The organism is Arthrobacter sp. FW306-07-I, assembly GCF_021800405.1.
Taxonomy (GTDB): Bacteria; Actinomycetota; Actinomycetes; order Actinomycetales; family Micrococcaceae; genus Arthrobacter.
This window is the reverse complement of the sequence record NZ_CP084550.1, coordinates 1,132,175-1,189,845: the sequence shown is the minus strand read 5'-3', so window position 1 is coordinate 1,189,845 and position 57,671 is coordinate 1,132,175. Positions and strand designations below refer to the sequence as shown.

Genomic DNA, 57,671 nt, shown 5'->3' with positions numbered 1-57,671 from the left:
CGGTCACATGGACAGTTATTCCAACGGATACCGGGGTACGGTCCGACGTAAGATCGAAAGGCACGGAACCCGAAAGGTTCCAACCAACGTGCAAGACAGGAGTGGGCATGGCAGGCACAACTGTTCCCCGTGAGGCGAACGGGAGAATGCCGGAAGCCTCACGGCGCCGGAAGCCCACCATCAACGACGTGGCGAGCATGGCCGGCGTCTCCTTCGGCACAGTCTCGCGGGTCCTCAACGACGCACCGGACGTGAGTGCGGCAACGCGGCAACGAGTCCTGCATGTGATCAAGGACATCGGGTACCGCAGGAACCGGGCCGCCACGGCGCTCGTCACCAGCCGGTCCACCTCCATAGGCATACTTTCCGACGGCTCCCCGCGGTTCGGCCCGGTGGGGACGCTCATGGCCCTCGAGAACATTGCACGCAGGAAGGGTTACGCCACAACCGTCATCAGCGTTGAGCGGCCCTACGGAGAGTCGGTCCAGGCCGCCCTGGACACCCTGGACGACACCGGCGTGGGGGGAATCATCGTCATCGCCCCCGTGGTGGAGATGGCCGCAGCCGTATGGAATGCCTCGTGCCGTGTACCGGTGGAGATGATCGCGGCAGGAGCATCATCGACTCCCAACGTCTTCTCATACTCGGAGAACCAGGAGTTGGGCGCACGGCTGGCCACCCAGCACCTGATAGACCTCGGCCACACCGACATCGCGCACTTCGCGGGCTCCATGGACTGGTTCGACGGCCGGGTCCGCAAACGCGGATGGGAAGCCGCGCTGCGCGACGCCGGGCTTACACCAAGGCTGTGCCTCGAAGGCGATTGGAGCCCCCGGTGGGCCTACGAGACCGCGCTCCAACTCGTGCGGGAACAAAAGGTGCCCCAGGCGATCTTCGCTGCCAGCGACCACACGGCTCTCGGGCTGATACGGGCCTTCGCGGAAAATGGGATCAGGGTGCCGGACGACGTGAGCGTGGTCGGTTTCGACGACATCGAAGGTTCAGACTATTTCCTGCCTCCCCTGACCACTGTTCGCCAGGACTTCACGGCCTTAGCGCTCATGAGCATGGAAGTTCTCCTTGGTGCCATGGAAGGGCGGGAGGTGGACCGCACCCCGATCGCGCCCACCCTTGTTGTCCGCGACAGCGCCCGCCAGGCCACCTCCCCCAAGTAGGAGGGGGACGACGGCGGCACCCGCCTCCCGCCGTCGTCCTCCACACGCACTGGTACCAGCAGCGCTAAGACCTGCGGACGCCGCTTGTCCAACAAACGGATCAGACGCTGAAGTAGGCTGGAATCCCAGAAGAAACCAACCAAAAGCGAGGCTAAACGTGCACCAGGACGCCGTCCGGTTCCTGTCCCAGCCGGTGGCCGCCCAGCCCGGCGCTCCCCTGCGCGTCGCCGTGTACTCGCGGATCGCCGAAGCGATCCGCAACGGCCTCCTCACGCCCGGCTCCATGATCCCCACCGAAACCGAACTCGGCACGGACATGAAGGTCAGCCGCACCGTGGTCCGCGAAGCCCTCATGCTGCTCGAGGAGGACGGCCTGATCAGGGCCAGGCGCGGCGTCGGACGCTTCGTCTCGGACACACTCCCCCGTATCGGCATCGAACGCATCCAGCCGTTCGAGGACGTCCTCGCCAGCCCCGGCCAGACGCTGGAGGTCAAGCGCATCCAGGTGGTCCGGCAGGCGGCCTCCGAATTCGTCGCCCCCGGCATCGGCGTCGAGCCCGGGACCGACTGCTGGCTCTGGGAATCCGTCGTCATCCGCGACGGCGAAGCGATCGCCCACCTGCAGGAAAACGTTACCGCCCAGCCGGTCAGCCTCGGCAAAGGTGCCGCCGCGCCCCTTGAGATAGAGGACGACGGCGGCGCCACCCTGCTTGCCGCGCTCACCAAGCAGCTGGGCAGGCTGGCCGGGCCGGGCGAGTGCCAGATCAGCGTCAGCCAGGTGGGGCCCAGCGGGGCGAAGCTGCTGGATCTGCGCCCGTCGGACCCGGTGCTGGTCCTGACGCAGTACGTCCGGAACGCCAACCGGCCGTTCTACCTGGCCAAGTGCCTGGTTCCGGCCCGGGCCGGGCACCTATCGGTGATGCAGCAGTTCCAGTCCTAGCCGGTCACCCGGCGGCTTGACTGCTGTCGTACCCCAATGCACGGCTGGCTTCCAGTCCCGCCCGGGCCACCACCGGCCCCAGCCGTTCAACGTCGGCAGGCCCGATCCGCTGGGTAGGGAACCCCAGGCCCACGGCGCATGCAAGCCGTCCAGTATGGTCGAAAACGGGCGCGCTGATGGAGCCCACGTCCTGGTTGCGTTCCCCGAAGGCCGCAAAGAAACCCTGCTCGCGTGCAACGGCCGCCTGCTGCCTGAGCGTCTCCATTGACACCGGCGTATCGGCCGTAAAGCCCTCGAGCCCCTGCTGGTCCAAGGCATCCCAGGCTCCGGGGTCGAATGCCAGGAAAATCTTGCCGGGGGCGCCGGCGTGCAGCGGCATGACCATGCCCACCATGAACGGCCGCATCACCACGTGCCGCGTCTCGGCCACGGCAACGATGGTCCGGAACGCCCCGTCCCGGACGTACAGGCAGGCAGTTTCGCCGGTTTCGTCGCGCAGCTGCTGCAGGACCGGCTTCACCAGCCGGACCACGTCCAGCCCGAACGTCCCGGGGGTAGCCCAGCGGACCAGGCCGATACCGATCCGGTACCGGTCGCCGTCGCGGTCCAGGAATCCCTCGCGGAGCATGTTCTGGACCAACCGCTGGCAGGTGCTGGACGGCAGCCCGGTTTTGCGGATGATCTGCTGCAGCGTCGGCTCGGGCTCCTCTACCGAAAAGCAGTCCAGAATCTCCGCCACCTTATGCAGGACCAACAGGGGCGAGGCCCCAGCTCCCGGTTCCTTCGCCACTGTCCGAACACCCTTTCAATCTGTTTCCGCCAGCCTCCAGCTTAGTGAGCAGGGAGCCGCCCCAGCATGTGATCCATTTGACATCCCATCAGGGTGACCCACATCATGGGATTAGAACTCACTTTATGGGTTTACTCGCAAATCCCCAACACAACGACGTGGAGCATCCATGAGCACCCCCGCAATCACCTGTGAAACAGCCCCCGAGCCCAAGCGCCCCGGGATGAGCCGCGTGGGACTGATCGTCCCCAGCTCCAACACCACCATGGAGACCGAACTGCCGGAACTGTTCCGGCGCCAGGCCGAGGCGACCGGCCACAAGTACACCTTCCACTCCGCCCGCGCCGGCATGAAGAAGGTCACCACGGAAGAACTGCTGGCCATGGTGGGCAAGGCAGCCCAGTGCGCCGAAGCGGTCTCCGACGCCGACGTGGACGTCATCGCCTACGCCTGCCTGGTGGCCGTCATGGCCCAGGGCCCCGAAGCCCACGAGGGCTCCGAAAAGGTCATCGCCGACGCCGCCGCCGGCAACGGACACCCGGCACCGGTCACCAGCAGCGCCGGCGCCCTGGTCCGGACCCTGCACGAAATCGGCGCCCAGAAGGTCGCCATGATCACCCCCTACATGAAGCCGCTGACCAAGATGGTGGTGGACTACATCGAGGGCTCGGGCATCACGGTGCTGGACGCCATCAGCCTCGAAGTAGCGGACAACCTCGAAGTCGGCTGCCTTGACCCCCAGAACCTCCCCGCACTGGCCCGCAGCCTGCAGCGCGAAGGCGCAGACGCCGTCGTCCTTTCCGCCTGTGTCCAGATGCCCTCACTCGCCGCCGTCCAGGCAGTGGAGGACGAGCTGGGCCTCCCGGTCATCACGGCGGCCACGGCCACCACCTACGAGATCCTCAAAGCCCTGGGCCACCAGCCCGCCATCACCGGAGCGGGCAGCCTGCTGTCCGGCGCCGGCGCCCGGACCGTGGCCCACACGTAGGCGGCGGGCACCATGTCGCTCTCACTCATCGCGTTCCTGGTGCTGGTGGCGGCCTTCGCCGTCGGCTCCTTCACCAAGATCAACGCCGGACTGCTGGCCACCGTCGCCGCATTCGGCGTCGGCACCCTCCTGGCCGGGATGTCCATCAAGGATGTCATCGGACAGTTCCCCGCCGGACTGTTCTTCATCCTGGTCGGCGCCACCCTGCTCTTCGCCATAGTGCGGATCAACGGCACCATCGACCTGCTCGCATACTGGGCAGAACGGCTCGCCGGCGACCGGAAAATCCTGGTCCCCATCCTGATGTTCCTGCTGACCGCAGCCCTTGCCTCCGCCGGCGCCTTCACCCCCGCCGCCATCGCCATCGTCGCCCCGGTAGGCCTGGCACTGGGCGCGCGCTTCGGCATCAGCACCCTGGCCATGGGCCTGGTCATCGTCCAGGGCGCCAACGCCGGCGCCTTCTCCCCCGTCAACCCCTTCGGCGTCCTGGGCAACAAAATGCTGGACGGTGCCGGCGCTTCCGGCGATTCCTTCAAGCTCTACGCGTACTGCTTTATCTTCAACGCCATCCTGGCCGCGATCGCCTACGCCCTGGTGCAGGCCATCATGAAGCGCCGGGCAGCCAAGGCGGAGTCGCGTCAGGCGGACGGCGGCAATGCCCTTAAGAACGACGACGGCGCTGACACCCCCTCAAGCGGCAGTGTTTCGGGTCCCGGCGGCGCCGGAACGGCCGTCCTCACCGCACCGGCACAGACCATTGTGGCCACCGGAACCAAAACCGGCCCGGTGAAAGTGGCCGCAACCCCCATGCGCATCCTCACGCTGGTGGGCATCGCCTCCCTGCTGGTGCTCACCACCGTTCTGGGACTCGATGTGGGAGTCGCCTCGCTGGTCATCGCCGCGGTCCTGATCGTCCTGGACTCCAACGTGCAGAAGCCCGCGGTGGAAAGCATGCCGTGGTCGGCCATCATCCTGGTCACCGGCATCGTCACCTACGTGGGCATGCTGGAGAAAATGGGCGCGCTCAAGGAACTCCAGGAAGGCATCGCAGGCCTGGGCAACAGCTCCCTCGCTGCGCTGATCGCCAGCTACGTGGTGGCCATCGTGTCAGCGTTCGCCTCCACCACCGGAACCCTCGGCGTCATCAGCCCCGTGGTCGTGCCCATCGCCATGGACCCGCTGCTCACCCCCGTGGGAGTGGTGACGGCCATCGCCATCAGCTCCTCCGTGGTTGACGTCAGCCCCATGTCCACCAGCGGCGCCCTGCTGATGGCCAGCGCCCAGCCCAAGGACGAGCGGATGTTCTTCCGAGCCCTGCTGCTGTGGGCCATCGCGATGATCGGTGCGGTGCCGCTCCTCGTCTGGTTCGTCTTCGTCCAGCTCGGCCTCGGCTAAGAGCCCCGGGCGGACAAGGGAAAGGGACGTCCTCGCCGGGCGTCCCTTTTCCTTTGCCTTTCCCCTTGCACGGGCAGGGCGGGCCGGCCGGCCCTAGTCCTTGGGCCGGAAGTCGCCCGGCCAATCCTTCAGCCGGATCCGGCCGAGGTCCTGGATTTCGCCGAGGGTACCCCACTCATCCAGGCCCAGCCGGGCCAGGGGCTCCAGCAGGTCGATGCGCGGGTGGCTGCCATCGAGTACTTCTTCGCTCACGGCGGCATGGGTGACTTCGCCGAAAACCAGGGTGGAGTCCCCTATCGGCAGCACGGAGTGGAGACGGCATTCGAGCACCGCCGGCGATTCCTTGACCCGGGGCGCGGCCACGGTGAGGCTCGGCTCCCGGGTCAGGCCGGCGGCGTCGAACTCGCTGATCTCCGGCGGGAAGTTGGTGCCGGTGGCGTTGACCTCTTCCAGGAGTGCGGCGGGGGCCAGGTTGACCACGAATTCGCCGGACGCGGTGATGTTGCGGAGCGAATCCTTCTCCCCCACCGACGTGAACTGCACGATGGGCGGATTGGTTGACGCTACGGTGAAGAAGGAGTGCGGGGCCAGGTTGTCGATGCCTTCCGGGGAGACACTCGAAACCCACGCGATGGGCCGGGGCACCACCACAGCGGTGAGCAGCCGGTAGAAATCACGGGCGGACGTCGCTGAGGGACTGAAATCAGTTCGCATGCTGCCAGACTAACCGGCGCCGCAGACAGGAAGGACACGCACATGAGGTTCCAGCCGTACCGTTCACCCTCAACCGGGCGCCCGGTGCGCGCCGTCCTCTTCGACACCTTCGGGACCGTGGTGGACTGGCGCACGGGTGTGGCAAGGGAGGTGGCAGCTTTCGCGGCAGCACACGCGCATACGCTCGACGCCGAGGCCTTCGCCGACCACTGGCGGGCTCTCTACCAGCCGGCCATGGAAGCCATCCGCTCCGGAAAGCGCGGCTTCACCAAGCTGGACACCCTCCACCGCGAAAACCTTGACGAGGCACTCCGCCGGCACGGCATCGATCCGGCACAGGTGCCCAGGGAAACCCTGGAGGAGCTGAACAAATCCTGGCACCGGCTGCAGGCGTGGCCGGACAGCGTGGAGGGCCTCGCTGCGATCCGCCGCCACTACATCGTGGGCCCGCTATCCAATGGCAACACCTCACTGTTGCTGGACATGGCCAGGAACGCCGGCCTGCCGTGGGATGTGATCATCGGTTCGGACATGACGGGCACCTACAAGCCGTTGCCCCAGGCCTACCTCCGGACAACGGAGTTCCTGGACCTTGAGCCGGGTGAGGTAATGCTGGCGGCGGCCCATAACAATGACCTGCGGGCGGCGCGCGAGGCTGGGCTGGCCACGGCGTTCATCGCCCGCCCCACCGAACACGGCCCCGGCCAGTCGGCGGACCTGGCCCCTCAAGGCGACTGGGACCTGGTGGCGTCAAGCATCACGGAACTGGCGGAGCTGCTAGGGGCCTGACCGCTCTTTGGCAAGGGGACCCGAACCGGGCCTACTTCGGCGCGGTAATTCCGAGGCGGGCCATCCGGCGGTAAATGGTGGCCCTGCTCAGTCCCAGTTCGTTGGCGGCCGCGGCCACCGTGATGCCCGGCCGGGAAAGGCACCGGATGATCTCGTCCCTCTCGACGGCTTCGATCCGGGTGAGGTGTGGCCCGGCGCGTCCCACAAGCCGGGAGGGCAGATGCCGCACATCGATGGTTTCCGTCCGCATGGCCGCGTCATTGACCATGGTGAAAAGTTCGTCCACGTTGCCTGGCCACCCGTAGCCGGTCAGCGCGTATTCGGCAGCGGCCGTGAAATCCACGTCACGCATACGCGATTGGCGGGCGGCGTACCTGGCCAGGGGCATTACATCGGTGGGGCGTTCGCGCAGGGCAGGCACCGGCACCACGGTTTCCACCGAGGCGGCCAGTGGCTGCGGGACGGCGCCCAGGTCCTCCGCGGTCATGGCCCAGGTAATGGAGGCTGGGCTTCCGGCCGGTGCAGGCAATGTCTTAACCGCGGCGGCAGCCCGGGTGCTCAACTCCTGCGCTGCCCAGGCGGGCAGGAGGTCAACGTTTTCGACGATCACGGCGGTATCGGGCTTGGTCAGCTCGGGGGTCCAGAGCGACAACCACGCCTCCACGTCCTCAGGCTCCGGAGCTGCTGCACACAGGATGCGGCTCCCGGGGTGCGCCTGCCGGATAGCCTGCCCCAGCAAGGTGGCGCGCCCGGAGCCTGGTTCTCCGACGGCGGCCACGACTCTGTTTGTCGCAAGGGCCAAGGCCGCACGGTCCAGTGCCTCCGTCCAGTCCGGGGACATGGCGCGCAGCGTTCCCGCACCCGGTTCAACCCGGCCCCGCTGGACCCGGAAGACGCCGCCCTTGGGTCCCGCTTTCGGCCTGTGGCCACCCGATTTTGCGAGCATGAGGGCAGCGGTGTTGCTCGCTGCCGACTGGGCCAGGGCCAGGAGCAACTCGGGAGACGACTTGGACCAGGTGGTGATGTTCACGCTGCCCTCGAGGCGTCCGCTGAGGGGATCGATCACCGGCACGGCAGCGCAGGTGTACGTCCGGAGGCTTGCGCTGAAGTGTTCCTCGGCACGAACCAGGCTGGGCGTCCGGTCCGCAAGCGCCATACCCAGCCCGCTGGTTCCCGCTTCCCGCTCGGAAAAGGCAAAACCGGGAGCCAGATGGACTTTGTCGAGCGCCCGCAGCAGTGAGGTGTCGCCGCTGAACCGGTTGAGGACCAGCCCGTTGGCGTCGGTGAGCATCAGGCTCAGTGGCTCGTTGGCCAGGGTCTGGTGCAGGCTGGTGAGCACCTCCTGGCCGCACTGGTAGAACAGCGAGTCACCGGCCACCGACCCGGCCCAGACGGGATCGATGGCCTCGGCCGAGACGCCGTATTCCTCACTGCGCTGCCATGAGGCGAGAAGGCGTCTTGAGACAGTAGTCATCATGCCTTCCGGCCCGCCGGCCTGTGGCCGCGGGACGGGAACGTTCTGGTCCGGCACCATCACCGCCCTCCTTGTCCTGGTCATTCGAGATTACGGCGTTGTGCCTCGAAAGGCGATGCCGCCCTGTCTCAAAATGAGACACCGGTCACAGGTTGACAGGTGCCTTTTGGCCATAGCGTCGTCCCTGTCGCGACTATGGCAGTCGCGGGGAGGAGAACGATATGTACAGCAAAGACGGCGAGAACTACTTCATCGTCGACGCGCACGTCGCGTTGTGGGACGCCCGCCCGGAGAACCAGCGGAATATCCAGGGCAAGCAGTTCATTGATTGCTTCTACGACTACCACCGCAACCTCGGGCCCGAGGAGGAACACTGGTCCTACGAGGAATTCCTTTACCAGGGCGGCGAACGCCTCATGAAGGACCTGTTCCAGGACGGCTACGTGGACCACGCGATCTTCCAGCCGGCCTATCTCGGCGCGTTCTACAAGAACGGCTTCGCGCAGGTGGAGGAAGCCTATGGACTGGCCGCCGCGCACCCGGACAAGCTCACCTACAACCACTGCTATGACCCCCGGGAGGGTGAGGCAGGCCTTGACCGGCTCCGCGCCGACCACGAGAAGATGAAGTTCAAGGGGGTCAAGCTCTACACCGCCGAATGGCGTGGCGAATCCCGCGGGTACAAGCTCTCCGATCCCTGGTCCTACCGGTATTTCGAGGAGTGCCGCAAGCTCGGCATCAAGAACATCCACATCCACAAGGGCCCCACCGTCCGCCCGCTGGACCGGGACGCTTTCGACGTCGCCGACGTCGACCACGCCGCCTCCGACTTCACCGACCTGAACTTTGTGGTGGAGCACGTCGGCCTGCCCCGGCTGGAAGACTTCTGCTGGATCGCCACCCAGGAACCCAACGTCCACGGCGGCCTCGCCGTCGCGGTCCCGTTCATGCACACGCGGCCGCGGTACTTCGCGCAGATCATGGGCGAGCTCATCTACTGGATTGGCGAGGACCGGATCCAGTTCTCCAGCGACTATGCCATCTGGTCACCCCGCTGGCTGATCGAGCGGTTCGTTGACTTCCAGATCCCGGAAGACATGACCGAGTACGCCCCGCTCACCGTGAACCAGAAGAAAAAGATCCTGGGACTGAACGCGGCCAAAATGTACGACATCCCGGTGCCCGCAGAGCTCCAGCTCCCCAACGCGGACGAGACCAAGACGGGACCGCGGCAGCCGGAACGGGCGGACCTGGCAGGCGCGGCATGACGGCGGCATTGACGGAGCGCACGCTCCGGCAACGGGACGCGGCGGTGACAGCAGAGGACGTCCGGCAGGCGCTGGGGGCCGTGCTGGATCCAGAGCTGGACGAGCCGATCACGGATCTGGGCTTCGTCCGTTCCCTCCAGATCACCGGCTCCCCGGCGGGCGCGACAGTGGTGCTGCACCTGCGACTGCCCACGTCATTCTGCTCGCCGAACTTCGCCTACCTGATGGCGTCCGACAGCAAGGACGTGGTCTCGGCGCTGCCCGGGGTGGCGGCGGTGATGGTTGAACTCGATGACCACCACGACTCCGACCTCATCAACGCAGGCCTCGCGGCCGACGCCGGATACCAGGGCACCTTCGGCCACGAGGCCGAGCACAGCCTGGAGGAGCTGCGGTGGACCTTCCGCCGCAAAGCCCACACCGCCGCGATGGAGCGCTGCCTCACCGAACTGCTGCGCGCCGATCCCACGCTGGCGGAAGAAAGCGTCGGGACGGTGCGGCTGGGTGACCTGCCGGCCGGCCGGACCAAGGACGCTTTAGTACGACGGCGGACGGCACTTGGGCTGCCGACGGAACCTGCCGCCGTCGTCCTCGTAGACCATGACGGCACGCCCTACCCGCCCGACAACGTGCCGATGGCGCTGCGGCGGGCGCGCTCCACCCGCATTTCCATCGACGGCAATGCGCACTTCTGCCGCGGCCTGCTGCGGACACGCTACGCCGGCTCCGGCGTCGACCAGACAGACCGGCCCGAGGGAGCCGAGCCTGCCGACCAACACCACCAGCTTCCGTTCACAGTCAAGGAGATCCACCCATGAACACCATGCGAGCCGTCCAGGTGGTCGGCTACCACGAAGGCCTGAAGATGACCGAGGCGCCCATTCCGGAAGTGGCCGGAGCCTGGGACGTCGTGGTCAGGATCGGCGGAGCCGGCGTGTGCCGGACAGACCTGCACATCCTCGAGGGACAGTGGGCGGAAAAGTCCCAGGTGCAGCTGCCCTACACCATCGGGCATGAAAACGCGGGGTGGGTGCACGCCGTCGGCAGCGCCGTCACCAACGTCAAGGAAGGCGACAAGGTGATCCTGCACCCGCTGATCACCTGCGGCCTGTGCCGCGCCTGCCGCTCCGGCGACGACGTGCACTGCGAGAACAGCAGGTTCCCCGGCATCGACACCCACGGCGGATACGCCGAGTACCTCCTCACCTCCGCCCGGTCCGTGGTGAAGATCGACGATTCACTGGAACCCGCGGACGTGGCGGCCCTGGCGGACGCGGGCCTGACGGCCTACCACGCCGCGGCGAAGGCGGCCAAGCGGCTGACGCCGCGGGACAACTGCGTAGTGATTGGCGCCGGCGGGCTGGGCCACATCGGGATCCAGGTGCTGAAGGCCCTCACGCCGAGCCGGATCATCGTGGTGGACCGCAACCCGGCTGCCCTGGAGCTGGCAAAGTCGATCGGGGCCGACGAAGGGGTCCTCGCCGACGGCACGCAGGTGGAACAGGTGCGCGCCCTCACCGGCGGCAACGGCGCCGAGGTGCTGATCGACTTCGTGGGCGAAGGCGGCGCGACGTCCGAGGGCATTGCGATGCTGCGGGAGGCCGGCGACTACTTCGTGGTGGGTTACGGCGAAAACATCAGCGTGCCCACCATCGACATCATTTCCTCCGAGATCAACATCATCGGCAACCTGGTGGGTTCCTACAACGACCTGCAGGACCTCATGTCGCTCGCCGCCCGCGGGGCCGTCACGCTGCACACCCAGAAGTACAAGCTGGACGACTTCCAGCAGGCCATCAGCGACCTGGACGCCGGCAAGGTCCGTGGCCGCGCCATCCTGGTGCCCTGACACCCGTTTCGCACCAGCCCGCACGAAGCTTTATCTAGAGGACAAGTGATGATTTTCATTACCGCAAAATTCCCGGTGAAGCCGGAGCACGCCGACGCGTGGCCGAAGATTTCCAGGGACTTCACTGAGAAGACGAACGCCGAGGAGGGCTGCCTGTTCTTCGAATGGGCCCGCTCCCTAGCCGACCCCGACACCTACGTCCTGATCGAGGCGTTCCGCGATGACGAGGCCGGCGGCGAACATGTGAAGTCGGAGCACTTCAAGAAGGCCACGGCTGAGCTGCCGGCGTACCTGTCCCGGACTCCGGACATCGTGAACGTCAAGGTGGACGGGTGGTCCGAACTCGGGGAGCTGGCCGTCAAGTAAGCCCTTCGGCACGCCAGACTTCCTCGCGTACCGGCGTGTCCCACACGGTGGTCCGGATGGCAGCGGTGCTGCCATCCGGACCACCGTCGTTTTCAGGACGCATTTCGTCCCGACGGCGGCCGGAGGGCTACCGCCAGTGCTGCAGGGAAATCGCCTCCTGGGCGTTGATGCTCACCAGCATGGTCCGGTTGCGTGCCCCGGTCTTGCGGAGGATGGAGCCCACGTGCTTCTCAACCGTCTTCACGGAAATCTCCAGCTCCCGGGCAATTTGCTTGTCCGCCATGCCGCGGATGACCATGTCGTGGACTTCGCGTTCGCGCGTCGTGAATTGAACGGACCCGGCGTCGGCAGCGGAGCCGCTGATGAGGTGGTCGAAGATTTCGCCTTCCATCGAGGCTTCGCCCTGGCCTGCGGCCACGATAATGCGGGCCATGGTCTCTCCATTCGCGCGCCGGTTGATGAAGCCGCGCACCCCTGCTTGCCGGGCGGAGCGCACCTGCTCCACAGTGGGGTTGTCCGTGAGCACAACAACCGCGACACCAGGGTCGAACTCGTGGATCCGGGTAAGAAGCCCGGTGGTGTTCTGGTGGACCATGTCCAGATCCATCAAAATCACGTCCGGGCGCAGCAATTCGTAGGCGTCGCAGAGCTGCTCGGCCGAGGTCACCTCAGCGCTGACCTGAATAGCGGGCTCGGCGATGCCCAGCAACCGGACCAGGCCGGCGCTAATGATCGGATAGTCATTGGCAATCAGGATCTTCCACTGCGGCTGCCCGGACGCCTCCGGCGCAGGGGCTCGGTCCGGAAGGGTGGCCCGCACCTTGGTCCCCCATCCCGAAGTGGATTCGATGTGCAGGTCGCCGCCCAGGTGCACGGCCCGGGACGTCATGCCGTGCAACCCCAGGCATCCGGACGGACGCGTGGTGTGGTCACCGTGGGCTGCGGCGAGGTCGAAGCCTTGACCGTTGTCCTCCACGACGATGGCGAGCGCGCCGCGCTCGTAGATCAGTCCGGCGCGCACCGTCGTGGCGCGCGCGTGGACCACCACGTTGTTCAGTGCCTCCTGGACAATCTTGAATGCCTGGTGCGCAATCTCGGGCGCCAGCGGGCGGGGCTCGCCGATCACTTTCAGCTGGGTTCCGGCGCCGGTCATCGACTCCACCCATACCAGTTCGGCGGCAATGGCGTCATCAAGGGTCCGGCCGGCGAGCGCGGCCGGGCCCATGCCCAGGACCGTGCGGCGGGTCTCGGCCAGGGCATCGTGGGCAATGGTCCGGGCTCTGCTGAGGTGCGGAGTGATGGCATGTTCCGCCCCGTCGAGCCGGCTGGCTTTCTCAGCCTCGTCCAGGCTGAGCAGCAGGGCAGCAAGGGCCCGGCCAACGGTCTCGTGCACGTCGCGGACCGCACGTTCGCGTTCGGCGGCCACGGCAGCCTCGAGTTCACGGGCGGAGGCTTTGGAGTGCAGTTCCGAGTTGGCCAAGGCAATTGCGGCATGGTTGGCCAGGAGTTCGGCCAGCCGGGCTTCCTCTGAAGTGAACACCCGGCCCGGCTCCGGGCCGAAAACAATGAAGGCGCCCACGATCTGCTCGCCCCATTGGATCGGGACACCGATTACGGCGCAGTCCCACCGCGGATCCGTCGGTGGGATATGCCCGCGTTCAATGCTGCTGTATGCGTCGAGGATGACGGTGGACCGGCTGCTGACTACCTGGCCGGTGAAGCCCTCCTTCAGGGAAAAGGTCTGCCCCTCCTGGCATCCGACGCCGATGTCCACTTTTTTGGTGTAGGTGCCGCTGGCCTCGTTGACCAGGGCGATCGACCCCGATGCGCACCCCAGCAGGGAGGTAGCGTGGCCCAGGATCCGGGCCAGCAACGGCTGCAGCTCAAACCGGCCGGCGAGGTCCCGGGCGAGGGCGACGACCGTGTCCAGCTTGCCCTGCGTGTCTTCGGCGTCGTGCAGGCTGCGGATCACGGTGTCAGGTTCCGTCTCGGTGTCTGTCATTCTCGTCCTCCTTGACGAACCGTGCGCCGCAGCTCCTGCGGCGGTGCACTGGTGATCTGTCCCAGCATAACGGCACCTCCCACGCCGGTCTGCGTGCGGGATAACCCGCATCCCGACGGCGGGGAAGTCCTCATACCGCCGCTCCTGGATAGGTGGTTTCGTGGAAGACACGAAACATCACAACAGGGACGGCTCTCACGGCGGAGGTAAGACTGATGGCCCGCATCGGAATCCTGACCAGCGGCGGCGACTGCCCGGGGCTTAACACGGTTATCCGCTCGTGCGTGCTGCGCGGGATCCGCGTCCACGGCGACGAGTTTGTTGGCTTCACGGACGGCTGGCGCGGCCTCGTCGAGGGCAGCACCATCAACCTGGACTGGATGAGTGTGCGCGGCATCGCGAACCTGGGCGGCACCATCCTTGGCACGTCGCGCTTCAGCCCGCTCGGTGAGGGTGGCGGCGTCGAACGGATCCAAGCGAATTTGCGCTCCGTGGGCGTGGACGCGCTGATTGTGATCGGCGGCGAGGGCACCATGGCTGCGGCGAAGATCCTGAGCGACGCGGGGATCCCCATCGTCGGCGTGCCCAAGACGGTGGACAACGACCTCTCCGCCACAGACTTCTCATTCGGCTTCCACACGGCCGTGGAAATCGCCACAGAGGCAATCGACCGGCTCAAGACCACCGGGCAGTCCCATCACCGCTGCATGATAGCGGAGGTCATGGGCCGGCATGCCGGCTGGATCGCACTTTACGCCGGTATGGCCACCAGCGCGCACGCGATCCTCATCCCCGAACAGACGGCCACCCTGAACGAAATCTGCGACTGGGTGGAAGGCCCGTTCCGGCGCGGCCGCACCCCGCTGGTGGTCGTTGCCGAGGGGTTCGTGTCCGCCGACATGTCGGTACCGCACGCTGACCGGGGCCTGGACGGCTTCAATCGGCCCAGGCTCGGCGGGATCGGCGAGCGGCTCGCCCCGGTGATCGAGGACCGCACCGGCATTGAGACGCGTTCGACGACGCTGGGCCACATCCAGCGGGGCGGCGCCCCAAGCGCCACGGACCGGGTCCTTGCCACCCGGCTGGGCCTCGCCGCCGTCGACGCGATCCACGAGAGGGCATGGGGCAAAATGGTCGCCACGCGGGGGGACAAGATCGTCCGGGTGAGCCTGGCCGAAGCCATCGGCAAGCTCAAGACGGTGCCGCAGGACCGCTACGACGAGGCGACGTACCTGTTCGGCTAAGCGAGTCGGTGCGTCCGGCGTTGCGACGAGCGGCTACAAAAGCGAGCCAGGACAGAAGCCGGAGCCGGCTACCCGAAAAGGGTGGCCGGCTCCGGCTTCGTACTTCACTCCCTGGCCACCCCAATGATTGGGAGGGTCCTTTAGAACACCCGGATCGGGATCTCGGCCGGGTCCCTGAGCAGCGACTCGATCTCGTCGTCGAGCTTGACCAGGGTGATGGACGCTCCGGCCATGTCCAGGGAGGTGCAGTACTCGCCGACGTAGCTACGGCCGACGCTGATGCCCTGCTCGGCGAGGCGCTTGTGGGCCTGGCCGTAGAGCAGGTACAGCTCGCTGATGGGGGTTCCGCCCAGGCCGTTGATCATGAGTGCCACGCGGTCCCCGTCGCCGAACGGCAGGTCCTGGACGATCGGAGTGAGCATTTCCTCGACGATCTCGTTGGCGCTCATCATGGCCGCCCGGCGCCGGCCCGGCTCACCGTGGATGCCCACACCGATCTCGATCTCGTCCTCACCGAGTTCGAACAGCGGGCTGCCCTTGGCCGGCGGGGTGCAGGCGGTCAGTGCGACGCCCATGCTGCGGGTGACCGAGTTGACCTTCTCACCGATCCGGATCACCTCGTCCAGGTCCGCGCCGCGTTCGGCCGCGGCGGCGACGGCCTTGATGACGAAGAAGTTCCCGGCCACGCCGCGGCGGCCAATCGTGTAGGTGGAGTCCTCCACGGAGACGTCGTCGTTGATGAAGAGGGTCCTGACCTGGATGCCCTCGGCGGAGGACATTTCCTGGGCCATGTCGAAGACCATCTTGTCGCCGGTGTAGTTGTTCACCAGCAGCAGCACGCCTTTGGGCGAGGCCATCATTTTGGTGGTCTCGTAGACATAGTCGAACGGCGGTGCGGCGAACACGTCGCCCGGGCAGGCGGCGTCAAGCATGCCCTTGCCCACGATCATGACGTGCGCGGGTTCATGGCCGGAGCCGGAGCCCTGCACGATCGAGACCTTGTTCTGGTCCGGGCCGTCGGCGCGCATGATCAGGTTGTATTCGGGGACGTACTTGAGGGTCTCGGGGTTGGCCAGGGCCAGCCCTTCGAGCATCTCGGGGACGAACTGCTTGGGGTCGTTGACGAACTTTTTCATGTGATCTCCACGTCGTTGTGCTGGTCAGGTTGATGGAAAGACAAACAGGGCTAGCGCTGGTCCCAGCCCTCGGTGATGCGTTCAATGATGATGGCGATCGCTATCGCGCCGGCGTCCGGGGAGCCGATGCTACGCTCGCCGCTGTAGCTGGCCCGGCCCCGCCTGGCCTCGAGCTTGCTGGTGGCGTCCGCGCATTCCCTGACGGTTTTCGCGAACGCGGCCCGGCATTCGGCGGCTCCGGCACCGGCGGCGAGCTGGCGTTCCAGCTCGTCGGTGGCCGGGACGAGCGCGTCCAGCAGGGTCTTGTCCCCCAGGCTCGCGCCGCCCCGGGCCATGATGCCCTCGGCGGCTGCGCGGAGCATGGAGACTGCTGCGGCGCCGTCGATGGTGTCCACGGTCTTCGCCGCGGCGGAGGCGCGCAGGAACGCGGTTCCCCACAGCGGGCCGGAGGTGCCGCCGATCCGGCTCGAGATCGCCAGGGCGATCTGCTGCAGGAATGTGGGAACGTCGTCGCGCTTGAAGCTGTCCCAGTCCTGCAGGACCTTCTCGAAGCCGCGGGCCAGGGAGTAGCCCAGGTCGCCGTCACCCACGACGGCGTCCAGGTCGCCGAACTCCTTTTCCTTATCGACTGCAGTCTGCGCGAGGGTGCGGACGACGTATTCGACGTCGGCGAGGTCGGTGGCGGTCATGGGGTCTCCGTCGGGGTCGAAGGGGCGGCGGGGTTTGCGGCGCCGTTGCCGGGCCGGGGCGTGGACAGGATGGCCTGCAGCGTCGCGAGGGTCACGACGCCGGAAACGTCGACGCCGGCGTCGTTGGCCAGGACTTCGGCGGCCTCGCCGGCGGGGTCGCCCAGCGAGCTCACCACGAGCGAGGCACCGGTGAAGTCCTCCTCACGGGTGTAGCCACTGACCGTGACCAGGGTTCGCAGTCCCGCGCCCAGGGCGGCGCGCAGGCCGTTGGCGCTGTCCTCAACCACGATCGCATCGTCCGGGTCAAGGTTCAGCTCCCTGAGCGCTAGCAGGTAAATGTCCGGGGCGGGCTTCTTCGCCGGGACGACATCGCCGGCGAACACAGCGAAATGCTTCGCGAGGCCCTCGCCGACGGCGTGCGTGAGGACGGCGCGGACGGCCGGTTCCGCCGAGGTGGAGGCCACCGCGAGGGTCCATCCGGCGTCATGCGCTTCCTGGACGATCCGGGCGATCCCGGGCCGGGCGGGCATGACTCCGGAAGCCACCATGTCCTTGTAAACGGCGGTCTTGCGCTGGTGCCATGCCAGGATGGCCTCGTCCACGGCGGCGTCGTCCTTCAGGCCCAGGCTGTGGGCGAGTTCCGGGGTGAGGATGCTGCGCATCCGTTCCTTGCCGCCGCCGATCTTGACCTTCTCCGCGTACTCTTCGACGCTCCACTGGACCGGGACGTTGAAGTCGGTGAAGGTACGGTTGAAGGCCGGCAGGTGGCCATGCTGTTCGGTGTCGGCGAGGACGCCGTCGCAGTCGAAGATCAGGGCCGGCATCAGCGGCCGCCCTTGCCGGCGCTGCCGAACTGCTCGGTCAGCTCCTTGACCATCGCCATGACCTCCCCGCGCGTGTGCTTGAACAGCGACGGCGGGTCCCACTTGTTGTCCTGCTCGGCCTGTTTGAGGAAAGACAGGGAGGACTGCATGAACGTTTCCTTCAAGGCGGTGGAGATGTTGACCTTCGCGCAGCCGCGGGCGATCAGGTCCGCGAACTGCTCCTGGCTCAGGCCGGATCCGCCGTGCAGGGCGATGGGGATGTGCCGGGCCTCGACGATCTCGGTGACCCGGCCGACGTCGAGCACCGGGGCGGCCTTGTAGGAGCCGTGCGCGTTGCCGATCGAGGGTGCAAAGACGTCGATGCCCGTGGCGTCGATGAAGTTCAGTGCCGTCTCCAGGCTCTGCTGGGGGGCGACGTCGTCCGAGCCGTGGTCATCCTCGACGCCGGTGATCGCTTCGATCTCGCCTTCCACTTGGGCGCCGTACTGCCGGGCCTCGGCAACCACCTCGATGGTCTGGCGCTGGTTTTCCTCCACCGGCAGGCTGGAGGCGTCAAACAGCACGGAGTTCCAACCGGCTTTGAGGCATTCGGTGAGCACCTCCCGGTCCGGGCAGTGGTCCAGGTGCAGGGTGACGGGGACCTGGATGCCGGCGGTCAGCGACTTCCACATATCGAACAGCTGGCGGGAGCCGATGCTGCGGACCGTCTTCACGGAGGTCTGCAGGATGACCGGGGAGTTTGCTTCCTCGGCCGCGGCGAGGACCGCTTCCATGGTCAGGTCATTGAAAATGTTGATGGCCGGAACGCCGTAGCGGGCGTGAAAGGCCGGATCGACTATGTCCTTTAGGGGCACAACACCCATGGGAAACCTCCTTGTTTGGCTGCCTTCAACGCTAAGCGGACTTTCCTTTTCCGGGTACGGGGGGAAACCCGCACCCCGGCTTGGGGGTCATCCCCACCTGTTGCGGGGTGCGGGTCTCGTGCTCAAGTGGTGTCACGGAATCACAACAACTCCCCCAGCGAAAAGGACTGCCGCCATGGCTAACGGAAGCGTTTTGGAAACCATCACCCTCGAAGAAGCGCAGCAGGTCATCGACGCCGCCGCGAAGAAGGCCGCCGAGATAGGCCAGCCGATGGACATCGCCGTCGTTGACGCCGGCGGCAACCTCAAGGCACACGCCCGGATGGACGGCGCGAACATCGGCTCCATCACCATCTCGATCAACAAGGCCTACACGGCCATTGCGTTCCAGTGCGAGACCGGCGATTTGCAGGAAGCCACCCGCCCGGACGGCCCCATCCACGGGCTCAGTGACGCCCACGGCGGACGGCTGGTGGTGTTCCCCGGCGGCATTCCGTTGGTGCGGGACGGGCGGATCATGGGGGCAATCGGGGTGTCCACCGGGACCATTGAGCAGGACCAGGAGGTTGCGCTGGCCGGAGCCGGGGCGTATTAGCAGCCCCCTGACAGCTGGTGCAGGCTGCCCGTTGCGTACAATCGGCGCTCGTAGGCGTGCCACGGGGACCCTGCCGCTTCGGCCGGCTCCCGCTGCGGTCCGTCAGCCCTTCGCCACCCGGGCATCCCCGCCAGCCGCGGACTCGGCGATCCGTTTGATTGCTGTGAGAGTTTTCGGAATGCCGTCCAGCGCCTGCCGGGTGCGGTCGGCGATCTGGGTGTCAGCCCCATCACCAAACTTCTCCTCGAACATGGCTATGCCCTCCGGCAGGAATTCCCAGGACTCGCTCAGGATGGTTCCGTCGTCTGCCGGGGTGAGGGCGAAGCCCCAGCGGACAAACCTGCCGCCCACCACCCAGGCGAACTCGCGGCCGCGCTCGGCAGCCACCACCTGCGAGCGGGTCTCCCAGGACCGGTGCGGGAGCTCGTTACGGCCGGTGAACCAGGCACCGGGCTGGCCGGCACTGTCCTCGTCGTCCCACCAGCACGACGTGCAAACCGGGCTCCACTCACCGGTGCGGGTGATGTCGGAGACCAGGTCGTACAGCGCCTCTGCTGATGCCTTGACCGTGACCGACTCCTGGTGGTGGCGGATGCTGTTCTGGTTCATGGGTCCATCCTTACAGACGGTCACTTCTTCTGCCGCCGGCTGCCGCCGGCTGCCGCCGTGCCAGTCCTCCTGCTCACCGACTGCACCGGAGGTGACCCCGAGGGCCGGAAGCTGTGGCCGCTCTCGCAGGCTTCGCTTGAGCTCCGCGAAACCAGGGAACCGTGCCAGCCCCACCACGTGGTCCCACAGCTCGGCGGCCGACTGGTCGTCCGGCAGCCGGCTGATCACCGGCCCGAAGAATGCCACGCCGGCGGGTGGTTCGAAGTGGATGATGGGCGTGCCCACGTCCTTGCCCGTCAGCCCCAACGCCTCATCCGTCTCCTGCCGGATCTCCCAGTCCCAGGAGTCGTCGTCGAGAGCCTCCGCAAGCTCCGGGGGCAGGCCGGCCTGGGCCAGGACCGGCTCCACGAACTCTCGCGTCCCCCGTTCCTCACGCACCTCGGCCTCGCTGCGCTGGCCGGCCGTGTCCGGGGCAGCTTCGAAAATCTGGGTGCCGAACGCCTCGTACAGCCGGGCGATCGACTCGCGGCCATGCTCAGCACGTGCCCGGGCCGCCACCCGCAGGAGCCGGAGCCCGGCCGTGTGTCCGGCCTCGTACTCAGGCGGGAACTGCGCGTCATAGTCAACGTGGGCGTTGATAAGGCGCAACGAAATAAACCGCCAGTCCACGGTGTACTCGCGCTGTGCCTGCACCTGCCGCACCCACTTGCTTGTCATCCAGGCGAAAGGGCAGACGGGGTCGAAATAGAAGTTGATGTCGGCATCCACGCGTCCACCCTTGCACCTGCTAGTGACCTGCGTCTATTCGACACGGGACGTCCTTTTGTGCGCGGCCGAGCAAAACCCCGCAAGCCCCTGGTCACGGTTCCTCCACCGGGGTGCTGACCTTCCCGGGCGAGACGCACTGGAGGCCGGGGCCGGGAGCCACGTTCGTCTCCTCCCGCCGAGAGTGGACGCGGAGCCTCGGCAAAAACTGAGCTAAACCTGGGACACCGCCCGGCGTCCGGCCTATAGGATTCCCTAGTCATCCGGGGCCACGGGCCTCCGGCGAACTGAAAATTGGGGGTAATCAATGCCGGAACTCGGCCGTATCTACTGGACCCGGCAGGGGCTTCGCCTGGCGTACTCAGCGGTGATGGTTTGGCTCGCTGTCGCGGTGATGTCGGCGCTCATGTCGAAGACAACACCGGCCACCGGAGCGGGGCCGTCCGCCGCCGCGGGGGTTTCTGCGCGGCATGGTGGAGAACGTCGTCGCCGCGGTTGCACTCCCCGGCGTGGCCGCCGTCGTTCTGGGTATTGCCGCCGCCGTCATCACCCGCCGGGACGTCCGGCGCCGGGATCCGGTGCGCCGTTTCACGCGCCAGCAGCGCCGTGAAGGGATGGCCCGGGCTGCCCGTGTGTGTGAAATGGAAGTCGGCTTCGGGCGCCGTTGCGGCCGACAGGCCGAGCACGGCGACCACTTTTACCCGTGGTCCAAGGGCGGCTCCACCAGCCTGCAGAACTTCGTCGCAGCCTGTGCCAGATGCAACCGCGCCAAGCGTGCCAGAATCCCGTCGCCGGGCCAGCAGCAACGGATGGAACGACGACGGCGGGAGTACCTGCCGCCGTCGGCCTCCCTCAGCGTGGGCGAACGGCAGCCCGTGCCCTGAGGCAGTGTCTTGAACTGAAACTTGCGGTCAGTCGGCTTCCGCTGCGTTGAATGGCGCCGGCTTACCGCTCGCCGTCTCCAGCCTTCGAGAGCGTGAATATGCCATACCGCATCGCACCGGTGCGGTAGGCCAGGATCAGGCGGGGAATGCCCAGAAAGGAGCTGCGGTTGCGCGCGCCCAGGGCGAGGCGGCGGGTCTCGCGATCGGTGAGCAAGGCCTTCATGAGCCGGCCGGCGCAGATCGGCCAGGTCCGGGCGACGCGGCGGCTGACATCCTCATAGCCGGTGACCGTAAAGCCCGCCGCCGTTGCCATCGCCTCATACTCCTCGCGCGTGCCCATCGAGGGCAGGCGCCCCTCGCGGCAGATCGGCTCGAGCAGGTGGCGGACCTTCCAGCCGCTGGCACCGTTCCCGGCGAGCCAGGCGCAGATGACGAGGCGGCCGCCGGGCGACAGCACGCGATGCGCCTCGGCGAAGAACCGGGGCTTGTCCACCATGTGCTCGCTCGACTCGATCGCCCAGGCCGCATCGGCCGAGGCGTCGGCCAGCCCGTTGTCGAGCCAGTCGCTGACCTCGGTATCAACGCCGGGGACAGGATGCGCGGCTGCGTAGCGGGCCTGCTCGGCGGACAGCGTGAAGCCGGTGACGCGGACCCCGCGTGACACCGCAAGCCGCCGTGCGGTGGAGCCGTAGCCGCAGCCGATGTCGACGCACGCCTGGCCGGGCATGAGCTCCAGCCGGTCGCCGACCGCGTCCACCAGCGCCTCGACGGCCTCGCCGGGTGTCTCGCGGCCCGTCGCCCAGAGCCCGTGATGGACATGCTCGCCCCACACCCGGCGATAGATGGGATCGAGCTCGTCGTAGTGATCCGCCACCGCCACGGCGTTCTGGGAAATATCGGGGACGATCACGCCCTGACCCTACAACGGCGCTCCACAGCGAAGGAAGAGGCAGGACGACGGCGGCACTTGGGCGAATTCAGGGGGTCGTCGCAACGCCGTAGGTGGTTAGTTCGTCAAGAGTAGGTCACGCAAAACGCTCGGCTGGGGTATCCCAGCCGAGCGTTTTGCGTGGTCGCCCGTTGAGTTCCTGGGCGACGTGTTCGAGGTCTTCGGGTCCGTAAACGGACAAGTCTGTGCCTTTGGGGAAGTACTGACGCAGCAGCCCGTTGATGTTTTCGTTGGAGCCTCGCTGCCAGGGGCTGGCGGGGTCGCAGAAGTAGACGTCCATATTTGTGGCCATGCTGAACGATTTGTGGCCGGCCATTTCCGAGCCCTGGTCCCAGGTCAGTGAGCCGCGCAGGTGCTCGGGCAAGGTGCTCATGGCTGTGATGAGTCCGTCACGGACTGTGTCGGCGGTGTGGTTTCCGGGCAGGTGAACGAGCATCACGTAGCGTGTGGTGCGTTCGACGAGGGTTGCGATTGCTGACTGGTTGTAGGCGCCGGTGATGAGGTCGCCTTCCCAGTGGCCGGGCACGGCCCGGTCTTCTATCTCCGGGGGCCGTTCGGAGATGTTGATCGTCGGGTCCGCGAACCTGGGAGTGCGTTGGTCGCTGCTGCTACGTGTTTTCCGGCGTGCCCGGCCGGTGCGCAGAGCCGCTTGAACCTCGCATTTGAGTCCACCGCGTGCTTGGAGGTAAACGGATTGATAGATCGTCTCGTGGCTCACGCGCATCTCCGGGTCATCGGGGAATTCTTTGATCAGGGTGTGGCTGATTTGCTCCGGTGACCAGCGTATGGCCAGCTTCTCCTTCACGTATTTGCGCAGCTGTCCTTCGACTGCCAGTTTGCTGTCTTTGGGCCGAGGCCGGCGTGAGGCTGCAGCCCGGTGGGCCGCGTACGGTTGGTACCCGCGCTCCGGGTCGCTGTGCGGGCTATTTCACGGCTGATCGTCGAGGGCGAACGGCCCAGGGCCTTAGCGATCTCCTGCTGCGACGTCCCGGTTTGAAGCATGTCACGGATCGTTTCGCGTTCCTTGATCGAGAGGTAGCGTTCATCAATGGCCTGCTCCAGCGCAGGCAGCGGAACCATGCCAGTTCCGCTGGCCGGGATTGTGGTGGTCACTTCCTTGTTGTAATCCACCATCTGGCCGTCGGGGTAAATCCGGCCGTTTTAGTCCTGCGGATCCCCGTGTCCCACTCAGCGGCGGTCGTGCGGTGGATACCCAAGGCCCTGCCCGCATCCCTGCGCGAAAGGCCGGACTCACGCAACCTGCGGAAGTCCTCCCGGCCGGGCTGGCCGGCGCGCGTGCGGGCCAGCCCCGCCTTCTGAATCCAGCGGTAACAGGTATTCCGGTTCAGCCCGAGCTGGGCGGCGGCCTCTGTAGCGCTCCCCAATCGCTGAAAGACCCGGAAGAACTGTTCCTTTTGCTGAGCAGACGCTCTCGCAAACTTCCGGGGCGTAGACAAAGCCTCACTTCGATGTGGCACGGTCGTTGCAACTCCAAAATCATTGGGCGTTGCAACGACCGCTAGAACTCAAGCTTGCGTCCCGCCGTCGTCGTTCCTTCCCTGCCGGGGAACGGCAGGCGTCCTACGGATGCACCGGCATGTTCACCGCCGTGTCCTTGTGGTTGATCAGGGTGCCAAATGGACCAATACGAGACGTCGGAATAGCGGCGGCTACCGGGCACTGCAAAGTGCCAGAGCGTTCGTCGAAACCTGCATTAAGTGACAGAGCGTCTGAGGTGGAAACGGTGGGTGAACAATGTCGTAGCCATCGCCTAGAGTGATTTCGACGACGTGACGCACCAAACACGGGACCGCAATGGACTTCTACGCCATCAATTCCCTGCGGGAGAACCACGCAGGTTGGTCACTGCTCCGCGCCCAGAACGCGCCCCTGGCTCTGACGTTCTTCATGGCTGCGTTCACCGGTCCCAACCGGCGTAACCTGGGGCGGCAGGAGCTGATCGACGTCCTGGACGACGTACTGTTCGGCCTCCGCGACAGCGAAGGCGAGGACAGGTTCCCGCGTCCTGCCGGTGAATACCTTGATGACTGGTCGGCCGACGGCCGCCAATGGCTCCGCAAATACTACCTCCCCGGCGAGGACGAACCGCATTACGATCTCACGGCGGCTGCGGAGGATGTGGTCCGCTGGGTGGAGAACCTGCGCGGGCGGGACTTCGTCGCAACCCAATCCAGGCTCACCAGCATCTTCGCGGTCCTGAAGCAGCTGGTGCAGCAGTCCGAGACGGACCCGGAGGTGCGGCTCGGAGAATTGCAGCGCCAGCGGGACGGGATCGATGCCGAGATGCAGCGGATCCGCGAGGGCAACATCCGCGTTATGACCGGCCCGGAGGCATTGGACCACTTCCAGCAGCTCACGGCCCTGGCCAAGGACCTGCTTTCCGATTTCCGCGAGGTGGAGCAGAACTTCCGCAAGCTGGATCGGCAAGTCCGCGAGCAGATCGCTACGTGGGACGGTACGCAGGGTGAACTGTTGGAGTCGATTTTCGACAACCAGCAGGACATCAGCAGCTCCCTACAGGGGCGCACGTTCCAGGGGTTCTGGGACTACCTGATGTCGCCCCAGCTCCGCACCGAGCTGCAGGACCTGCTTCAGCGCGCCACCCGGATCGAAGCCCTGGCCAACGCGGACAGCCTGCACGCGCTGGCCAACCTCCACCAGGACTGGCTTCCCGCCGTTGAACAGACCCAGGCCACGGTCCGCCAGCTTTCCCAGCAGATGCGCCGGCTCCTGGACGACAAGGTGTTCCTGGAGAACAAACGCATCATGCAGCTGATCCGCCGCATTGAATCCGGTGCATTGGGCACCCGGGAGGCGCCGCCGTCGGGCGTTTTTATGGAGATTGACGCATCATCCGTGGACGTGGTGCTGCCCTTTGAACGGCCCCTTTATGAGCCCAGCCGCAAAGTGCTGGTGGACGACGCCGTCGAAACGGCCGACGACGCCGGCGTGGACGCCTCGGCCCTGTTCGGCCAGTTCTTCGTGGACAAGGAACGCCTGCAGGCCAACATTGACGCCATTCTGGCCGAGGCGGAGCAGGCCACCCTCGCCGAAGTCACGGCAGCGTACCCCCTTTCCCAAGGCTTGGCGGAGGTGGTGGCGTATTACCAGCTGGCCACCGAATCGGACTGGGCCACCATCAACCCGGAACAGTCCCAGCGCCTGTCCTGGCAGCTGCCGGACGGCTCCATCCGCGAAGCCACCATCGAACAGATCATCTTCGGAAGGCCGGCATGAACGTCCCCGCCACAGCTGACACTGAAGCCCGCACGCCCGAGGAGCTTCCCGCCGTCGTCACCCGGCTCTTCAAGGGCGTGCTGTACGCGGAGAACGACGAGAAGCTGTGGCAGTCCCTGCTCGGGCTGACCTCGCACGTGCGCGACTACGTCTCGGTGCTGGGCCTGGACCTGTTCCTGGACGAGTCCGAAGGCTACGCGTTCCTGCGGTCCAAGAATGATCCGGAGGGCACGCTCCCCCGGCTCATCGCCCGCCGCTCCCTGACCTTCAACGTCAGCCTGCTGCTGGCACTGCTCCGCCGGCGCATGATGGAGTTCGACATCAACAGCAGCGAGGTCCGGCTCATCATGACCGAACAGGAGATCGCGGACATGGTCTCGGTGTTCCTGCCCGAATCCAGCAACGAGGCCCGGGTCCTTGACCGGCTGGGAACGGACATCAAGAAGGTGGTGGAGCTCGGTTTCCTGCGCAAGCTCAGGGGGCAGGCAGATACGTACGAGGTGGCCCGGATCCTGAAGGCGTATGTGGATGCGCAGTGGCTGGAAGAGTTCGACGCACGGCTGGATGACTATCGCCGGACGCTCGCCGGGGAGCCGCCCGCCACAGCGGTGCCCGCCGGGCGCGGGACCGCAGGAACTGCAGAAACCGGGGAGGACCAGTGACCGCGGATTTGGGTACGGACTTGCAGGAGAGCTTGTTCAGTCTGGATGAAACAGCTGCCGACGGCGGGACTCCCCCGGGCTTCCGGCTGCACCGCCTGGAGCTGCTCAACTGGGGCACCTTCCACCAGGGGGTGCGCACGTTCCGGCTGGACGGGGCCAACAGCCTGCTCACCGGCGACATCGGTTCGGGGAAGTCCACGGTGGTGGATGCGATCACCACGTTGCTGCTTCCGGCGCACAAAATCGAGTACAACAAGGCCGCGGGGGCGCAGAAGAAGGAACGCTCCCTGATGTCGTACGTCCGGGGCTTCCACAAGAGTGCCCGGAGCGCCGGTGGAGAGTACTCCAAGCCGGTACCTTTGCGCGCCACCGGCCAGCTGACTGTGGTGCTGGGCGTTTTCCACAACGCCGTGCTCGGCAAGTGGGTCACGCTGGGCATCACGTTGTGGGCTACCCAGGAGGCGGGGCAGCCCAACCGGTTCTACTCGCTCGCGGAAGCGGACCAGACGATTGCAGCGGACTTCAGCAATTTTGGCCAGGACCCTCTGAAGCTAAAGAAGAAGCTGCGTGCGGCCGGCGTATCGGTTCACGACGCCTTCGAACCGTACTCCGCAGCTTTCAAGCGCCAGTTCGGGATCAGCGGTAACCAGGCCATGGAGCTGTTCCACCGCACGGTGTCCATGAAGCAGGTGGAGAACATCACCTCGTTCGTCCGCGGCAACATGCTGGAGGAGGACGACGTCGCCGTCCGGATCACTAACCTGATCCACCACTTCGACGACCTGAAGAAAGCCCACGACGCAGTCCTCCGGGCCAAGGACCAGATCGCCCTGCTGACACCCATCAAGGAAGGCGCCGCCCTCCATGCCGGGCTGACCGCCGACGACGAGCGGGCCCGGAAACAGCGTGACCAGCTGCATCCGTGGTTCACGGACCGGAAACTGCAGCTGAGCCTGGAGCACCAGGCCGAGCTGGAGCGCACCGGCGTGCGGCTGCAGGAGGACTGGACTCGGCTGAACGGCGAAGTCAAGCAGCTGCGCCGGGACCTGGCCGGAGTGGATGAGGACATCCGCACCAACGGCGGCGGACGTCTCGCAGCAATCGACGCCGAACTTGCTGCTTTGGCCGCCAAGTCCGCCGAGCAGCGGCAGCGGTTCGAGGCCTACTCGGATGCAGCCGCGGAGCTTGGCCTGCAGGCCCCGGAGGACCGTGTCCTCTTTGACGCGAACCGGGCCCGCCTCGCCACCGTGGAACAGGAGTTGGCGGACCGGTCCAACGTGTTGCACGAAGAGCGGACAACGCTGTCCATCAGGCAAGCGGAACTCACCTCCAAGTCAGCGGAGATCAAGGCCGAGCTCACCAGCCTGCAGGCCCGCCGCAACCTGATCCCCCTACCCCAGCTGGACATCCGCCGTCGGCTCTGCGAAGGCACCGAAATCACGGACAGCGACCTGCCGTTCGTGGGCGAGCTGCTCAAGGTCCGCGAGGGCGAAGCCGCGTGGGAGGGCGCCGCGGAACGGACCCTCCACGGGTTCGCCCTCTCGCTCCTGGTCCCCGCGGAGCACTACGCCGCGGTCAGCAGCTGGGTGGACGCAAACAACCTGCGGGGCCGGCTGGTGTACCTGAGAATCGGGGAGTCCTACTCGCCCAGGGCCGCCGAAGCGGGCACGCTGGCGGCGAAGATCGCCATCAAACAGGGCACCCCCTTCCGGGACTTCCTGCAGGACGAGCTCAGCAGCCGGTTCGATTACTTCTGCTGCGAGAACCTGGCCGATTTCCGCCGCTACCCGAAGGCGCTGACGGCCAACGGCCAGCTCAAAGGCGGGCGGGGCCGGCATGAGAAGGACGACCGCAAGGACCTGGCGGACCGGCGCAACTACGTGCTGGGCTGGGACAACCACGACAAGATCGCCGGGTTCCGCGCCGACCTGGACGAAGTGCAGGGCCAGCTGAAGGTTGTGGCCGGGCAGCTTGACCGGGTCAATGGGGAGCTGGGGGCGCTGGGCCGGAGGAACCGGCAGCTCGGTGTGGTGGGGTCCGTCACGGAATTCGGCGAGATCAGCTGGCAGGCCACGGCCCGCAGCATCGAAGACCTAAAGGCGGAAAAGCGGGCCTTGGAAACCGCCAGCGACGTCCTGCAGCAGCTCATGACCAAGCAACAACAGGTCACGGCGGAGCTGGAGCGGCAGGAGGAGAAGGCAGGCAAGCTCCGCGAGCGGCTCGGCGCGAACGAGAAGGACGCCAGGGACATCGCCGAGGCAATCGAGGAGTGCCGGGCCATCCTGGTTGACACGCCGGTAACGGACGACGCCGGGGTGCTGGCCGCCGTCGAACGCCTCACCGCAACAACGCTGGGGGACAAACCCCTCACCTACAAGAACACTGCCGCCGTGGAAAGCACTGTGCGGAACGGGCTGACGGACACCATCGACGCGCTGTCCAAGAGGATCGCCCGTGCAGCGGAGAGCACCGTCCGGCAGATGGCGGACTTCCGCAACAAGTACCCGAACGAAACCACTGACGTCGACGCCTCACTGGAAGCCGCGGCGGACTACAACCGGCTGCTGGAGCAGCTGGTGGGCAACGACCTGCCCCGGTTCGAGAACCAGTTTAAGGACCTGCTGAACCAGAACACCATCCGCGAGGTGGTGGCGTTCAATGCGTTCCTGGACAGCCGGCGGCAGAACATCATTGACCGGATCGGCGAGATCAACCAGTCCCTGTCAGGTATTCCTTACAACACGGGCCGGCATATCCAGCTGGAGCACCAGGCCACCTCAGACCAGGACGTCCGCGAGTTCGGCAGCGACCTGCGTGCGTGCTCGGAGGGGACAATCGGCGAGACGGACCAGTACTCGGAGCAGAAGTACCTGCAGGTGGAGCGGCTAATCGACAGATTCCGTGGCCGGGAAGGACTGACGGACCTCGACCGGAAATGGACGGCGAAGGTGACCGATGTGCGGAACTGGTTCACGTTCTCGGCGTCGGAGAAGTGGACGGAGACTGGCGAGGAATACGAGCACTTCACGGATTCGGGCGGCAAGTCCGGCGGTCAGAAGGAGAAGCTGGCGTACACCATCCTGGCGGCGGCCCTGGCGTTCCAGTTCGGGCTGGGGTCCGGCAAGGGAGCGGGCAGGAATGCCGGCAGCGGCAGGAGCTTCCGGTTCGTGGTGATTGACGAGGCGTTCGGCCGTGGCTCGGACGAATCCGCCCGGTATGGGCTGGAGCTGTTCCAGCGGATGAAGCTGCAGCTGCTGATTGTCACTCCCCTGCAGAAGATCCACGTCATCGAGCCCTTCGTCTCGCACGTGGGTTTCGTCGCGAACATCAACGGTGATGATTCCCAGCTGCGCAACATGACCATCCAGGAGTACCGCGAGGAGAAGGACCGGCGTGGCCACTAAGGCGTGGACCACGCTGGCGGACTTGAGGGCCCTGTCGCTGAAGGCGTGGAGCAGCGGTTCGCTCCTCCGGGAGCTGCTGGAACCCACCGGGCTGTACCCCCGGCGTCGTCCGTTGAAGCGTCCGACGGCGGCCGAGCTGCTCAGCGATTACGCGGCGGTCCGCGCGTGGGCAGCTGAGCTTTTTTCCGGGGCAGGTGCCTACTCTTTGGAGACGGTAGAGACCGGGCGGCGGACTGTGGGGGCCAATTCCCTTCCCGGCGCGGCTGTATTTGCCACTGTTGAGGACGAGATCGGCTTTGTTGGGAAGGCGCGGGAGGTCGGCGTCTTCCGGTCCCTGACTGAGGGCCTGGCCGGACTGGATCCCCAGCTGGTGGACTGGGCAGCGAGGCGGCCGATGAAGCTTCTCGAACTGGGCCCGGCGGCCGTGACTGCGGCGCGCGTAGCGTTGTGGCTGCGGGACAGCCCTGCGCCCGGTATTTACGTCCGCCAGTTGGGCCTGCCCGGGGTGCACACGAAGTTCATCGAGCGGCACCGGCAGGTTATTGACCAAATGCTGGTCACCCTCGAGCCTTCTTCGCGCGACCAGGAAATGTCCGCGGGTGACGACGAGCTGGAGTCCTCGGGCCGTGATGCGGGGCTCGAAGACAGCGCGGGAAGGACACCCGCGGCGAGATTTGCCCGCCGGCACGGGTTCCTGCACCCTCCGGAGTTAGTGAGGTTTCGTCTGTTGGATCCTGTAATTGACCAGTTCGGTGGGGCGCGGGACATCACATTGACGGCCGAAGCGTTCGGCGGGTTGCGGCTGCCCGTGGATACCGTCATCGCAACGGAGAACCAGGTCAATTTCCTGGCGCTTCCCGACCGCCCTGGGACGCTGGCACTTTATGGGGGCGGGTACGGATTCTCTTCCCTGCGGGACGCCGCATGGCTCCGTGACTGCCGTGTCCTCTACTGGGGCGACATTGACACCCACGGCTTCCGGATCCTCGACCAGCTCCGGGCCGCCCATCCGCATGTGGAGAGTGTCCTGATGGATGAGCGAACCCTGCTTGCACACAGGGATGCTTGGGGTAGAGAAGAATCGCCCTCGCGGGCGGCGCTTGCGAGGCTGACGGCGGCAGAATCGGCGCTGTACGAATCCCTAGGGAAGAGCACCTATGGCTCGAATATTCGCCTGGAGCAGGAGCTGATCAACTGGTCCTGGGCGCTCAAAGAGCTGAGGGCCTGAGTCCTTATCCCGATTACCGGGCCACGCCGAGAAAAGACAGCGAGCGACTGCTCCACAGCCACCATCGTTTCCGAATTCGTAGCGGCTCACGCCGGCCAGTCTTCTGAATCTGCTCGACGAAATCCTGGTCGTCTGTAATGCGGTCGGTGGCTGCGACGGCGCGCGCCTGGCGCTGGGTTGGAGCACGGGGCCTTCCACCAGAGCGAAGGGGAAGGACGACGGCGGCACTTGCGTCCCGCCGTCGTCCTTCCTCCCATGCCGGGCACCCGCCCGCCGGCCTCTACGGGTGCACCAGCACCTTCACCGCCGTGTCCTTGTGGTGGATGAGGGTGTCGAAGCCCTGCTCCACCAGGTCCTCCAGCGCGATCCGGCCGGTGATGAACGGCTTGAGGTCCACCTTGCCCTCCTGCACCATTTTGATCACCGCGGGGTGGTCGCGGACGTAGGCGATGGTGCCGCGCAGGTCGATCTCCTTGAGAACCAGCTTCTGCATGTCGATGGTGGCGGGAGCGCCCCAGATGGACACGTTGACCACCACGGCGCCGGGCCGGACGGCGTCGAGCATGGTGTCCAGCACCGCGTTCACGCCGGCGCATTCGAACGCGACGTCGGCCCCCGTCCCGCCGGTGAGTTCCCGCACCCGCTCCGGCACGTTTTCCTGGCTGGGGTCCAGGACATGGTCCGCCACACCGCTGGAGGTGGCCTTTTCCTTCCGGGCCTGGGTGAGCTCGCTGATGATCGTGGTCACCCCCATGCCCTTCAGGACGGCGGCGGTAAGCAGGCCAATGGGCCCCGAGCCGCCCACCAACGCCGTGTCGCCCGCCTTCACGCCGCTGCGCGCCACCGCGTGGTGCGCCACGGACAGCGGTTCGATCAGCGCCGCCTCGTCCAGCGGAATGTCCCCGACGGGGTGCACCCACCGCTGGTCCACCACGATCTTCTCGCTCAGCCCTCCCCCGCCGCCGGACAGCCCGATGAAGCCCATCTGCCGGCACAGGTGGTAGCTGCCGGCCTGGCACATGTCGCAGCTCCCGTCCACAAAATAGGGTTCGACGACGACGTTGTCCCCCTTCGCCAGGCCCGTCACCCCTTCGCCCACCTCGGAGACAGTCCCGGAGAATTCGTGCCCCAGGGTCACCGGGGATTCCTCGTGCGAGAGCGGGTGCGGATGCCCCGGTGCCGGGCAGAAGATGGGCCCTTCAAGGTACTCGTGCAGGTCCGTGCCGCAGATGCCGCACCACGCGACGTCGATCTTCACCGCCCCGGGACGGAGTTCCGGCTCCGGGATGTCCTCGATGCGGATGTCCTTGCGGGCGTGGAATCGGGCTGCTTTCATGATGGGCTCTTCCTTTAGCGGGTGTGGTGGCTGGGCTGTAGTTCGTACACCGGCGTCTCCAGCCCCTCCATCCGGGCCTTGAGCTGCAGCGCCAGGTAGGAGGAGTAGTGCCGGCTCTGGTGCAGGTTGCCGCCGTGGATCCAGAGGTTGGGGACGTTGGTTGGTTTCCACATATTGCGCAGCTCCCCCTCCCAGGGACCAGGGTCTTTCGGCGTGTCTGAGCCGTAGCCCCAGCACTTGCCCACCCGATCCGCGATTTCCGGCGAGACCAGGTCCGCCAGCCAGCCGTTCATGGACCCGTACCCCGTGGCGTAGACAATTAGGTCGGCCTCCAGCTCGGTCCCGTCCGCCATGACCACGGCGTTGCCGGTGATCTTGGAGACCTGACCGGACTTCAGCTTCACCCGGCCGTCGATGATCAGCTGGGAGGCGCGACGTCGATGTAGTAGCCTGAGCCGCGCCGCAGGTACTTCAGGAACAGGCCCGACCCGTCCACGCCGAAGTCCAGCTCGAACCCGGCAGCCTCCAGCTGCGAATAGAAGTCCGCGTCCCGCCGGGCCATCTCCTGGTACACGGGCACCTGGGCCTCGGGCAGGATCCGGTACGGCAGGGACGCGAACAGCAGGTCGGCCTTCTCGGTGGTGACGCCGTTGGCGAGCGCCTTCTCCGAGTACAGGTCTCCCAGCGCCAGGTCCATCAGCGATTCGCTGCGGGCGATGTGAGTGGAGGACCGCTGCACCATGGTGACGTCGGCGCCGTGCTCCCACAGGTCCGCGCAGATATCGTGCGCGGAGTTGTTGGAGCCGATCACCACGGCCTTCTTCCCGGTCCAGTCCCCGCCGCCGGGGTGCTGGCTGCTCGCCCAGGAAGGACTGCGCGCCGTCGAACGCGGGGATGTTCGGGTAGCCGGAGACGCCCAGGGCGAAGACGAGCTGGTTGGGCCGCAACGTCACTGGTGACCCGTTGCGGAGGACGCTGACCGCCCATTCCTGCGTGCCGTCGTCGTACTCCGCGCCCACGCACTCGGTGCCGGACCAGTAGTTCAGCTCCATAATGCGGGTGTAGTGCTCCAGCCAGTCGCCGATCTTGTCCTTGGCGGCGAAGACGGGCCAGTCGTCCGGGAACTTCAGGTAGGGCAGGTGGTCGTACCAGACGGGATCATGCAGGTGCAGGGACTTATAGCGGTTGCGCCAGGAGTCGCCCGGGTTCTGGTTCTTCTCGATCACGATGGTGGGCACGCCCAGCCGCTTCAGCCGCGCCGCAAGGCCGATGCCGCCCTGCTCGCCGCCGATGATCACACGCTAGGGCTGCTCCTCGTAGCCGAGCCGCGCCTCCTGTTCCTCCTTGAGTTCCTTCCAGGAGCGGCGGCCGCGGATGATCTCGTGCGCCACGCCCTGCTCGCGGCGCGGGCCTTTCTTCTCCTCGAAGCCCTTCAGCTCCTGCATGGTGGTGAGCAGTGTCCAGCATTTGCCGTTCCGCAGCCGGAGGTGGCCGTAGCCGCGGGCGGCGCCGGTCTCGAAACGTGAACCTGACTGAGTACAGCTAGGACGCGCAGGGGCGGACAATGCTGGACGCTCTGGCCGCTGTCGGCGTGGACACCTCCGACGTGGCCATCCTGCCGGAGCCGACCGGGACCGCGCTGATCGTGGTGGACCGCGAGGGCGAGAACCAGATTGTGGTGTGCCCGGGCGCCAACTCGCACCTGTCGCTGGACGCGGTTGAGTTCGGTCCGGAGGAGGCGGTCCTGTGCCAGCTTGAGGTGGGCCTGGACGTGGTGCTAGAGGCAGCCCGTAAGACGCAGGGGTTCTTCGTGCTGAACGCGGCGCCTGCCATGGACCTGCCGCCGGAGCTGCTGGAACGGTGCGACCTGGTGATCGTCAACGAGAGCGAGTACGCCCTAATCCCGGCCCTCGCTGACGCGAAGCTGGTGGCGGTGACATACGGTGGCGAGGGCTCGGCGATGTTCGAGCACGGCCAGAGGGTGGCCGAGGCGCCGTCCGAGGCTGTGCTTGTGGCGAATACAATGGGCAGGGCAGCGCCTTCTGCGCCGCCCTGGTCCTGGCACTGCGTAGCGGTTGGACTACACCCCCAGCCCTGGCCGTGGCGAACGGGGTGGGGGCCGATGCCGTGAGCGGTCCGTCGTCCCATCCGGATTTGGCACAGCTGGGCCACTTTGTGGAGCGGACTCCTCCGGCGACGGACGCCCACTGAGCGTTGCACTACCGGCGACTGACGTTGCGCTGGGCGGTGCCGGCCGACTTTCCTAAGTCCGGCGGATCACCCGCGACGCCTACCTGCAGGCCGGGCATTTCGCGGCCGACCACCCGTGAACGAGCGTGCTGGAGGACGTGGAGCACCGAGCCGAGCACGCCGAGATGTGGGTCGCGGAGACCACCGGGAACGTGGTGGCGGCGGTGACGCTGACGTTCACCGGCCAGCCGTACAGCGAGATAGCACGAGATGGGGAACTGGAGTTCCGGATGTTGGCTGTCGACCCGGCGCACCAGGGCGGCGGCGTCGGCCGGGCCGTGGCCCTGATCGTGGAGCACGCCCGGCTGCTGTCAGGCATTGAGGCGATCAGCATCACCAGCGCCACGTTCATGGAGCGTGCGCACGCCCTGTATGAGCCACAAGGCTTCCGCCGCGCCCCGGAGCGGGACTGGTATGTGCCGGCCGAGGACGTGCTGCTGTGGGTGTTCCGGCTGGGGCTGTAGTCCCTGCGCTGGACATCAGCCCGGACCAGCACAGTCCCCGGCAGTACCTGCTGGCATACAATTCCTTTTCCGACCGTCGTAGCCATTCTTGATCCCGTCAGCTCTTTGGGGAAACAACGCCGAGGGTACGCGGCCGGAAACTGATCTCTCGGAGGTGGTATCCGAGGTTCCAGAGGTCCTCTGGAACCTCCTTAACGGATTCGGCTGCTATTCGAATATTGGGAACGGTTGTATCGGCTTTGTAAGCATGCTTGAGCCAGGTTTTATAAACATGAAGGCCTTTCGCTCTATCTAACTTTGGCAGTGCTGTGTCATGCTCTCTTCGCAGCTCTTCCCATGACTTGCCGGCTTTCGGGACGAGGACTTCGACAGGAAGATATTCGATAATGTCACGCGCAGCCAAGCCGTAAGGGTTCAAACGCGAGTGAACGCCCTTCTTGATTGCACGACTAAGCCAGTTCACGATCCACTCGTGCTCCATCACCCTTTTCGAATTGAATGCTTCCGCAAGATAATCAATGGCACTTTCCGCATCTTCGGATAAGTAGCGCGTTTGAGCTTCCATCCAGGCGGACGTAATGTCCTCTGCCCGAACACTGTCGAGAACAGCCACGAGATGTGCGTCGCTTAGATCAAACAGCAGCTGGCTTTCCAAGGTGCCTGGAAGATTCCGTCCTCCACGCATGGGTATTATCTTCACCCTTGCGGCGTCGAGGAAGTCACTGCACAGAGTTTGGATTACAATCTCGTCGTGTTCTCCCTCCACGAGGAGAAATATGCGGTACAGGCCAAGCAAGTCCGAGGGTAATAGACCCAGCTCCGCCAGAGTTTCTTGTCCCATTGGCGGCATCTGGCCAACATGTGTTCGACCGTCGTGCTTAGCAACATGAACGCAACCGGTGGTCTGTGCATTTAAAACTTCTGGAGAATGGGTGGCAACCACAACCTGCGGTCCCATTGCTGTCAGACCGTCGAGGCCCTGAGCCATGTGGCGTTCGGCGCTGCGGTGAAGTGCGGCCTCGGGTTCGTCTATGATTACCGTGGTAGTCGCACCAGTGAGATCTAGTGCGCGGCGGATGGCGATGCGTGCCCATCTGCTCTCTGCTCGGGATAACTCCGTTACAGGGACGCGGCTATTCCCTTTGTCGCCGTAGGCCACATACCAATGCAAAGCACCTTCGACAGCCCACCGGCCCAACTTGCGCACCTCCAGAGTTAGAGGCGGAGCATCTTGGAGCAACGAGGCATACAGGCTGTTCGCTGCAATATTTAGGTCGTTCACCCAAGTCCTCATTGCAGGAGTAAAATCAAGGCTTTCGTCGGAGTTGTCAAGGTTCTTCTGGAATACGTCTAGAAATACCTTTGAGGTAGCAGAGTTTATGTCTGTTTCATCTTCGTCTGATTCCAGCACCAGAGGAATCTCGCGAGTAGCAAAAAGTTTGACGACGGGAATGGGGAGCGAATCGGAAATCATAGGATCAAGCCATTGGTCGACTGTTTCTGGTTCCGGCATGTAGGTATACTCCCAAAGCAACGCCGCTAAAGGCTGAAAAAGCGGAGCTAAAAGCAGCGGCTCAACTTCCTCTTCGTAGCGCTGCTCCAACTCCCGCCCAAGTTCTTCCCTCACCCATAAGACTTTGGACTCTAGTTCCGCAACTCTTTGCAAATGCTCATCCTCCAGACGATATGCTTCTTCGCGCATCCGGGTAAAGTCCTCGATCGCTCGGGCACAAGCTGGGAAGCGCGAACTGTCGCGTGGCATGCAGAGCCAAACGTCCCATTCGGGCGCTGCAGTGCCCGTGGGAATGATTGCAAACTCCGTCGCTGACGCAAGTTCCTCAACGAGCCCGGACGGGATGTCGTCGGTTAGGTTAAAAGGTTTCAGGTACCGGCCGCCCTCATAGAACCAGGTTTTGATGGCTTGTTGCAGCCACTCCCTATCGTGGTCGGCCGTTGCATCGTACCGTGTCTCGCGGGCAGCTTCTGCTACTTGATTTAGAGTCCACTCATACCCCGCTGATCCAACCTCAAACTTGTAGATAAGTTGTGTAGAACCTGTTGAAATTCCCCTCATAGCACGCCTAAGGGAATTCAGGATCCAAGTCTTACCTGCCCCGTTTTGCCCGTATAACGCCGTGACGCCAGGGCCAAGAACGATTGCAAGGTTATCCAAGGGCCCGGCGTTGGACCGCATTGCAAAAAGCGGAGCCTTAATCGGCATCAGGGGCGAGTTTTCCATTGCATCATTGTGACAGGCGCCAACTAATGCATCTACTAGGAAAACCTACTCGTCCATCCGTAAGCCGACCACTCGGACAACGGTTTACTACAGATGTTTCCCGATACGATGTCTCGTGTCTCCCACTCGAGAAGACTATTCTCAGTGTCGCTGAAGACTGGAGGAAGAGTGGTGGTATGTCTACCGGGACGCGAAGGCATTGCCTAATGGCAGTTCAAGTTCACTATACGGTTCTGGATGCGGAACGGAACTACGCTACTTCGTCCCGTCGAAACACCGGTTGCGCCGGCGGCGGCTGGTTTCGAGACGAGACCAACCGCGCTTTCTGCCCGCCTGCAGTCGACATCCATCGCTGGGAGGTTCCACTGGTTGGGATGAGCCAAGGAACTCTATGCAACTAGTAAAAGGCCCATCCTGGGGCGGAGGGCTCGACGGTCGCTATCCCGGACGGTACCCCTTATCTGTCGAGCGCCACGTTCTTAGGTCGGTTGGCGAGCTGTTGCCTGGGGTGACAACCGTGACAAGGAATGCGCGCTACTACAGCCTGCACTCCTATACAGCGTTTCAGGCCAAAGCTCGCGGAATGACTGCGTCTGAATCACTCGAATTTCTTCGCCGATCGGAAACGCTAGTTGGAGCGATCTCCATACTTCATGAGGGCCAACATGCGTGGCTCCCCCGACCGCATGGAGCGGAGTATTTGGAAAGCAGAATCAAGGACGGACTGAACCTTGGACAGCTCTCCAGACCAGGCGCCTACGCCGGCCGTTCCATTGGCTATAAAGGTCAATATCAAGCGTCCGAAATGCTTCTGGGGCTGCTGCCGACTAGCAACAGCCAAATCACGGCTTTCGATACAAGCCGGTTAAACGATGGATTTCGTGGCCTTTACGAGCTGACGCGTGAGGAACATGTAAGTGAAGAACAGTTGCGGACGAACTGCCACCTCTGCGTTTGTGGCTCCCGAACCGAATCCGATGGGGCGGTGCTTCGGGAGTTGCTATTGGCGCAAGGAGCGGATCCGGACACTGATCATGACAAGCGCCGACAAACAGTACGGATGGTACTCCGCCTCGTACAACTGCGCGCGCCGGCTAGCATCAACACCGAGCTCGTTGACACGCTTAATTACTCCCCCGCCGTCCGTGATGACGACGTACTTTCACAACTGGATGCCGTTCCAGCGTGGCAGGGCGTGACCCTTCGAAACCGTTCCGTTGGCGCGTGGAGGGGAATCTGGGCCGGTCTCGTGGCGGCCGTACCAGGGCTATGCCATCGATCCGAGTTTTCAGCTCCGTTGACCGATGTCTTGCCCAGCATTTCAGTCGGTCAATACCTTCGCTCGTTACCGAAGGTGTGGGCGCCTGACGGAACTGCGTACCCCGCTGAGCTGGAGCAGTCGGCTGCATGTGAGTCAGACATGGAAGCATTCATGGCAACGATTCTGCTCGGCTCGCTTCGGCTTGCGAGGATTCCCGATCGTGTCCGACCCTATTTCGAGTCAAAGGGTGATTCCCTCCAGGAGATGTCGCCGAGTTGGTTGTTGAACCAAATTCACGAGTGGGACGGGCGCGCGCTGAAGGATTTCGCGCGTCATATCGTCGAGCTACTCCTTCGCAGGGCGAACAGGCTCTCAATGAGAAAAGCTAGGTTCGACTCGTCAACGGGAACGATCAAAATTCCAACGCGGATATTTTTCAGGGACGATCTGGTATTCAAAGACTCGAATGAAGGTGGCGGCAGCGTGTCCCTTCGCTGGGCGCCACTTGTGCACGTTCTCTCCGGCATCGATTTGCTCGTCCGAGACGAAAATGAAAAATGGCAGATCACCGATCAAGGAGCCGAGGCACTTGCCTAGTGATCATCAACAGATTCCAAATCCATTCCCGATGCTTCTGGACGAGGAACGAACCCGGCAAGTCCAGGCAAGGGAGGCTCTCTTCTTAACGTTCAACGTGGATCTTGCCTTCTTCGAGGCCCAAGTCCTCGGTACCTGTCTGGCTATGGGTGCTCGCGTATCGATTATCGCCGACGGAAATGTCTGGTCTCCGGACCCGCGAGCCGTGCGACATGCTGGACGCTCGTACAACGTTGGCCTCGTCACAGGACGCACGGCGTTTCACCCTAAGGTGGTTATTGTTGCGGGCGAGGAGAGGGTTCAGGTAGCCATCGGTTCTGGCAACCTGACGTTGGGCGGATGGCAATATAACGATGAGGTCTGGATCCAGTTCACCGGAGACAAGACGTCCTATCCGGCGATATTCCATGACATAGGTGAATGGCTTCGCGGTTTCGCCTCTTTTCGATGGCTCGACGCAGATTCTAGCGATTCAGTTCGCAGAACGTATGCGCTCATACGACGGCTCCTTGAGCAGAGCGAGCCTGTAGATACCGGGCACACCTTCATTACTTCCGCCGAGGAAGCGATTCTAGGCAGACTTCCTTCGGAGCCAGTAACAGAACTACGCTTACACGCGCCATTCCTCGACAGCTCCATGGCTGCAACATCCAGGTTAATAGAAAGATTGAGACCCCAGAAAGCATCTCTGCTCCTCCAACCAAGGTTGACGGTCTTCGACCCAGTCCAAGTACAGGAGTGCGCCGACAAGTATGGAATTCACATTGAGGCACAAGAATCGGACCGGAAGAACAAGTACCGTCATGGAAAGGTGATCTGGTGGAAATCTAACGGTACTTCGCGAGCCCTGGTCGGGAGTCCTAACCTTTCGGGGGCTGCGCTCTTGAGAGCTTGGTCATCTGGTGGGAACTATGAGACTGCGGTTGTGGGACCTGCTTCCGTCCTCACCGTTCCAGACGGACGGCCCATCGATGCTTCGAGCATAAGTCCAGCAACTACGGGAACCGCCTATCCATCGTCGCGCACCGGACCGTCAATCAGGTCGGCCCGTATCGTTGATGGTGACTTGACGATCACACTTTCAAGCCCGGCGTCGATGCTCTTAGAATTGGAAGCTTCCGAGTTCAGAGACCCTCCAGAACAATGGAGTCTGCTCGGATCGTTTCAAGAGGGGCAGATTGAACTCCGGACCGCCTGTGCAATGAGCGCTGTCAGTAGGGTCCGGCTGTCTTGGTGTGACGCTGAGATCAAACACGTCGGACCGATCATGTTCGTAATGGACCCACTCAGGATCAGCGCCGCACCCAGAACCCCGTCGAGAGTAAAGTCGTACAAATCGCCCACACCGGGTGAGCTATGGCAGGATGCCGGACGCGCCCTCGATTCATTGGACAAAGATTTCGCGGCGCTTCGGGAAGTATCCCTGCGCACTATCGGTCCGAGGGCGACGGCGGTTGGAGAAGGCGCGCAGCCCAGGCAGCGGCCTGTCCCCTCTGAAGCCAAAGTGAACGTCGAAAGCCCGTGGCTATGGGATCTTGAAGCGGCATCTCGGATTCAAGGCCCGCTCTTGACTGCCTTCGTGCTGGGTTTACCTCCTGCGCCCGCTTCGAGTAACGAAGTGGTAGCACCACCCCGATGGGCTGACGTCCTAGTGGACGACAACGAGGCCGTCCTCGATGACGAACACGATGATGCGGTGGCAAGTGTCATCCCGAAGGTTTCAGATACGGAGGCGTTAGCCCCTGACCATTCCAAATCTCCGGAAGCAGATCGACGACGACGTAGAAAACGATGTGCCCAATGGGTGGCGAGCCTGGATGATCAACCCCCGTTCATTCAGCTTGCCATGCTTCGCATCGTCACGAGTTTTTTTAGCGCGGGCAATTGGGATAGGTCCGATGTAGAGCCTCTGCGGCTCATAAGTACCCTCATCCGGCACTTGGCCAACGAACCGATTCCGGACGAACTGCAGGCCTCCGTTTCCAGCATGACTCTTGTAAGTTCCGCAGTAATGCGGGGCGCAACCGACCTCCGGACCACAAGCGAGGCAACGGTGATATATAGAAGCATTCTGGAGAGTGCGGCGACTCAGCTCGGGTACTTCGATGAAGACCTGGCTACGGAATACTGTCGAACATTGGTCGGTCATGATTCTCAGACACTGCGTCTTGACCATGTGCAGCATTTGATCGAGAGTGATCTGACCGGTGATGAGTTCAAAGATGCTCGTGCTGCCGCAGAGCAAGCCGGGTGGGAGTTCCTAAGCCAGGGTGGAACCAGGGTGTTTGTACACGGCAAATTCTCGAATCCGGAGCTGGCTGCCATCACAGTGGCGGGTTGGATTAATCGGGACGATCCTCCTCCGGTCTGGGCAATTAACCCGAATGGAGGCTGGTGTATGTGTATCTGGGAGCGACCCAACCTCATCATTGCGGACGGCAAGGGTCCTAGGCCGATTTGGAAGCATTTCCGGCTCGCCCCCCATATGTCACCCGCTGCTTTTGCCAATCAGCGAAGGTCTGACGACTCGTACTCCAACGGCAAGCAGCGAGTAAGTCGACCTTGGCAGCCATTCCCCGAGGCCAAGCAAGCACTAGAGCGATGGAGCTTGGCCGGGCCGGTCCCACTGATGGAGAGTCCTCAGGCGTCTCCACGGATGCCGTAAAGCGTTCGCCAAGCCTCCGGGGCCGTTTCCTGTTACTTCTGCAGATTGCACTTCATGGCAGAATTGAAGCCCGCGGGAACGAAAAGGAAGCACCTTGGACGAGAACACGTTTGACCTTTTTCTAAAGGCAGACCAGGCACCATCGCAGGTACTAGAGGACTTGCCTATCCGTGAACGTCAAGTACAACAGCTCAGAGAAGCGTTCGCCGCAGCCGGCATCGATTCCATGGACGATCGCCGTGCGATCATCGAAAGCTGCACAATTCGCCAGGTCGACTCCATAAGGGACCTTCTCGCAAAGGACGTACGGCCGATCCTCCGCCGCATCGAAGAGCGCCGTCTCCCGGCCAAACAGATATCGGGCTCGGCATGGGACAACCGCGAAGAGGACACCTGGATCGACAAGCTCTAGCCGGAATCATTCTGTAGCACCGGACGGGCTCAGTAACACGGCGTCGTTGCCGGCTACCAGTCAAAGGTTCGCTAGGATCAAAGCAGCTTCAAGTAACAGAGCCGCCTCCTATCCATCGTTGTATGGGACAAAGCAGTCGGCTTGGTAGTGCTCCAGGGGGTAAATATTGGATCCGGATTCCAACCATTGGTTTGAACTCGGCGATGCAGCGACCCCTGCGGAGCGTCAGGCCTTGGAAAAGTTCAAGGCGCTCCTGCCCAACGATTCAGTCACCTACGCGTGGTCGAATCTGACGTTCATTGACGCTAGTGGCCGCACCAATGAAGTGGATGTCCTGCTGCTGACGCAGCAAGGCCTCTTCATCGTCGAGCTCAAGGGCTGGCACGGAACGCTGACTGGAGACCAGCAGAGCTGGACTCTGACCAGTCCGACTGGCAGCAGCAGCGTGCGCCCGAATCCGTACATATTGACGGACAGCAAAGCCAAGCGTTTGGCGGGCCTCTTGAAACTGAAGGCCCCCAATACAGCAGCAGCCAAGAACGTCCCCTTCATCAGGCCCATGGTCGTCCTGCACGGACAGGACTCAGTCGTCAAGCTGGACGAACTAGGCGCAACTGGAGTCTGGGCCCTCGATGGATACAAAGTCTCCGGACTGAAAAACCGTTCCGTCAGTGATTTCCTTAGGTCTCCGGTGCCTAACCACCATGACCTCGTAGACGTCCCTCGCGCCAACAAGATTCGGACGCTCATCCAAGCGGCCGGGCTCAAGCCCACCCCAAAATCCCGCTTCGTTGGCCAGTACTCCCTGGAGAAGGCCGATCCCCTGGGCGAAGGCCCGGATTGGCAAGACGTGCGAGCCGTGCACCCGGCTATTAAGGCGGTGCGCCGCATACGATTGTTCGACCTTCCACCGGGCGCATCGGCGGAGGTCCGCAAGGAAATCGAGATCTCCGCGAAGCGCGAGTACGCACTCACGCACGGGATATCCCACAGTGGCATAACGACGCCGCTGGACTACCTTGCTACGGATTCCGGTCCCGCCTTGGTCTTTGATCACGACGACGAGGAGCTCGCCTTGGGCGAGTTCATCCACCGACGCTGGGCCGACCTTGGAATCGACGAAAAAATCAGTCTCATCAGGGAAATCGGCGAAATCCTCCAGTTCGCTCATTCGAGGCGGCTAGCTCATCGAGCTCTAACGCCCCGGCAGGTATTCGTCCGCGAATCCAAGTCTGGTCTTCATGTATCAATACGTGACTGGTTCACAGGAACGAAGTCGCTCAGCTCAACATCGGCCGGCCCCTCCCAGTCGAGAACTTCCTTCGGCGCCGCAGAGCCTCAAAACCTCATCAGTGCTGAAAACTGGGTTTATCTCGCCCCCGAGACACTGACGGCCCGCTCCGAGCTGCCCCCGATACCTCTGGACGTCTACGGTCTCGGCGCCCTATCCTTTTTCATCCTTAGCGGGCGGGCGCCCGCCAACACCTTGGCCGAACTTCAGGAGATCTTCGCCAACCACTCCGGCCTAGATCTTGGTGCCATCGGTGACCTACAAGGGCCTTTCGTTGAACTGGTTCTGAACGCGACTCGGCAGTCGGAGGCCGATCGCACGGCGAGCATTGATGCCTTCCTCAAAGAACTGGATGCCGCAGTTGAAAAGCTGACCCGGCCTGATCCCAACAACCGTCCAAAGGCCAGCACTCCGCAAGAAGCATCCACCGGTCAGATGATTGGCGACCGATTCGAGGTCAAGGGACGTCGCGGGAGCGGATCCACAGGAACCGTTTTTGAGGTCGACGATTACGAGACGGGCAGAGAAGGCCTCATCTTAAAGGTTGCAAGAGACGACGCCGCAGCGCTCCGTCTTCGTGACGAAGCTGACATCCTCGCTGCGCTGGATCATACGAGGCTTGTACGGCTTGTCGAAGGACCGCTTAACGTCGACGGGCAAACCGCTCTGCTGTTGACTGATGCCGGCGACGAAACTCTTGCCCTCCGAATTCAGTCAGAGGGCCCAGCCACGATCGAACAGCTTGAAAGCTATGGAGCTGATCTATTCGCCGCCGTGGCCTATTTGGATTCAGTGGGCGTTTACCACCGGGACATCAAGCCGGCCAACCTAGGAATCGTTCGGGACTCATCTACACGGAAACCCCGGCTGGTCCTCTTCGACCTGTCGTTGGCACGCGAACCTCTCGCCATGATTGGATCCGGAACGCGTGGATACCTGGACCCGTACCTCGGCCCTCCGAGGCGCAGGCAATACGATAAAGCTGCCGAGCTCTACGCCGTCGCCGTCACCCTCTTCGAGATGGCCACCGGCTCGCTCCCTTGGTGGCGGGACGGCGATGCAGGGCCCAGCAGCCCTGCCGACGAAGTGGTGCTGGTGCCACAGTCTTTCGAATCGGCCATTGCCGATTCATTGATCACCTTCTTCAGGGTTGCATTGTCCCCTGATGCGTCCACCCGTTTCTCGGATGTGCACGCCCTGGCTGCTGGCTGGGCCGCTGTCTTTCGTTCCTTGGACGAGGCACCGGGTGGAGACGACGCAGACGAGGCCCTCCGCGATGCTGCGGCGGATGCCGCAACCCTTGACACGCTGCTCGCTGAAGCGGGGCTAACAGCGAGGGCTATTTCCGCCGTCAACAGACTCGGCGTCGCGACCGTGGGCGAGTTGCTCGGCACCTCACCGATGCAGGTCAATTCGATCCGCGGCCAGGGCGAGAAGACACGAAAGGAAATTCAACGACGCATTCGGGACTGGAAGTCCAGGCTGCTGACTGGCGGCACAACTGCCGCTCCCCGCCCGCTCGGCAACCTCGACAAGAGTATTGACACCCTGCTCGGGGGTCTGGTCCCTGTACCAAACAAGGCGAACGGTACAGAGGTCTTCGTTCTGCGCCTGCTTTTGGGCATTCGAACCCCACGGCCCGGGGGCGACCCTGCAGAACTCATCGCGTCGAGTGCAGCTTGGCCGACAACATCTCAGGTGGCTGAGCTGAGCGGAGTCAGCAGCGGCAGGGTCTCGCAAATTGTTACCGCCGCGGCCGTCCGATGGCAGCGAAGCCGTGTTCTAGTTGAGGCCCAGGACGAGGTACAGAGCATCCTAGCGGCCGAGGGAGGCGTAGCAGAGCTGGCCGAGGTTGCATCCGCGCTCCTGATCTCCCATGGCTCATCCTCCACGGGAGACGACCGGTTAAGACTGGCTCAGGGACTGGTCAGAGCGGTCGTCGAAGTAGACGCACGCTCATCAAACGCGCGTTTGGCTCAACGACGGCTCAGCTCCACCGGACGAATCCTCGTAGCAGCACAGATTGGCCAGGACGACGCCCAACCCGGTGATCCGGAATCGTTGCTGGTGCTGGCGCAAGAGTTGGCCGCCAAGGTCGACAGCCTTGTGGACTCGAGGGACGGATCATTCATGCTGCTGCCCGCGGCGACGGTAAGGCCGGTCCTACGGGAACTGGACAAAGCCGCGATCCTGCACGACGACAGGATACTGCGTCTGGCCGTTGCGGCCTCACACACTGCGGCCCTATCGGGCCGCGGTGAGTTGTACGCTAAGACACTCCCGGCAGAGAAGGCCCTCGAGTTTACGCTCCGGGACGTCGTGGTGCGGGAGCTTAGCGAGTCGAGCGCACAGAAACGGGTGACGTCGCGTTTTCCCACGGTGAGGGAACTGCCTTCACGGCCAGAGCTTGACGGCCTCATCGAAGCAGCAATGCCCGGCATGAGGTGGCGGGACGGAAGCTACACCCGAGTCGAGCGGTCCGAATTCGCTTCCGTCGCAGGGTCGACCACGCATACAAAGCTGTCTTCCACACAGATACTTGAGATCGAACGGCAGCTAGCCCAGTCGCTGACCCGGAAATCGGCCGTTACACTCGCTGTTCGCCCCAAGGACTTCATCAGGACTTCGAAGGCACTGACCCAGGTCTTCGGACTGAAGCTAGTGGACGTCTCAGCCGAAGTGGTCAAAGCAGTCCGCGCCACCGCACAGTCCAAAAATGTTGATTGGGACGTGGTTCTGCGGGCAGATGCCAAGTCCGCTTCACCGTCAGACCACGCCAATCTGGCTCAGCTGGTGCGGATGGCAGTCCAACCCTTGTGGGTGGAGGTGGTAGAGGATCAGAATCCCTTGCTGCTCACCAATATCGGTCCTCTCCTTAAGTTTGGGTTCGGCAGCGAAGTGGCCACACTCTTTGATATGTCCGTCCCGAGGCCTGCGGCACGCTGGGTCGTAGCCCCGAAACGTGGTTCGGCAAATACCCCGTCCTCAGACGGACGCGTCCCTCCCATGGGTCCCGATGGATTCGTTGATATTTCGCCCGGGCTCGCCTTGGCCCTCAGCAAACGTGAAAGCACCATATCGTCCGGAAAGGACATCCTGTGATCGATTCCAAGCTTCTTCTCGCAGATCTCAAGAAACAGCTGAAGCTTCTAGAATCCGATCTACGAAGTGAAGCCAAGCGCCCTTCGGGTGAAGAATCCGAAAGGTGGGCAAAGGAGCTCCGCGAAGAGCACCAGCATGCCCGCGACCACGACCGCACAGCACGCACCTTCGATGACTGGCTCGAGGGAGAGATCTCCCAGGCCGCTGTCGCCTGGATCGTCGCCACCGTCTTCATCCGCTTTTGTGAAGACAACGCCCTCCTAAATGATCTCTGGATCGCGGGGCCAGCCGACCGTACCCAACGGGCCTCTGAGGCCGAGATGGCCCACTACGCGAAACTACCCACCGACAATGCCCGCGACTGGCTAAAGACAGCTTTCGGCGCCCTCGCGGATCTGCCCGCGGGCCGGGCGCTTGTCGACCGAAAACACAATCTGGTGTGGCGGGCGCCCATCAGCGCCGAGTCAGCCAGCGCTCTGCTCAAGTTCTGGCGACAGACCGACGACGGCGGCGCACTCCGCCACGATTTCACCGACCCCGACTACGGGACCCGGTTCCTCGGAGACCTTTACCAAGACCTTTCAGACTACGCCAAGAAGACCTTCGCGCTCCTGCAGACGCCCGACTTCATCGAGGAATTCATCCTCGATCAGACACTCACTCCAGCCATCCACGAGTTCGGCATCGCTGAATTGAAAATGATTGACCCAACCTGCGGAAGCGGCCACTTCCTGCTTGGAGCCTTTGAACGGCTTCACCGCGAATGGGAGGCCGAGAGCCCAGGCCTTTCCAAACGCCAGAGGGTGCAGAACGCTCTGGACTCCATCCATGGTGTTGATTTGAACCCGTTTGCGGTGGCCATCGCGAGATTCAGGCTCACCGTGGCCGCCCTTCGCGCCTGCGGGGAGTCATCTCTGGTCACGGCACCAGCGTTCTCCTACCACTTGGCGGTGGGCGACTCACTCATCGGCCAACAAGGCCGTCAGGGAGACCTCTTTGAAGACGGAGAAGATGCCTACTCCTACACTTCTGAGGACATAGGAGACTACAAGGGGATACTGGAGCCTGGTACTTACCACGTCGTAGTTGGAAACCCGCCCTACATCACCGTCAAGGACAAGGCTCTCAACGAGTGGTACCGCCGGGCCTACGAGACCTGTGCCGGCAAGTACGCCCTCTCCGTCCCGTTCATGGAGCTCTTTTTCCGCCTCGCGATCAGGGGATCCGCCGACACCGCTGCCGGGCACGTAGGACAAATCACGTCGAATTCCTTCATGAAACGGGAATTCGGCAAGAAGCTTATTCAGGATCTACTTTCGGGCAAAACGATCTCCAATCCAGTAGATCTCACACACATCATCGACACATCTGGCGCGTACATTCCGGGTCATGGCACCCCCACTGTGATTCTCATCGGACGAAGGCGAGCGCCTGTCGGTAGTACTGTTCGGGCAGTCTTGGGCGTCCGTGGAGAGCCTGCCCAGCCAAAGAATCCTAACCAAGGCTTGGTCTGGAACGAGATTCATAACCACGTCAATGACGAATCCTTCAATGGCAGGTATGTAACTGTGGTGACACCTGCACGAGAGGAGTTTGCTACTCACCCTTGGTCGCTGTCGGGAGGTGGCGCAGGGCAACTCAAGGAATATATCGAGACAAATTCAAAGTCCACGCTCGGATCTACTGTGACAGAAATTGGCATCGTGGCTGTGCTCGGCGAGGAAGATGCGTTTGAAGTGCCCACTTGGACCAGAGAGGCAACGAAGGAGGTTGTTGAAGGCGACATGCTCCGAGACTTTGGCCTTCGTTCAAAGCCACGCTTCTGGCCCTACACTTCGACACTGGCAATCTCTCCCCACGCTCACAAATCTCCTTGGATGTGGCGGACTCGACGAACGGTTTCCGGCTATTTAATGTTTGGAAAGACCCGCCAAGAGCGGGGTATGGAGTGGTTTGAGTATGGGATGCTCGCAAAATCCAAAGTCAAAGTCCCGATGTCAATAGCCTTCGCTTTCGTCGCGACGCACAATCACTTTGTGCTGGACCGTGGTGGAAAGGTCTTCAAGCAGTCTGCACCCGTGATCAAATTGCCTGCCGACGCGACAGAAGAACAGCATCTGGGCCTAATGGCCATTCTGAACTCGTCAACTGCGTGCTTCTGGCTTAAGCAGGTCAGCTATCCGAAGGGGGGGTGATCCGGTCGGCGGTGATGGCGCTCGCGTAAGCGCTGAATCTTGGGACGACCGCTACGAATTCACCTCAACCAAACTGCAAGAGTTCCCGCTTCCGGCTGAACTGCCTGCTGACCGTGGCGCACTGCTCGACTCCTTGGCAACAACCTTGAGCGAGGTGTCCCCAAGTCGGTCCGTCCACGTCTTCGCGGCCACTGAGCCCTCCGAATCGCTGGCGGCCTCGTTGAAGGTTGCACATGCGAAGTGGACAGCCACTTGGGAACACATGATTTTTGAGCAGGAAGAACTCGACTGGGCAAGTTACGCGGCCTATGGACTGCTGGACCAAACCTATACCTATGGTTCTTCCGAGGACTTAGGTGTGTTGAACCTTGGTGAGCGTGCCTTCGAGATCCATTTGGCCCGGCAGATCGAACTCGGCCTTGCGAAATCTGCTTGGTTTGAACGTCATAAAACCGTTCCTCAGACCTCAATCCCTTCGAGCTGGCCGGACGACTACAAAGACTTGGTGCAACGTCGTCTCCAGGCAATCGAAGACAATCCTCACATCCAGCTGCTCGAACGACCGGAGTTCAAGCGCCGATGGGCGACCGAACCATGGGACCTTCAGCAGCAACGCGCGCTGCGCGAGCTCGTCCTGGACCGGCTGGAAGATGCCTCGCTCTGGTCGGACCCACAAGGCGCATCCTGTAAGTCCGTGGCCCAACTGGCCGATGCTGCACGCCACGATGCGGTCTTGGTCGAGGCTCTTCAAGTGCTGGCCGGATCAACGCATGTTGAGCTGGTGCCGGCGTTGACGTCTCTTCTATCGGAGGAGGCGGTGCCGTACCTCGCACAGCACCGGTACAAGGAATCAGGCCTCACCAAGTACCGCGGCTGGCAGGCTGTTTGGGATCTGCAACGGCGCGAAGACTCCGGCGAAAAAGTCGACGTCCCAGTCCCGCCCAAATACAAACCTGTCGATTTCCAGAAGACAAGCTATTGGCAAGCACGGGGCAAGTTGGATGTCCCTAAGGAACGGTTCATCTCCTTCCCTGGACTCCTGCGCAGTGGCGACACCACCCCCGTTTTCGGTTGGGCGGGCTGGGATCACGCGACTGCTGCCTTGGCATTGGCGCGGGCTACTGTCGAGCTTGACGCCGAAGGCGCAACGCCTGAACAGCTGAAACCGATGCTGGCAGGGCTCCACGAGCTCGAACCATGGGTAATCCAGTGGCATTCAGACGTCGACCCGGCGATGGGCTCAAGCCCTGCCGCAGCTATCACAGGGATGTTGGACAGCTATCTTTCACGGTTGGCGCTGACTCGAGCTGATCTAACCAATTGGCGGCCCGCTGCATCCACCGTGCGAGGTCGCCGTCGTAATAACGCCAGCGTCGAGGATACGGAGACCCTTGTATGAACGCGAATTTCGGCCTCCTGAAAGACGTCATTGATATTCCGGAGCACGTGGACGCAGCGGACTTCGTTCTTCAACTTCACAGTGGGGTGGAAGCCGCTGAGAAAACCCTGGGTGAATATGTCGTCACTGATTCGCTGGCCAAGTCTTTTGATGAGGCCCTGGGACTTGTCGAGCGATCTCTGGAGAACGGGCGCAGTAACGGTGCCTTTGTCCACGGTTCATTCGGTGCCGGTAAGAGCCACTTCATGGCCGTCCTGCACCTCTTGCTTGCAGGAAACCTCCACGCCCGGCAGCTGACAAATCTCCAGTCGAGCGTTGCCGCGCACGAGGGACTCTTGTCGAAAAAACTCCTGGCGGTCGACTACCACTTGCTCGGCGCGGAAAGTTTCGAAAGCGCCCTGTTCCGGGGCTACCTGGACCAGACGCGAAAGCTGTACCCCAATTCACCCACGGCCGTTCTGCACCGCAGTGACGAGCTGTTTAGAGATGCTGCAAACATGCGGAAGGAACTCCAAGATGAGGCCTTCTTCCGCATCCTTAACGGGGATTCGCAAAGTAGCGGGTGGGGTGAGCTGACAACCAGCTGGAATGGTGACAGATTCGACGCAGCTCTGCTGGAGCCAGTCGGCAGCTCGGAACGAGACCAACTGGCCCGGGCACTAACCGCAACGCTTTACCGAAGCTACGAGAACACCGGCCAATGGCTCGATATATCCAGTGGGCTCCGAGCGATGACTGACCATGCACATGGCCTCGGTTACGACGGCGTCGTTCTGTTCCTGGATGAACTCGTCTTGTGGCTTGCCCAACACCTGGGCAACAACGACTTTATCCAGTCGGAAACGTCCAAAGTGGCCAAACTCGTCGAGACAGGCACCGGCTCCCTCAGCATTCCACTGATCTCCTTTGTGGCGAGGCAGCGAGACCTGAAAGACTTCCTCGGAAGTACCGCCATTGGCGCCGAACGTGAAGCCATTGGTCAAAGCTTTTCGTGGTGGGAAGACCGATTTGAGGCTATAACACTAAAGGCCGCAGACCTCCCCCGCATCGTCAATCAAAGACTCCTCCAGCCCACTTCCGCTGAAGGGTCCCGTGCCCTCGCCCAAGCTACGGCCAGTGTCAAAGCCAACCCCGGAGCCATGCGCCACCTGCTCTCCGATGAGGCTGGCTCAAGTGCCGTGGACTTCGAACTGGTTTACCCGTTTTCCCCGGCGCTCATAGACGCCCTAGTCGCATTGTCCTCGCTCCTTCAACGCGAGCGGACGGCTCTGAAGGTGATGGGTGAGCTGCTCAGCTCAGGACGCGAACAGCTGCTGGTAACAGATGTTATCCCCGTCGGCGACCTGTTCGAGGCTGTCGTGTTGAGCGACAAAAAGCCTCTCAGCTCGGATATCGAGAAGCTCTTTCGAATCGCTGCCGACTTCTACCTCAACAAGCTGCGACCCTACCTGCTGTCGAAGCACGGGATTAGCGAAGCTGATGCCGCGGCGCTGCCTCGAACTCACGCATTCGTTGCCGAAGACCGGCTGGCCAAAACACTCCTGGTGGCCGAGATCGTCCCGGGTACCCCGTCCTTGCAGAACCTCACGGCGGCAAAACTGGCAGCACTGAACTACGGCACTATCAAGAGCTTTATCCCCGGCCAGGAAGCATTTGCCGTGCTGGAAAAGGTCCGGGACTGGTCCGGGGAGTTCGGCGAAATCAGCATCTCCGGTTCCTCCTCGGACCCGATTTTGAGCGTAAGCCTCTCGGGGGTCGATTATGACTCCATCGTAGAGAGAGTCCAGAACGAGGACACCGAAGGCGCGCGGCAGTCGGTTCTACGCAACCTGGTCAGTGAATTCCTAGGTGTATTGACCTGAGAGGTTGGTGACGCGGCTGGCCGGTGGCTGACCGTTGAGTGAGGTGTGGCCTCGATGATGATTGTAATGATGGAGCCAGTCGGCGAAAGCGGCAACACGCTCGGCCTCGGAGGCGTAGGGACGGGCGTAGGCCCATTCGTCGAGCATGGTGCGGTTGTAGCGCTCGACTTTGCCGTTTGTCTGAGGCCTGTATGGCAGATAGCGTGAGTTGGTACTCGTGTTCCGGGTTGTTGGTATTGCTGTTCCGGTGAGTTGGTACTGTCGTGGTTTGTGGGTGCTGCGCTGTGGGTGAGGCGGTGCACTGGGCGCCGCCTTTTCCTATGTGAGGAGGCAGCATGGCCGATTTCAAGGCCATTATGACCTTGGCTGTTGCTGGTCGGAGCTATGACGAGATCGTCGCGGTGGCGGGGTGTTCCCGCCGTGACGTGGCCGCGGCGAAGAAGACGATTGCGGCTTACGGTTTTACCGCAGGGCAGATCGGGGCGATGTCCCCGCAGGAGATCGCCCGGTTGTTTCCGGATGGTCGTAAGAGGGTCACGGAGTTATACGAACGCCCGGATTTTGATCGGGTGCTGGCTTCGATGCGGGAGAACCGGCACTTCACTCTCCAGCAGGCCTGGAGCAGGTACTTGGTCTCGAGTGCCGCGAACGGCGGGAAGAAGTACGGGTATTCGCAGTTTTGCGCCCTGTTCGCCGAGCATGCCCGCGTGACCGATGTCGTGGCGACGCTGCACCACGAGCCGGGCCGGGCGATGCTGGTGGACTGGGCCGGGGACACCCTGGGGGTTGTGGATGCGGTCACCGGGGAGGTGACCGGGGTCTATCTGTTCGTGGCTGTGCTGCCGTATTCCGGGGCGGTGTTCTGCCATGGGTATACGGACATGACATCGGCGTCCTGGATTGCCGCCCATGTGGCGGCTTTCTCGTTCTATGGCGGGGTCCCGCAGCTGGTGGTCCCGGACAATCCGGCGACCTCGACTCACCGGCCGAAGCGGGGCGAGTCGGCCCGGGTGCTCAACGCCCGGTATCAGCAGCTGGCCGAGCATTATTCGACGGGGATCGTGCCGGCCAGGGCGAAACGGCCCCGCGATAAGGCTGCGGCCGAGTCGGCGGTGAACGTGGTGAACAAGCGGGTGATCGGCTATCTGGCCGAGGAGGTCTTCACCACGGTGCAGGCCCTGAACGAGGCGATCGGGGCCCGGCTGGTGGAGATCAACGAGCGGATTCCCCGGGCCGATGGCAGCACCCGGTGGGAACGGTTCACCGCCGATGAGTCCGGCCTGCTCCAGGCGCTGCCGGCCGACGGGTTCGACTCGGTGGAATGGAAGCAGCTCAAGGTCGGACGGAATTACCACGTCAGCTGCGATTCCCAGCATTACTCGGTGCCCTACACCTACGCCGGGCAGCTGCTGCGGGTCCGGGTCACCTCCACGACAGTGACCGTCTTCGACGGGGACCAGGTCATCTGCGAGCATGTCCGGCGGCTGGGCCGGAAGGGCCAGTATTCGACCGATGTCGCGCATGCCCCTACCCGGCACCGGGGTATCGACGGGCTGTGGTCCAAGCGGTGGTTCACGGACCGCGCCCGGGGCTTCGGGCCAGCCACCGAGGCGGTCATCGCCGGGATCATCGACCGGCACACCGTGGAGGCCCAAGGGTACCTGGACTGCCAGAACATCCTGGAGTCCCTGGGCAAGCGGAACAAGGCCCGCCTGGAGGCCGCCTGCCAGGTCCTGCTCGACACCGGTCAGGGCCCAGGAACTTACAGCACGATCAAACGGATCATGGCCACCATCGACTCCGACACTAAAAAACCCAAAACAATCACACCGGCGGCGGCCACCCGCAAACCCGCCGGCGGTGCCGACCCCGGCGCAGGCATCCAGGCGGCGGTGCACGTGCGCTCGGCCGAGCACTACCGGCGCGACGGACAGGGAGGCCAGGGCTGATGTTCACCAGCGAGGACCACGAGAAATTCCGGACCCTGCGCATCGCGCACCTGGCCTTGCGGTTCGAGGAACTAATCACCGACGAGGCCAATGACGAGCTCACTCCCGAGCAGATCTTCCTCACCGCAGTGGACGACGCCCTCCACCAGCGCCGGGCCCACAGGATCGACAAGCTCATCCGGGCCGCCAGGTTCCCGATCCCGCAAGCATCGGTCGCCGAGATCAACTACCAGGAAGGACGCGGGATCACCCCGGTGCGGATGAAGCGCTACGCCGCCCACCAATGGCGCCAGGACCCCACGAACCTCCTGGTCATCTCACCAACCGGTGGAGGCAAGACCTACCTGGCCTGCGCGATCGGGATCGCCGCCTGCCAAAGCGGACACACCGTCGCCTACACCCGGATGGACGACCTCGCCCGCCGGCTGGTCATCGCCCGCGGTGACGGCATCGGCCACCAAAAGCTGCTCAACGAGCTCTCGGACGTGGACCTGCTGGTCATCGATGACTTCCTTACCGTGGGCATCGACCCCGAAGCGGCCAACGACCTCTTCGCGGTCCTGGCCAACCGGGAACACCGCCTGCCCACGCTCATCGCTTCCCAATCCGGCCCGGCCTACTGGGTCGAGGCCCTGCCGGACCGGGTGGCCGCGGACTCGATCGTGAACCGGCTGGCAAACAATGCACGCCAACTCAACCTCGGCGACGTGGACATGCGACGACTCCGCGACGATACGGCCCGAGCGCAACCGGGCCACTGGGAATAGACCCCAACCAGGACATGGTGCCGGCCCCGAGCGGACAAGCGAAGGGCCGGTACCAATTTCCCGGAACCCCAGTACCAACTACCCAGACCAGCAGTTCCAACAAAAGCTATCTGCCACTGTAGGGGCGGGTGCGTTTGTGCTTGATGTCCGGGCCCAGAGCGTCTTTGAATGCGTAGGAGCGGTAGCAGGATCCGTTATCGGTCAGGACCCGTTTGACAGTGATCCCGTGGGACTCGAAGTAGGCATTGGCGCGTTCCCAGAATCCGGCCGCAGTGTCCTTTTTCTCATCGGTCAGGATCTCCGTGTAGGCGAGCCTGGAGTGATCATCGACGGCGTTGTGCAAGAAGGCGTGACCCGGTCTCCGGTTCGCCGCGGTACCGGTCTTGTTCCGGTTTCCGGCGGCCCTGCCGACACTGCGGTGTCCGCCGCCGTCAGGGATCCGTCCAAGTTTCTTGATGTCGACGTGGACCAGGTCCCCGGGGCTGTGGTGCTCGTACCGGCGAATCACCCGGCCCGTGGCCCGGTCCATCCACGCCAGCCTCGCCAGCCCAAACCGGGACAGCACCCGGTGCACCGTGGAGGGGTGAATGCCCAGCAGATAGCCGATCCGTGCCGGGCCCCAGCGCCGGTTGACTCTGATCGCGACGATCCGCCGCTCCCGCCGCGTGGAGGTCCGACGCGGGGAGTTGATGGGCCGGCTGGAACGATCACCCGTCCCGTGCTCCCCGTGCTCCCGGTAACGGGCCGCCCACCGCGCTGCGGTCGTCACCGACACCTGGAACCGCTCAGCAGCACGGCGCAGCGGCCACCCGTCATCGACGATGCACCGGGCCAGCCGGAGCCGTCCCTTCGGCGTCAGAAGCGCGTTAGCATGGGACATTGAAGACCTCCTTGTGGATCGGACTCTTAGACAAGCCCCACTCCACTTGGAGGTCTTCTTTTTGTCACCTAACCACGCCGCATGTTCCTAACCTCCGTGGTCAATACACCTAGGCCTCCCAGCGGCGGTGGGGTTGATGTCGACGCGCGAGTTCACTCACGTGTGGCGAGGAACCAAACGGGTTGTTGATGTTATTTTCGGGAACATCCGTGATGCATCGTCTCTCCCGGACGATGCTCTCCGCGCTGAGGGCGACCGATGGAAGGTCGTCATCGACGTCCCCTTTGACTCCGGTAACCACAGTGCGCAGGAAGACCTGAACCGCCTTGCACAATTGCGGGATGCCGGCCTTGAATCACGAACCATCGCCTGGGTTCCGCATTTCCTCTCCGCGGCCCGTCTCAACGACGTCGGCCGGCTGGTCCTTCTCGAGCACCTCCTCAAAGGATCTGGAGAGCAATTCGAGGCGAACGCGAGCAACCTGCCCGTCTCTGACCGGCCGATTGCAAAACGCCAGCTTGAAAGCCAGCGCTCCAACATCAGGGAGCGCCTCAAGAGCGCGCTTCTTCAGGCTTACGGAATTGATACCGCCACTGCCGACGATGTGGACGCGGTCATCGCCGGCGATTCAGTCCTCACAAGTCTCCTGCCCGGCCTTGAGCTTCGACCACCGGTGGCAGCTGATTTGAGGGCCGGTCTCAACTCTGCCTTGGCGACAGCGCTGACTTACCTCTATCCCAAACACCCGCTGTTTGAGCCCAGCGAAACGGAAATTAGAAAGGCTGAGCTCTCCGCCATTGCCTCTCTGGTTGAAGAATGTGTATCCAAGGGCGGCCGGCTGGACGGAATAGAAAGGTCCAAGGCAGCGACACTTCGCCGCATTGCTATCCCCCTCCAGCTGGGTGAGCCACGAGAGACCGTATTTTCCCTTAATTCGTCCAACTTTGGGTGGATGGAAAATTTCACCAAGTGGGCTGCCGCCGAAGCACTCGACCTCAAGATATCCACCCTTCGGGCGCATCTGGAGGACTACGGGGTATCCACCGAAGTGGGTGATCTACTAATCCTCGCTTGGACCCTGCTCGAAGACCGGCAATGGTTCCGCGCTCAAGCGCCCCTTTCAGCAACTCCAACGGTTGGTGGCATCACATCCGACATGTCGCTCAGAACACCAGAGCTTCCTTCCGCGGATGATTGGACGATTGCAAACCACCGCGCAGCGACGGTGTTTGGTATTCCAGCAGAACCCCGTCTGAGCGCCCAAGGAGTCAGCAGACTGGCACGGCTGGTTCGGCAGGCCGCATCAGTGGCCCAGACGTCCGCTCACCAGCTTGTCCAAGAACTTCAACGGCACGCTGTGGTTCTAGGGCTTAACAGCGAGATGCATGAATCGACCGCCAACGGCAACCGACTCAAAACAGCAACAGAGGCTTCAAGTTTGACAGCTGCGTTGGCTAGCGAAGTGAACGACACATCGCTGCTAAGGGCCCTCGCCATTGCCGACATTCCAGCCGAACCTCAGGCGTTAGGCAAGTCTATCGCCAGTGCACCAGCCGTTGTTTCCACACTCCGCAACGCGGAGTGGAAGGTCCTGAACCAGCTCACAGCACGATCAGAGCCCGAATGGATCCAGGTGCTGGACTCACTGCAGACAGCTGCGATCGCTGACGAGTTCCATTCACCGCTCGCTCCCGCAATCGCTGCTGCCAAAGAGGCCGCCCTCAGCATCCTCATGCGCCAGCCTTCACTACCTCCGACAACTCCGCCTGAGGAGGTCGAGACCCCGACTAGGGGGAAGGAAACCACTCCCCCGGACGTTCCGACGAAAGCACGGGACCTCCCAAGTTCAGTGGAGCCTTCAGACGAGCCCAAGCAAGCGGGGACACTCGACAGGCTTAACGCCGTCGACCTCATACTGAACGGGCCGGAAGTGGACCTGAGCCAATTCGAAATGCAGCTCAAACGCGCGATGGTTGATAATCCTGGAAAGACAGTCCATGTGAAGTGGTGGATCGAGTGACCGTTTCGGAAGTTGGGTCAACGCTTAGGGTAGCGTCACCGCAGATCATCGAGGAGTACGCGCATCGGATAGCGCAGTCCCCCGAAGCCGGCCGAATTATGCTCTTAGCCGCCCGGCCCATC

Annotated in this window: 40 protein-coding genes and 4 pseudogenes; 28 read left to right on the top strand and 16 right to left on the bottom strand. The window is 63.5% G+C overall.

Translation table 11 applies throughout. From position 1 onward, the window contains the following. Window positions 1-107: 107 nt before the first annotated feature. Both LFT46_RS05515 and LFT46_RS05510 read left to right on the top strand, forming a co-directional pair. Window positions 108-1,175 (top strand): LacI family DNA-binding transcriptional regulator, encoded by a 1,068-nt coding sequence (locus LFT46_RS05515; RefSeq protein WP_236801387.1) that lies wholly within the window; start codon window positions 108-110, stop codon window positions 1,173-1,175. A gap of 157 nt (window positions 1,176-1,332) precedes the next feature. Next, window positions 1,333-2,115, top strand: a complete 783-nt coding sequence (locus tag LFT46_RS05510; RefSeq protein ID WP_236801386.1) for a GntR family transcriptional regulator — start codon at window positions 1,333-1,335, stop codon at window positions 2,113-2,115. Between the two features lie 4 nt (window positions 2,116-2,119). Here LFT46_RS05510 and LFT46_RS05505 read toward each other — a convergent pair whose 3' ends face one another. Beyond that, a complete protein-coding gene (locus tag LFT46_RS05505) occupies window positions 2,120-2,905 on the bottom strand; it encodes an IclR family transcriptional regulator (protein ID WP_236821522.1) in 786 nt (261 codons plus the stop codon). Between the two features lie 169 nt (window positions 2,906-3,074). Between LFT46_RS05505 and LFT46_RS05500 the strand changes: the two genes are divergently transcribed. Together LFT46_RS05500 and LFT46_RS05495 are read left to right on the top strand one after the other, a co-directional pair. Then, the gene (locus LFT46_RS05500; protein WP_272910825.1) at window positions 3,075-3,893 is read left to right on the top strand and encodes a maleate cis-trans isomerase family protein; all 819 of its coding nucleotides are present in this window, start codon (window positions 3,075-3,077) and stop codon (window positions 3,891-3,893) included. Window positions 3,894-3,905: 12 nt separating this feature from the next. Next, window positions 3,906-5,288, top strand: a complete 1,383-nt coding sequence (locus LFT46_RS05495) for an SLC13 family permease (protein ID WP_236821521.1) — start codon at window positions 3,906-3,908, stop codon at window positions 5,286-5,288. 93 nt (window positions 5,289-5,381) lie between these two features. Here the strand turns inward: LFT46_RS05495 and LFT46_RS05490 are convergent, their stop codons facing one another. Then, window positions 5,382-6,002: a flavin reductase family protein gene (locus LFT46_RS05490; RefSeq protein ID WP_236821520.1), complete on the bottom strand. Its 621-nt coding sequence runs from the start codon at window positions 6,000-6,002 to the stop codon at window positions 5,382-5,384. A gap of 42 nt (window positions 6,003-6,044) precedes the next feature. On the opposite strand from LFT46_RS05490, the gene LFT46_RS05485 reads away from it, so the two are divergent. Beyond that, entirely contained in the window at window positions 6,045-6,791 is a 747-nt protein-coding gene (locus tag LFT46_RS05485; protein ID WP_236801382.1) for a haloacid dehalogenase type II, read from the top strand. A 31-nt stretch (window positions 6,792-6,822) separates the two neighbouring features. Here LFT46_RS05485 and LFT46_RS05480 read toward each other — a convergent pair whose 3' ends face one another. Then, the gene (locus tag LFT46_RS05480; protein WP_236821519.1) at window positions 6,823-8,325 is read right to left on the bottom strand and encodes a helix-turn-helix domain-containing protein; all 1,503 of its coding nucleotides are present in this window, start codon (window positions 8,323-8,325) and stop codon (window positions 6,823-6,825) included. Between the two features lie 161 nt (window positions 8,326-8,486). Here LFT46_RS05480 and LFT46_RS05475 point away from each other — a divergent pair, with 161 nt between their 5' ends. From LFT46_RS05475 to LFT46_RS05460, 4 genes are read left to right on the top strand one after another with little or no spacing between them, the layout of a single operon-like run. Next, window positions 8,487-9,533 (top strand): amidohydrolase family protein, encoded by a 1,047-nt coding sequence (locus LFT46_RS05475; RefSeq protein WP_236821518.1) that lies wholly within the window; start codon window positions 8,487-8,489, stop codon window positions 9,531-9,533. Beyond that, window positions 9,530-10,351, top strand: a complete 822-nt coding sequence (locus tag LFT46_RS05470) for an iron-sulfur cluster assembly protein (protein ID WP_236821517.1) — start codon at window positions 9,530-9,532, stop codon at window positions 10,349-10,351. Before LFT46_RS05475 ends, LFT46_RS05470 begins: the two co-directional genes overlap by 4 nt. Continuing rightward, complete coding sequence (locus tag LFT46_RS05465) at window positions 10,348-11,382, top strand: NAD(P)-dependent alcohol dehydrogenase (protein ID WP_236821516.1); 1,035 nt, start codon at window positions 10,348-10,350, stop codon at window positions 11,380-11,382. Before LFT46_RS05470 ends, LFT46_RS05465 begins: the two co-directional genes overlap by 4 nt. 48 nt (window positions 11,383-11,430) lie before the next feature. Further along, the gene (locus tag LFT46_RS05460; protein WP_236821515.1) at window positions 11,431-11,748 is read left to right on the top strand and encodes a putative quinol monooxygenase; all 318 of its coding nucleotides are present in this window, start codon (window positions 11,431-11,433) and stop codon (window positions 11,746-11,748) included. A gap of 127 nt (window positions 11,749-11,875) precedes the next feature. Here LFT46_RS05460 and LFT46_RS05455 read toward each other — a convergent pair whose 3' ends face one another. After that, window positions 11,876-13,750, bottom strand: a complete 1,875-nt coding sequence (locus LFT46_RS05455) for a GAF domain-containing protein (protein WP_236821514.1) — start codon at window positions 13,748-13,750, stop codon at window positions 11,876-11,878. Window positions 13,751-13,965: 215 nt separating this feature from the next. Between LFT46_RS05455 and LFT46_RS05450 the strand changes: the two genes are divergently transcribed. Beyond that, window positions 13,966-14,994, top strand: coding sequence for an ATP-dependent 6-phosphofructokinase (locus LFT46_RS05450; protein WP_236821513.1), 1,029 nt, complete (start codon window positions 13,966-13,968; stop codon window positions 14,992-14,994). A gap of 140 nt (window positions 14,995-15,134) precedes the next feature. On the opposite strand, the gene dhaK is transcribed toward LFT46_RS05450, so the two are convergent. From dhaK to LFT46_RS05430, 4 genes are read right to left on the bottom strand one after another with little or no spacing between them, the layout of a single operon-like run. Further along, window positions 15,135-16,130 carry a dihydroxyacetone kinase subunit DhaK gene (gene dhaK, locus LFT46_RS05445; RefSeq protein WP_236821512.1) on the bottom strand — a complete coding sequence of 332 codons (996 nt, stop codon included), beginning with the start codon at window positions 16,128-16,130 and terminating at the stop codon, window positions 15,135-15,137. A 50-nt stretch (window positions 16,131-16,180) separates the two neighbouring features. Continuing rightward, complete coding sequence (gene dhaL / locus LFT46_RS05440; RefSeq protein WP_236821511.1) at window positions 16,181-16,819, bottom strand: dihydroxyacetone kinase subunit DhaL; 639 nt, start codon at window positions 16,817-16,819, stop codon at window positions 16,181-16,183. Next, a complete protein-coding gene (locus LFT46_RS05435; RefSeq protein ID WP_236821510.1) occupies window positions 16,816-17,643 on the bottom strand; it encodes an HAD-IA family hydrolase in 828 nt (275 codons plus the stop codon). The genes dhaL and LFT46_RS05435 overlap by 4 nt, the downstream gene beginning before the upstream one ends. Next, window positions 17,643-18,506: a class II fructose-bisphosphate aldolase gene (locus LFT46_RS05430; protein ID WP_236821509.1), complete on the bottom strand. Its 864-nt coding sequence runs from the start codon at window positions 18,504-18,506 to the stop codon at window positions 17,643-17,645. The genes LFT46_RS05435 and LFT46_RS05430 overlap by 1 nt, the downstream gene beginning before the upstream one ends. 175 nt (window positions 18,507-18,681) lie before the next feature. On the opposite strand from LFT46_RS05430, the gene LFT46_RS05425 reads away from it, so the two are divergent. Next, window positions 18,682-19,101, top strand: a complete 420-nt coding sequence (locus LFT46_RS05425) for a GlcG/HbpS family heme-binding protein (RefSeq protein WP_236821508.1) — start codon at window positions 18,682-18,684, stop codon at window positions 19,099-19,101. Window positions 19,102-19,203: 102 nt separating this feature from the next. Here LFT46_RS05425 and LFT46_RS05420 read toward each other — a convergent pair whose 3' ends face one another. After that, window positions 19,204-20,478 carry a mycothiol-dependent nitroreductase Rv2466c family protein gene (locus LFT46_RS05420; RefSeq protein WP_236821507.1) on the bottom strand — a complete coding sequence of 425 codons (1,275 nt, stop codon included), beginning with the start codon at window positions 20,476-20,478 and terminating at the stop codon, window positions 19,204-19,206. A 467-nt stretch (window positions 20,479-20,945) separates the two neighbouring features. Here LFT46_RS05420 and LFT46_RS05415 point away from each other — a divergent pair, with 467 nt between their 5' ends. Then, window positions 20,946-21,359: an HNH endonuclease gene (locus LFT46_RS05415; RefSeq protein WP_236821506.1), complete on the top strand. Its 414-nt coding sequence runs from the start codon at window positions 20,946-20,948 to the stop codon at window positions 21,357-21,359. Window positions 21,360-21,420: 61 nt separating this feature from the next. Here the strand turns inward: LFT46_RS05415 and LFT46_RS05410 are convergent, their stop codons facing one another. Both LFT46_RS05410 and LFT46_RS05405 read right to left on the bottom strand, forming a co-directional pair. Beyond that, on the bottom strand, window positions 21,421-22,269 hold the full coding sequence (locus LFT46_RS05410; RefSeq protein WP_236821505.1) for a class I SAM-dependent methyltransferase: 849 nt from the start codon (window positions 22,267-22,269) through the stop codon (window positions 21,421-21,423). Between the two features lie 115 nt (window positions 22,270-22,384). Then, a pseudogene (locus LFT46_RS05405) lies at window positions 22,385-23,519 on the bottom strand (IS30 family transposase). A 604-nt stretch (window positions 23,520-24,123) separates the two neighbouring features. On the opposite strand from LFT46_RS05405, the gene LFT46_RS05400 reads away from it, so the two are divergent. The 4 genes from LFT46_RS05400 to LFT46_RS05385 are packed head-to-tail and all read left to right on the top strand — an operon-like array spanning window position 24,124 to window position 30,860. Next, complete coding sequence (locus LFT46_RS05400; protein WP_236821504.1) at window positions 24,124-25,566, top strand: DUF3375 domain-containing protein; 1,443 nt, start codon at window positions 24,124-24,126, stop codon at window positions 25,564-25,566. Beyond that, window positions 25,563-26,228: a DUF4194 domain-containing protein gene (locus LFT46_RS05395; protein ID WP_236821503.1), complete on the top strand. Its 666-nt coding sequence runs from the start codon at window positions 25,563-25,565 to the stop codon at window positions 26,226-26,228. Before LFT46_RS05400 ends, LFT46_RS05395 begins: the two co-directional genes overlap by 4 nt. A gap of 32 nt (window positions 26,229-26,260) precedes the next feature. Beyond that, window positions 26,261-29,632 carry an ATP-binding protein gene (locus tag LFT46_RS05390; RefSeq protein WP_236821502.1) on the top strand — a complete coding sequence of 1,124 codons (3,372 nt, stop codon included), beginning with the start codon at window positions 26,261-26,263 and terminating at the stop codon, window positions 29,630-29,632. After that, window positions 29,622-30,860: a Wadjet anti-phage system protein JetD domain-containing protein gene (locus tag LFT46_RS05385; RefSeq protein ID WP_236821501.1), complete on the top strand. Its 1,239-nt coding sequence runs from the start codon at window positions 29,622-29,624 to the stop codon at window positions 30,858-30,860. Before LFT46_RS05390 ends, LFT46_RS05385 begins: the two co-directional genes overlap by 11 nt. A 280-nt stretch (window positions 30,861-31,140) precedes the next feature. On the opposite strand, the gene LFT46_RS05380 is transcribed toward LFT46_RS05385, so the two are convergent. After that, on the bottom strand, window positions 31,141-32,196 hold the full coding sequence (locus LFT46_RS05380; protein WP_236821500.1) for a 2,3-butanediol dehydrogenase: 1,056 nt from the start codon (window positions 32,194-32,196) through the stop codon (window positions 31,141-31,143). 14 nt (window positions 32,197-32,210) lie between these two features. Continuing rightward, window positions 32,211-33,719, bottom strand: a pseudogene (locus LFT46_RS05375) (flavin-containing monooxygenase); the annotation flags it as partial. Window positions 33,720-33,760: 41 nt separating this feature from the next. Here LFT46_RS05375 and LFT46_RS05370 point away from each other — a divergent pair. After that, entirely contained in the window at window positions 33,761-34,327 is a 567-nt protein-coding gene (locus LFT46_RS05370; RefSeq protein WP_336885543.1) for a PfkB family carbohydrate kinase, read from the top strand. A gap of 217 nt (window positions 34,328-34,544) precedes the next feature. After that, the gene (locus LFT46_RS05365; RefSeq protein ID WP_336885542.1) at window positions 34,545-34,910 is read left to right on the top strand and encodes a GNAT family N-acetyltransferase; all 366 of its coding nucleotides are present in this window, start codon (window positions 34,545-34,547) and stop codon (window positions 34,908-34,910) included. A gap of 97 nt (window positions 34,911-35,007) precedes the next feature. On the opposite strand, the gene LFT46_RS05360 is transcribed toward LFT46_RS05365, so the two are convergent. Beyond that, window positions 35,008-37,131, bottom strand: a complete 2,124-nt coding sequence (locus tag LFT46_RS05360) for an AAA family ATPase (protein ID WP_236821499.1) — start codon at window positions 37,129-37,131, stop codon at window positions 35,008-35,010. Between the two features lie 718 nt (window positions 37,132-37,849). Here LFT46_RS05360 and LFT46_RS05355 point away from each other — a divergent pair. The 7 genes from LFT46_RS05355 (at window position 37,850) to LFT46_RS05330 (ending at window position 51,933) form a co-directional block, all read left to right on the top strand. Then, window positions 37,850-39,007 (top strand): hypothetical protein, encoded by a 1,158-nt coding sequence (locus LFT46_RS05355; protein WP_236821498.1) that lies wholly within the window; start codon window positions 37,850-37,852, stop codon window positions 39,005-39,007. Continuing rightward, window positions 39,000-41,672, top strand: a complete 2,673-nt coding sequence (locus tag LFT46_RS05350; RefSeq protein ID WP_236821497.1) for a hypothetical protein — start codon at window positions 39,000-39,002, stop codon at window positions 41,670-41,672. The genes LFT46_RS05355 and LFT46_RS05350 overlap by 8 nt, the downstream gene beginning before the upstream one ends. Window positions 41,673-41,766: 94 nt before the next feature. Next, a complete protein-coding gene (locus LFT46_RS05345) occupies window positions 41,767-42,084 on the top strand; it encodes a hypothetical protein (protein ID WP_236821496.1) in 318 nt (105 codons plus the stop codon). A 232-nt stretch (window positions 42,085-42,316) separates the two neighbouring features. Next, window positions 42,317-46,477 (top strand): BREX system serine/threonine kinase PglW, encoded by a 4,161-nt coding sequence (pglW, locus tag LFT46_RS05340; protein ID WP_236821495.1) that lies wholly within the window; start codon window positions 42,317-42,319, stop codon window positions 46,475-46,477. Further along, the gene (gene pglX / locus LFT46_RS21140) at window positions 46,474-48,672 is read left to right on the top strand and encodes a BREX-2 system adenine-specific DNA-methyltransferase PglX (RefSeq protein WP_272910824.1); all 2,199 of its coding nucleotides are present in this window, start codon (window positions 46,474-46,476) and stop codon (window positions 48,670-48,672) included. Before pglW ends, pglX (LFT46_RS21140) begins: the two co-directional genes overlap by 4 nt. Next, window positions 48,626-50,071, top strand: a complete 1,446-nt coding sequence (pglX, locus tag LFT46_RS21135; protein ID WP_336885561.1) for a BREX-2 system adenine-specific DNA-methyltransferase PglX — start codon at window positions 48,626-48,628, stop codon at window positions 50,069-50,071. Before pglX (LFT46_RS21140) ends, pglX (LFT46_RS21135) begins: the two co-directional genes overlap by 47 nt. Continuing rightward, window positions 50,068-51,933, top strand: coding sequence for a hypothetical protein (locus LFT46_RS05330; protein ID WP_236821494.1), 1,866 nt, complete (start codon window positions 50,068-50,070; stop codon window positions 51,931-51,933). The genes pglX (LFT46_RS21135) and LFT46_RS05330 overlap by 4 nt, the downstream gene beginning before the upstream one ends. Here the strand turns inward: LFT46_RS05330 and LFT46_RS05325 are convergent. Continuing rightward, a pseudogene (locus tag LFT46_RS05325) lies at window positions 51,916-52,137 on the bottom strand (integrase core domain-containing protein); the annotation flags it as partial. The gene LFT46_RS05330 and the pseudogene LFT46_RS05325 sit on opposite strands and share 18 nt — an antisense overlap. A 131-nt stretch (window positions 52,138-52,268) precedes the next feature. Between LFT46_RS05325 and istA the strand changes: the two are divergent. Together istA and LFT46_RS05315 are read left to right on the top strand one after the other, a co-directional pair. After that, complete coding sequence (gene istA, locus LFT46_RS05320; protein ID WP_236821493.1) at window positions 52,269-53,882, top strand: IS21 family transposase; 1,614 nt, start codon at window positions 52,269-52,271, stop codon at window positions 53,880-53,882. Further along, window positions 53,882-54,649 (top strand): ATP-binding protein, encoded by a 768-nt coding sequence (locus LFT46_RS05315; protein WP_236821492.1) that lies wholly within the window; start codon window positions 53,882-53,884, stop codon window positions 54,647-54,649. Before istA ends, LFT46_RS05315 begins: the two co-directional genes overlap by 1 nt. 118 nt (window positions 54,650-54,767) lie before the next feature. Here LFT46_RS05315 and LFT46_RS05310 read toward each other — a convergent pair. Next, window positions 54,768-55,529: pseudogene (locus LFT46_RS05310) on the bottom strand (IS481 family transposase); the annotation flags it as partial. A gap of 136 nt (window positions 55,530-55,665) precedes the next feature. On the opposite strand from LFT46_RS05310, the gene LFT46_RS05305 reads away from it, so the two are divergent. Further along, window positions 55,666-57,549, top strand: a complete 1,884-nt coding sequence (locus tag LFT46_RS05305; protein ID WP_236821491.1) for a hypothetical protein — start codon at window positions 55,666-55,668, stop codon at window positions 57,547-57,549. Window positions 57,550-57,671: the final 122 nt, after the last annotated feature.

Excerpts from the sequence above, each read along its gene's own strand:
- LFT46_RS05515 (WP_236801387.1), top strand. The coding sequence starts at position 108 with ATGGCAGGCACAACTGTTCCCCGTGAGGCGAACGGGAGAATGCCGGAA.
- LFT46_RS05500 (WP_272910825.1), top strand. The coding sequence starts at position 3,075 with ATGAGCACCCCCGCAATCACCTGTGAAACAGCCCCCGAGCCCAAGCGC.
- LFT46_RS05495 (WP_236821521.1), top strand. The coding sequence starts at position 3,906 with ATGTCGCTCTCACTCATCGCGTTCCTGGTGCTGGTGGCGGCCTTCGCC.
- LFT46_RS05490 (WP_236821520.1), bottom strand. The coding sequence starts at position 6,002 with ATGCGAACTGATTTCAGTCCCTCAGCGACGTCCGCCCGTGATTTCTAC.
- LFT46_RS05485 (WP_236801382.1), top strand. The coding sequence starts at position 6,045 with ATGAGGTTCCAGCCGTACCGTTCACCCTCAACCGGGCGCCCGGTGCGC.
- LFT46_RS05480 (WP_236821519.1), bottom strand. The coding sequence starts at position 8,325 with ATGGTGCCGGACCAGAACGTTCCCGTCCCGCGGCCACAGGCCGGCGGG.
- LFT46_RS05475 (WP_236821518.1), top strand. The coding sequence starts at position 8,487 with ATGTACAGCAAAGACGGCGAGAACTACTTCATCGTCGACGCGCACGTC.
- LFT46_RS05470 (WP_236821517.1), top strand. The coding sequence starts at position 9,530 with ATGACGGCGGCATTGACGGAGCGCACGCTCCGGCAACGGGACGCGGCG.
- LFT46_RS05465 (WP_236821516.1), top strand. The coding sequence starts at position 10,348 with ATGAACACCATGCGAGCCGTCCAGGTGGTCGGCTACCACGAAGGCCTG.
- LFT46_RS05460 (WP_236821515.1), top strand. The coding sequence starts at position 11,431 with ATGATTTTCATTACCGCAAAATTCCCGGTGAAGCCGGAGCACGCCGAC.
- LFT46_RS05455 (WP_236821514.1), bottom strand. The coding sequence starts at position 13,750 with ATGACAGACACCGAGACGGAACCTGACACCGTGATCCGCAGCCTGCAC.
- LFT46_RS05450 (WP_236821513.1), top strand. The coding sequence starts at position 13,966 with ATGGCCCGCATCGGAATCCTGACCAGCGGCGGCGACTGCCCGGGGCTT.
- dhaK (WP_236821512.1), bottom strand. The coding sequence starts at position 16,130 with ATGAAAAAGTTCGTCAACGACCCCAAGCAGTTCGTCCCCGAGATGCTC.
- dhaL (WP_236821511.1), bottom strand. The coding sequence starts at position 16,819 with ATGACCGCCACCGACCTCGCCGACGTCGAATACGTCGTCCGCACCCTC.
- LFT46_RS05435 (WP_236821510.1), bottom strand. The coding sequence starts at position 17,643 with ATGCCGGCCCTGATCTTCGACTGCGACGGCGTCCTCGCCGACACCGAA.
- LFT46_RS05430 (WP_236821509.1), bottom strand. The coding sequence starts at position 18,506 with ATGGGTGTTGTGCCCCTAAAGGACATAGTCGATCCGGCCTTTCACGCC.
- LFT46_RS05425 (WP_236821508.1), top strand. The coding sequence starts at position 18,682 with ATGGCTAACGGAAGCGTTTTGGAAACCATCACCCTCGAAGAAGCGCAG.
- LFT46_RS05415 (WP_236821506.1), top strand. The coding sequence starts at position 20,946 with ATGGTGGAGAACGTCGTCGCCGCGGTTGCACTCCCCGGCGTGGCCGCC.
- LFT46_RS05400 (WP_236821504.1), top strand. The coding sequence starts at position 24,124 with ATGGACTTCTACGCCATCAATTCCCTGCGGGAGAACCACGCAGGTTGG.
- LFT46_RS05395 (WP_236821503.1), top strand. The coding sequence starts at position 25,563 with ATGAACGTCCCCGCCACAGCTGACACTGAAGCCCGCACGCCCGAGGAG.
- LFT46_RS05380 (WP_236821500.1), bottom strand. The coding sequence starts at position 32,196 with ATGAAAGCAGCCCGATTCCACGCCCGCAAGGACATCCGCATCGAGGAC.
- LFT46_RS05370 (WP_336885543.1), top strand. The coding sequence starts at position 33,761 with ATGCTGGACGCTCTGGCCGCTGTCGGCGTGGACACCTCCGACGTGGCC.
- LFT46_RS05360 (WP_236821499.1), bottom strand. The coding sequence starts at position 37,131 with ATGCCGATTAAGGCTCCGCTTTTTGCAATGCGGTCCAACGCCGGGCCC.
- LFT46_RS05330 (WP_236821494.1), top strand. The coding sequence starts at position 50,068 with ATGAACGCGAATTTCGGCCTCCTGAAAGACGTCATTGATATTCCGGAG.
- istA (WP_236821493.1), top strand. The coding sequence starts at position 52,269 with ATGGCCGATTTCAAGGCCATTATGACCTTGGCTGTTGCTGGTCGGAGC.
- LFT46_RS05315 (WP_236821492.1), top strand. The coding sequence starts at position 53,882 with ATGTTCACCAGCGAGGACCACGAGAAATTCCGGACCCTGCGCATCGCG.
- LFT46_RS05305 (WP_236821491.1), top strand. The coding sequence starts at position 55,666 with ATGTCGACGCGCGAGTTCACTCACGTGTGGCGAGGAACCAAACGGGTT.